This is a genomic window from Novosphingobium sp. FSW06-99 (genome assembly GCF_001519065.1).
Classification (GTDB): Bacteria; Pseudomonadota; Alphaproteobacteria; order Sphingomonadales; family Sphingomonadaceae; genus Novosphingobium.
This window is the reverse complement of record NZ_KQ954251.1, coordinates 345,484-396,305: the sequence shown is the minus strand read 5'-3', so window position 1 is coordinate 396,305 and position 50,822 is coordinate 345,484. Positions and strand designations below refer to the sequence as shown.

The following is a 50,822-nucleotide window of genomic DNA, read 5'->3' as shown; positions in this document are numbered from 1 at the left end:
GCCATTCCACCATTGCCGACATGGAAAAGGCGCTCGATCGTGCCGACGATGTCCTGCTTGAAGGGCGCGAACGGGTCCGCATGTTGCGACAAGAGAGCGGCCCGCTCGATCTGGTCGCGCATGTGTCCGATCTGACGCCGGTGATCCTGGGCGATGATCTGCCCTGGACCTTGACCGTGAAGGGCGTGCCCGCCCCGCTCTGGGCCGAAGCAGCGCATGAAATCGGGCGCATAGTGCGCGAGGCCCTGTGCAACATCGTGCGCCATGCGCGTGCCGGACACGTCGGCATCACCATCGACTTCACGCGCGATCCCATCCAGATCGACATCGCCGACGATGGAACGGGACTGCCGGATCCGGTGCGAAGGTCTGGCAGCGCCGAAGGCCACTATGGATTGATCGGCATGCGAGAGCGAGCAAAGGGCCTGGGTGGTAGCCTTGAGATCAGCAACGTCGCCCCCCATGGCACGCGCGTCAGGCTTTCGGTCCCCAGGCAGATCGTTCACCGCGCTTTGGACGACGGGTAACGCGTGACGGACGCCGCATCCAAGTCCTCTTAAATCAAAGTGCCTTGGCGGACAGGGTGGGATTCTGATTGCATTGGATTTGTCCCGTATTTGCGTCGATTTTTGGGATTTTGTTTCGGAAAGTGCCCCCTTGCGTGCCCCTTGATTAGGGGTGCGTCAGAGGTCTCGTTGCCTTCCAGGCGTCGATTTCGGCGGCGGGCCAGGCGACGGCGCGGCGACCGATTCGGCGTGGGCGCGGAAACACGCCTTCGTTCATCAGACGATAGATCGAGGCGCGGCTTAGGCCGGTTTCGCGCTCGACTTCGGGGCGGCGCAGCAGGGGGCTGATCGATGTCATGGCTGCGACGCCAGAATTCGGATGATTTCCCGAGCAGTCGCCCAGGCGGTCGCCGCATCCATCAAGACGCGCTCTTCTATCTCGTTCGCTTTCCGCTCGATGGTGCGGCAGTAGCGCACCAATTCCAGCAGCGCCCGCCCATTGAGTGAGGCGGACTTTGCAGTAGTTTCGGCGAGCAAGCGGTCAAAAATCGGCTTAACGTCCGCGTATTGCGGTTCTTCTAGTGAGGGGAGCGCCGGGGTATCATCCGAGGCATTTGGGCCTGCTTGGCCTAGAACTTCTCGATCTCGATCGGCCGGCTGGGCTGCGGAATTCCTGGACTGTTTTGGATTGAGTTCTTTGGCGAGAACGGGCGTATATCTGACATTTAGGTTCAGCCGATGCGCCGCTTCGGCCAACGCGCAATCTGCGTCGGGGCTGTCGCAGTCCAATACCATTGCCGCATAGGGCAGCAGGAACGCGATGAGTTTGTGGCAGTCCTCGAGCGCCTCGTGCGCGTCCCCCATATGATCGATGGTATCCATCGTGAAACTGCCGTCTTCGGCGACGATATGTGCGAAGCTGCCTGCCATCTCTGTTCCCAATCTTCGGATTACGCGCGGTCTATGCGGTTGCGGCGAACCTCAGCCTGGTTCGGGGGGGGGGGCGGTGAAGTCCGGTTTTGCTGCGGGCTGGGTGCCGACGAGATCGCGCTTGAATTCCTCAAGCGCGAAGCTGTGGTCGAGGGTGCGGTTTTCTTCGAAGAGGTCGTTCACGCTGCGCAGGACGTCGGCGACTGTGACACCGCGCGCGATGCCATCGGCCTTGTCGCGGGCGAACGCGTGGCGCTTGGCGCGCGCCGGGATCGAGGCGGCCATGGCGCCGCTGATGATGTGTTCGAGCAGAAAGTGCTTGTGGCCGACCTTCTGAATGTCGAGGCCGGCGTCGCTGAGATTGATGCCGATCGTCTGCAGGTCGGCGATGACCTTGAAGGGATCGAACAGCGCTTCGCAGGCGGCGACAACCAGATCATCGAGCGAATCGTCGGCACCCAGCAGAATGCCGCCGAAATTCTTGCGCAGGATCGCCTCGATCGCGTCGGCGCCGGGGCGTTTGACGGTGATCTTAAAATCGCAGCGGCCATCGCGCAGCACGGCCTGGTCAATGACTTCGGGCCGGTTGGTGGCGAGCAGGACGAAGGCGCCGCTTTCCTGCATGCCGTCCATTTCGGCGAGGAACGTCGCGACCTGCGATTCCTCCCAACTGGCGACGCGACGCACGCGGCCGGTGCGATCGGGCAGCAGCACGTCCGCCTCGTCCATGAACACCAGCAGCGGGTGGCCATGGTACGTCTGGTATTCGCGGGCGAACGTGAAGATCGCCTTGATGTAGCCTTCGGTGACGCCGACAAAGGGGCTTTGCAGTTCGCTTCCGGAAATCGAGATGAACTCGAATTCGCCATCGGCGGCGTAGAGCCGCTTCATTTCGCTGGCAGCGGCTCGGGCGAACATCGTTTTGCCGCAGCCAGGCGGTCCTGACAGCATCGCGCCCTTCGGCATCTTCATGCCATAGGCGGCATAAAGCTCCTTGTGCTTGACCGGCGCCTCGATCGCGTCGCGCAGGCCAGCGAGCGCCTCGGTATTGCCGACGATATCACCGAAGGCCTGCTGCGGGGCGGCGATCAGCCATTTTTCGACTTCTTCCCGCGCCTTCTTGTAGGATTCGGGCGGCGTGGCGGATTTGGTGGATGAGGTGCGTTTGGTCGACGATGTGGACGACCCGAACGGGCGGAAATCCGGACCGATTTCCATATCCATCCGCACAGTCGGCCATGGCGTAAAGCGTGATGACAAGAGATCCACCCTGTTCACCAAGACGTTCCGCTCGTTGAGAAGATCCGCGATCGCGCGAACAGCTTCCGAGGCATTGCCGCTGAAGGAACCGTCGGCGCGAACAGTGGTGGAGGCATTGCGCATCGGAGAATTTCCGGTCTGAGAGGATGAAGGGAACCCAAAGGAAGATGGCATCGGGCCGGGGCCGGGCCCGAGGCCGCGTCCCGCGGTATCCGGGTTGCACATCCAGCAATTGGGATCGCCGCAGCCGCGCAGTTGATGCGCCTCCTGGTCACGGCGATCCTGCTCGCGCCGGTCCTGCGGTCGGAGCATTTTGCCCCGGTAATTGGGGTCGTAGGGTGATCCGTATTTGTCCCAGCTCATGCAGCGGCCTTTGGTTGGTAGGGGATGGGTTGGAGATCGCGCGGGATGCGGTGTTTGCCGCGTGCAGCGGGGTGGATCGGGGCGCCGTGGGCGGTGTGGCCGAGGCAGATCAGCGGGATTTCGGGGCCCATGAATTCGTGGAAGCGCCGGGTATCGTGCAGGGATGCGTTGTTGCCCCAGGCCACGAGGATCGGCACTTTGTGCTCGAGCGCGTATTTGCGGGCGAGTTCCCAGAATTGAGGATTGAAGCCGCCGACGATGTCGACGCGGGCGCGCTGGGCGATCAGCAGATCGCGGGGCTTGCTGGCGCGCCAGGCGTTGAGGTTGATGACCTGCAGGCCGCCATAGCCCCACAACGTGGAGAACCATATCAGCGCCAGAATGGTCGGATCGTCGCGTTCCGCATCGGCAGTGCTGGGGTTGAGCATGCACACGACCAGGCGCGGCTTGGTGCTGTCCCATTCGCGGACCAGATCGTAGCGGTATTTTCCGCAGGCGCTGATTGCGGCGGTGCTGATCATGCCGCCGACCTCACAGCCAGAACATCGAGCAAAGATCCCCATTGGTCGACGATCGCCGTTGCCATGCCGGGATACGTCTCGCTGCGCGCGCGGGCGCGGTCTGCGCCATGGCTCCCCCATCCGCTATGCCGGTGAACCCGGCTCCAGCGCGCATGATCGGGTGTGCCTGGCTTTGGTGGGGTGAGGCGGTTGGTGGCAACCAGGCGCGGCAGGTTGATCAGCTCAAAGCCGGTGGCCTTGAAAAACGGATCGCCGAACCACCATGGCTGCACGAATTGGGTTACGCCCCGGCCCGTGGCAGCGATCGCGTGTTTGTGCATGACGGGGTTTTCCAGCGCACGCCGGGCGATGGCGCCGTTTTCGCGGCAGGCGCGATAGAACGCGGCGGCGCGGTCCAGATCGGCCCAGCGGCCTTCATCGCGGCCATTTGCCTTCTTGCCGCCAATGTAGAGCCAGCGGCCACCGCTGTTGCACAGGATCGTGCAGGGCGGGTGCATGACGCACAGCAGATCCCAGCCATCGTCCAGATGGTCGAGCAGGTTGCCGCGAATATGCCGGTTGCTGCCATCGTCGGCGGGTTCAAGATCGCATGACCATGCGTCGAACCCGCGATCGATGAAGGCGCGCCGCAGCACGCCGGATCGTTCGCAGCCGATCAGAACGCGCGCCGTCATGCCGCACCGCCTTTGGCGTCGAAAAAGCCGCAAGGGTCGTATGTGCGCTGGCCATCCTCTTCCATGCAGATATCGATATGAAGGGTGGCGATTTCGTGTGGGCTGTAGGCGCGGTCAAGCCACTGTTCAGCGGCCCATCGCGTTCCGAACTTGGCGACGTCGCATTCACCTTCGTATCCCGCGTTTTCGACCACAATGTATTTCACGCCAGTCACGCTGCTTGGCGCTACATCGCCTCGCATACCGTGTTGCGCCAGCTTCACAGCCGCGCCCCGCAGTGAGGGCAGCGGTCGTCATGATCGTCGTCGCCATCAAAGATATCGGCGGTGGAGCAGCTGCTGCATTCGCCGTTTTTCAGGGTGTGTGTCTCGTGGCAGGTGCTGCATGCGCCGAACGTCACATCATCGGCACCGCCGGCGAGGTAGAGAAAGGCGACGAGGTCTCGGCCGACCAGGGCATTGAGTTCGTAGCCGGCGACCGGGCCAAGCACTGCGCCATCCTCCAGGACGGCCATGAAATCGAACATGCGCGGGAATGTCGGCGCCGGATCAGGAAGGCGGGTGTAGCGATAGGCGTCGATGAAGGTTTCGAGTGACCAGTCGACGCCATCGGCGGCAACTTTGGTTTGGGCCAAGATCATGCGTGCACCTCACTGATCGGGTCGATCCAAGGCTCGTCAGGAATCGCCGAAGCCCCCGGCAGAGCGCGGTCGAGGGGGAATGAGCCGAGCTGGTTCAGGTAGCCGCGACAGAGGCGCAGCTTGCGGCGGATCGGGTTACCGCTGGCATCTTTGGGATAGCGAAAGCCGTCTTCGCTGGCGGGATCGACCGGGACGCCTTTGTGGCAATAGAAGCTGGCGCCGTGCCAGCCCAGTTGCGCGCGCAACTTGGCAAAGCTTTCCGGGTCGCATTGTTCGGGGCTGCCCTTGCGGAATGCGCAGTTGTTGCAGGGGTGCCGAAATGCGCCGAGCGGTTCGCGCGCCGGATCGAGCATCTCGGCCGGGTCGAACGGCTCCCAGATCGTCTGACAATTGACGCAGCAGCGCACATCGGCGCTGTAGAAATCATCGGGCGGCGTCAGGCCGTGCTCGGCCGGAGACAGCCATCTGCGCGAGCCGCATGACGGGCATTGATCGGCGCCCTTCATGCGAGACGCCGTGTGAAAATGTGCGACCAGTAATGGCCGTCGTCGTGCGGCGCGATCAGTCCACCGCCATCGGGATGCGGATCGAAAAGGCGCCCCTTGTAGATGACGCATTCGTGCAAAGTGCCGCGCGGTGAATATCCGGAGACAGTGACTGCACCTTCGCCGAATGACAGCCCGGACTGTGCGATCAGCACATCGAGATCTGGCCAGGGGATTTCGATAACGCACATGCCATGTGAAGCGAGCCATGCGTCGCGGCGGTTTGCCCATTCGCGATCGGGTGAATCGCGCTCTGGATCGCTGCAGAAATGCGGAACTTGGTCGCGTGGCACGCCGAGGCACATCGCGACGGCGGTGCGATAGCAATCGCCGTAGACGCCGCTTTCCGGATCGTGGCGGAAGCATTGGAGTTGCGGCTGAAACCTCATGCGGCCGCAACCCCATCTTCGGAGGCCGCCTCGAGATAGACCTCGATCAGCGCCTGCGCCGCCGCTGTCGGGCGGCCTATGCCCTTCTGCACGGCGGTTCGGTTGATTTCTTCGGCCCATTCGAGCTGGGTCAGGCCGCTGACCGTAACCTCCAGCAGATCGTCAGCGGCACGCGGCAGCTTAAGGTCGACGATTGTGGCGACGATCGCAGGGAAGATCGTGCCGGCAAAACGCAGCACTTCGCCACGATAGGCATTGGCCAGCACGGCCAGCGCGCGGGCGGTGATATCAGGCCCGGCCATCTTGTACGCCTTGCAAATGCCACCGATCGCCGCGATCTGCCCCGGCTTGAAGCACGCGTAATTGGTGTGGGGTGCAAGGGTCAGACCCGCGCCGGTAATCAGTGCAAGAATGTGATTGGCGGTGGTATCCCCCCCCCCGATGACTGCCCCCTTGAACAGATCGAGCCGGGTCAGCGGTTTGCGCTGCTGGTTGAGCGCAACAAAGGCATCCGCCTCATGCGAAACCAGGCGGAAATCATAGACGCTGCAGGGAAGGTCGCGGAGATCGCCACGCAGGCGCGCCGCCTCGAGCCGGTGCTGTCCGTCGACGACGTAGAGTTCGCCATCGGGCCGACGACTGACAACGAGCAACTGAAACAGCGACCAATCCCATTCTCGGGCGATTTTCTTGATCAGCGCGCGACTGGTCGGATTGTCGATCGAGCGCTGATAGCTGGGATCGACGCTGAGTTCGTCGACCGAGCAATTCATCGGCGCGGGTCGGCGCCCCCGGATCGGATTGAACTGGCCAGTGCGATTGGCTGGGGGAAGCGCACTCTTCATGCCACAGACCTTTCGACCTTTTGTGCCAGGGGCGCGGTGACGCAGCGGAAGGTGACGACCAGTGCGGCCGGGTTGTTGGCCCAGACGGGCGGGCGGATGGAGCGGACGGGGTCGACGAAGCCGCGCAGGGCGGTGTCCCAGGCGCGGGCGTATTGGTCGCGCGCGGTGAAGCCGGCGTTGGCGATTTCCTCGTCGGAGATTGTCTGCAGGGGCTCGGTGTGGACCGCGGTGACCACGAGGTGGGCGCGGTGCCAGGCCTTTGGCAGTTCGCGGGCGAAGCGGCGACGGCCGAGATCGGCAGTGGCATAGTCGGGCAGATCGGGGACGTCGACCGACCAGACCGGTACGGCGCCGCGATCGAGCGCCTGAAGCGGGCTGATGTGTTCGAACTGTTTGGCCAGGTGGAACTGTTCGCGGATCCACAGGCGATCGCCGGCGCTGCATTCGGCCAGCGCGCGGTTGGGGCGGCGCAAGCGGGTGCAGGTGCCGTCGATGACACGCTGGATCGTTGGGGCGATGATGGTGACGGGGCGATCGGTCATGCACTGGCTCCCAGTTGGGCCAAGAGATATGGCGGCGGTGGCGTTCCCCAACCCTGGGTCCGCATCTGTCGCTCAAACCGGAGCGGCCATGAGCGGTTGTGCTGAAGCCTGCGGCGAAGGCGGGAGAGTGCGGCGTCAAGTTCGTCGACGCGCTCAGCAATGCGAGGGTCGATCCAGTTGGCGCGGGCCCGTCGGAGCTGCTGGATTTCGGCAGCGCAGGCCGAGCGCTCCGCGTCGACCTGAGCGATCGACGCTTCAAGGAATCGGTCGTCCTTTTCGATCGGCGGATTCCCGGCGCCGGAGCAGGGCATTGCCCTGAAATAATGCGCGCGGATCAAGGCCATTACGGATAGGCCGAGCCTGCGGCCGCAAATCTGGCAACGGCCATGATGGGTCGCGTCAGCCATGGTCGCTCAGCTCCCTCAACGCCTCATCACGGGCCTGGTTGATTTCGGAGGCGGCGTGTTCGCTGCCGCCGGTGTCGGGGTGGTATTTGCGGATCAGTTCGCGGTGGGCGCGCAGGATTTCGCTGCGCGTCGCGCTCGGGTGCAGGACCAGCACTTGCCACCATGGGCGCAAAGCGGGCCGGGTGGCCTGCTGCGGGGGCAGGGCGACATAGCCGGTGAACGCCTGGTCGAGTGTGCCGACGCCCCAGCGCTCCATACCGCGCATCGCCTCGATATGTTTGGCGATCGCGGCGATGTTGTCGGCGGCGGACGTCCAGCGGTCGCAGGCGAGCACGATGTCCTGGCCGCGCAGGGTGAACCACAGCGCGGGGGGGGGGGGATCGACCGGATTGCCTTTGTCGCTGCGCGGACGTCCGTCGAGGCGCAGCTCGATGTTGGTCGACAGGACGGTGTTTTGCGCGCCGAGCGCATCGACCTCTTTCTGCAGGCGCTCGAACGCGGCGGCGACGCTCAGCGCGATTGTCTGGAGATACCGCCCGTTGTTTTTCTTCTGGTTGAAACTGGCGAATTTGCGTGCGCCGGGCGCGGTGCGCGGGCGACCTTCGGGCCAGTGGAGCGGATAGGCGGCAGTCATGGGCGCCTCGTGTGTTTGCAGCCGACGCCGGAGCGCACGCCGCACAGGCCGCAGGTGGTTTCGCCGGGCGCCGGCGGGGTGAAACCCGACGCCTGCGGCGACCGCGACAGGATGGTATTGCCGGTGGTCTTGCGCGCGGTGGCGAACCGCAGCGCGCGGTCGATCGCCTCGGCACGGGCGCTCTGGCGCAGTTGGTCGGCGCGGTCAGACATAGGCCATCGCCGGCATGCCGTTGTGTTCGACGCCGTCGAGAAAACGACCGGCTTCCCGCTTGCCAATCCGCACCGAGAAACCGCCACCGTTATCCCATTCGTGCCAAACCCCGGGCTTTTCGCCGCGTGAGCGGGTGTTCAAATCCCCGTCGGCATCCTTGGTGCCATACGGGAACCACTCGCCCCACTGCTTAAAGTGGAACGGCACCCCGGCGGCGGCGCACTGGTCGCGCAGCGTTCGAGCCCAATCGGGGTGCATCGGGCGGGCGCCGGGGCCGCTTTCGCCACCTGCAATTACCCAGTCGAGTCGAATGACTTCGCTGGTTATACTTGCCGGCATGCCGTCCTCATCGAATGGACCGTGCTCGGCGGTTGTCTGAACGGCCCGCTTCCAAGGGCATTGTTCGGCGCGAGGAATGCGATCGCTGGCGCAACGATTGCCGTACCCTTCACCATCATCACAGCCAACGCATGAATTTTCAGGATCCAGCCAAGATGTAAGATCAATGTCGCCCAACAGCGGCTCGCATGACAGGAACCGCACGGCTGCTGGCGTTTCCAGCAGGTCTGGGATGCGTTCGTCGGCGCGTGCCTGGTCCTCGACGCTGACGCCGAGCCAGACATTGGGCAGCGGCCAATTATCAAAAATTTGCTTGTCGGCAGCGCCGTATCGATCTGCGCTGCCAGACTTCAAAAAATGCTTCATGTCCGGGAAGCCACCGGACGTCTTCCGTCCGCCAAGCAGGCCGCCCAAACTGAGGTGGATGCAGGTCTGAACATCGTAGTCTTCTTCTGGCCAGCCTTGAGGATTACGATGCTTCTCAGTCATATATTTCCGCATCCGCGCCGATCGCTTGGTCAGGATCATGTGCGTGTGCTGCGGGGTCAGCGCGCAGACCGCGAAAACCCGGTCGATCCAGGCGTCGGGCACTGCCGGGTGGAACAGATCGCCATGTGCGTTCCAGAAGATCTGGCGGGAGCGTTTCCAGCGCAGGGGTTGCAGCAACGCGGCTTCGTGCAGGCGCACCTCGCCATTCCAGACCGGGCCGGCCTTTGTGTCGATCGTCAGACCTTCGCGTGTCGGGTGGTGCTTCATCCGCGTGCCGGCGAGGCGCATAGCGTAGCAATTGGTGCAGCCGGGCGAGACCACCGAGCAGCCGTTCACCGCGTTTACGGTGGCGTCGGCCCATTCGATCTTGGTGTTGTCAGCCATGGTCGGCATGCTCCGCCAGATGATCGGTGACGCGCTGTTGCCAGTGGTCGAAATCGGCGTCGTAGAGTTTCGCGGCCAAAGGCGTGGGCTCGACGCAGCCGATCAACGACAAGGCAGTTGAGCGTCTGCACTGTTCATCGATCGCCTGCGCGCGATGCGACAGCTCGATCGATTGTTCGAGCAGGGCGATGCAAGTGGGGCAGCGGTCAGCCACGGCAGGCCTCGATGGCAACGCGCTCGGCCGCGGCGAGCATCAGGGCGGCAGCGTGAATCAGGCGGCCGTGCTTGAAACTGGCACTTTCGGAGTTGCGGGCGTCAAACGCGCAGATGCGCGCCATCTCGATCAGGGTGTCGGTGTTGGTCTCGGCCCATATCCGCCCGCGCTGTTCGAGCAGATCGAGCGCGGCGTGTTGGGTGAAAGTGACGCCCTGGCGCAAGTCGTCGAGGCATTCGGGTTGGGCGGCGGCCATTGATCAGGCTCCTGCTTTGGCGATGGCTGAGGCAAGCAGCCAGGCGGCGAAAATGGCGCATTCGAACATCGCGCCGAACAGCAGCACTGCGAAAGCAGCGAGCAGCACCAGGGCGGCAAGCGCGTTGCAGGCGTGGGCGGCGGCCGGGCGCATCAGTGGCCGCACCAGCGCAGCAGGGCGCGGACCAGCACACCGATGATCGCGCCGGCGCCGAAAGGCAGCGCGACGCAGGCGATCACGAAATCGATGCGCGAGCGCGCGATCGTTTCGATCAGTTCGCGCTGGCGCGCCTCTTGCTCGCTGATGCGCTCGATCGGCAGGCGGTGGATGGTGGCGCCCCGATGCGCTTCGCCCGGATGGGGATGCGGCATCGGGGCGCTGTCCTGCCGTTGCGCCAGACCGGCAGGATCGCTGGGCGCGCGGTGCGACCCGATGGGCCCAGAACTGGTGGGGATCACGCGATCATCTCCTCGAGCATGCGGCCGCGACGCGGCAGGCGATAGCGTTGCTGTTCGACGGCAAGCCAGCGTGCGCGTTCTTCGACCATACGCGCCTGATCGGCCTCGATCCGCGCGGCGAGGTTTTCATCGCGCGACAGCGCGTCGCGCGCGGCGGTGTGTCGCGACACGCTGGCGGGTTTGCGCGCGTCGGCCGGGCGCTGGCGCCAGTGCGGTTCGGGAATGGGGCCGCCGGTTTCCTGGCCAGTGGCGAGGATCACCACCTTGCGCGTGCATTGGCCGCGATAGACGGCGATCAGGCCGTTGCGTTCGAGGCGCAGGATCACCTCGCTGACATGCGACGGCGAACGCATGCCGGCGCGATCGGCGATTTCCGGATTGGTCGGGCATTGTGCGCCGAGCGCGGCCGCGCGGACCAGTTCGGCCATGACGCGATCGTCAAAGATGGATGAGGCGGCCATGTCAGGCGTCCTCGCGCACGGGCTGACGGTTCAGCCAGGGGAGGAAATCAGCATCGGCGGCGCCGGTGCGGTCGGCCTGGGGAACGATCTTGCGGAAACACCGGGAGTCAAAACTGCCGGTATGGCTTTTCAGGCAGATCAAAATTATGCCGTCGACGCGTCGGCGATCTCCCATTCTGACAGCGGTGACAATGCGCCGTTCGCCATACTCAGGGCCGCTTTCCGGTTGTCCCGTTTCCGCGCAAATCCAATTCCCTGCGGCAACGCATTCGGCCAGATCGCCAGCGCGCCATGACTTATCCATGGCAATTGCGTCGGCCGGCGGCCGCCCGCGCAGGATGCGCGCAAAGAACGAGCGCGCGCCCATCAGGCCAACCCCAGCGCGTTTTTGTAGGTTTCGAGGATCGATTCCATCTCGCGCCGATCGTCGGGCTTCATCTTGCGCAGGCGGACGATCTGGCGGATGATTTTCGCGTCATAGCCGGTAGCCTTGGCCTCGGTGTAGACGTCGTTGATATCGTCGCTCAGACCCTTCCTTTCTTCCTCGAGGCGCTCGATGCGCTCGATCAGCAGGCGCAGGCGATCATCGGCAGAGTTGGACATCAGACTTGGCCTTTCGTGGCTGTGCAGCACGGGCGATCACGCCAGCGGATCCTTGTGGATGGGCGGCGGATTGTCGGACTGTTCGAAAAAGCGGCAGGCGGCGGCATCGTGCGGGATGCGCCGCGCGGACTTGTGCGAAATGCGATAGTGGCAGGGCGCGCGCTTAAGCTGGCCAGCGCGCTCCTTGTGCGATTTCGCATAGTGCGGGGGGGGGCAGGCACGCGATCGCCGTTGCGGTCGGTTTTGAACACGAACCACCACTTGCATTCGCGGCAGGTATTGGCCGCCGGGCCGGTGCCGGCAAGGTGCGCCTGGCCGATGAAGGTCTGGCGAAAGCGGGCGTCGAAATCGGCGCCGCACAAGTGCGCGCCGAACTGGACATGATCCGCGGCGCTCACAGCGCCACCTGCGCGCCCGGGCGGGCGATTGTGGCCACGCTGGCAAGCAGCGCGTCGAGCTGTTTGTTTTCACAGGCCGTGCACAGATCGGCCGTGTTGCACGACCAGGCGCAGGGGCCGTGGGCATCGAGGCAGGCCATCGTGTCGGTGCAGCCACATTCTGTGCAGATCCGGCGCGGCCAGCCAAAGCCCATGGCGCGCGCAGTGCACAGGCCGAAATAGACGACGGGCTGCAGCGGGATGACATTGGCCAGCAGGCCGATCTGGGGCTCGGTCAGCGGGGCGATATCGGCCTCGGCCGCGTGGAGGCGATCGGCCATGCGGTTGATTTCGCGGACCGAGGCCCGGCGCAGCGCCGAGGGCAGGCCGACAAGCGCCGATGCGGTGGCCAGCACGGACAGACCGGCGGCGCGGCGGCGCAATTGCAGATAGCGTCCTGGTCTGATCATGACAGTCATCCGGGCAGCAGAAAGCCGCGTCCGGAAGCGCGGTGCGCAACGCGGATGGCGGCAAGATGGTCGGAAAAGGTGGGGTGGAACGTGCCGGAATTTGGGCAACCGTTGTGACACGCGCGCCCCACCCCAAGGTGCCACCAGCGGCACCGGCAGGGTCAGTTGGGCGGCCCGGTCTGGTGGAGTGCGGTTTGCGGCGTCATGACGCGACCGCCTGTTCGGTCATGCTGCGCACCGGCAGAGCGCCCAGCATCAGGCGGGTGCGATTGAGCACCGCAATGGCTTCTTCGATTTCGCGCGTCGCCTCGGCGCGATCGCGCGCGGTGGCGCCGGGCTGGGCGGCCAGGACAACGGCGGCCTCTGCCTCGCTGCATTCCTTGATCAGCGTCACGGCATAGCGCGACAGCGCGATCTGGTCGGCGAAGAAATCGGTGCCGGCATGGTTCAGCTTTGCGGCATAGGCCTCAAAGATCGGCGCGCCATCGCCGCCGGCGGCGCGATAGGCTAGATCGAGCGCGATCGCATCCTCGATCGGCATGCGTTCGCGGCATTCGGGATCACCCCATTTGCGCACCAGGCGCTCATTGCGATCGACGATGCGCGCCATTTCGGCAAAGCCGCCGGGGATATGCCCGGCGATGCGCGCCAGCGCGGCGTCGACCGACAAGGGGGCGCGGCGCTTGGTCAAGGGCGACCTCCGCGCGTACCGGGCGCGGCGATAACGCATTCATTCCGGCGCATATTTTTGCGCGGCGCGCCAGTATCGCGCAGAGCCATGACGACGATCATGCGCGCAACCTTTCGGCAGGATCAGAGCCGGGCGTTTCGGGGGCATGGGAACCGCCCGGCTCTGCCGCCCCACCGTGGGGTTGGGACGAGGGGGGATTTTCGATGGGATAGATATCAGGGCGAAGGCGATGCCTGGAAACGCCGGTGTCCGCCTCAGTCGCAAGAACATGCTCGGCAGGGATGCGCTTCATTCGCTTGAGCCAATCATGGACCGTCGGCTGTGCGACGCCACGACGACGAGCAAACTCCGACTGCGTGCCGGTGATTTTGATCGCGTCTTCAAGCGCGATCCGCATGACATCAGAATCGTCCATGTGGGTTGGATATCAGAACATCTATGAGTCGCCAATAGAAAAACCTTGCAGGCGCAAAATAGGTAATTCTATATGCTGTCGCCGCACATGATAGGTGAGCGGATCAAAGCGCGCATGGCTGAACTGGGCATCAGCCAAGGCTACCTCGCGAGGGAGGTCGGCGTAAAGCAGCCGACCATAAGCGCGCTTATCAGTGGCAAATCGCGGTCATCGACCCATTTGCATCTGATCGCGAGGGCGCTGCAGACAACGCCTGCCTATTTGACGGGCGAAACTGATGATCCGTCAATCGGCGCCGCGGCGCTGGCTTATTCGCCGTCAGACATGGAATGGCTTGAAGTCCTCCATTCGCTGTCGCCGCGCGATCGCAACGCCGTGCATGTTTTGATGCTGACGCTTGCGGGCCGGCCCCTCGTTTTGACGATCGACGATGGCTCTACCCACGTTCCGATGCTCCAGTCCGACAGGCTGGAATTCAAGAGGGCGTGATGCGGGTCGTCGAGTTGAACATCGACCCCGACGCGGTTCGCGACGCCATTATCGTTTACAAGGATGCCGCGAACAAACAATCTGAGCGGCAAATTCGGCCGATGAGCGTGGCGGCGAACTTTTACCCGGAGACCGGATTTTTCGGCATTACGACGATCCATGCCTATTGCCGCGTGCGCAAGGGCATACGGTCGTTCCGGATCGATCGGATTGCGGAGGTTTATGACACGGATACCGGCGAGCAGGTGGCGCTGTTCGACTGGGTAAAGACGCTGCCGCTGCTGAATTTGCCGGAGCATGAGGCGGCGCCTGCGGCCGCAATGAATGCTGGTGAGGCCGCCAATTCGACGTGGCTGATGTGGAGTTTGACAGCCTTTGGCGTTGCGCTGTTTCTGGTGTTTTTGATTGGCAAGTGTTCGGCCGATCCTGGCACGACGGCAGCGGGCTCTGCGCCCGTCGCGGATGCGAGCGCAAATACCACCGGCGTCGTTCCGCCCAGGCCGCACCACCATCGCAAGCGCCGGAACGCGCAGAGCGAGGTTAAAGCCGTTGCCGCGCCGGACGAAGGCGGCGACATGGTGCCGGAGGCTGGTGCCAGCGGAGAACCATGATGCGCGAGGATTTGCGGGAGGGCGCGGATGCCGGCGCCGATCGGCGCCGGGCTTTGGGCGCGGTTGGTATCTTGGCCGCCGGCGCGCTGGTGATCGGCGCGGCTTGCTGGGCGAACCGGGACACTATGTGGCGCGGTGTGCTGGCGAAAACACTGTCACAGGCCGACCTGGCAGCCGGTGCCGGCTGCGCGCCGTTCATTGGCAACGATATCCCCGAACTTGTTTCGGCGGTCAGGCAGAATTTCGCCGATGCGGACAGTGTGCGGCCGACTGAAACGCTGATGTTCGACAGGAATTCTCAGGAGGCGCGGGTGCAGACGAGCGTTTTTGGGGCAGATCGAAGCGCGGTCGCGGTCGATATGAAGTTCGCGGCGCGCAACAAGAGCGGCGTGATGCAGTTCTTTACTGCGGGCGCGTCGCTTGATCCAAAGATCTGCGACGTCAAACTGCTCACAATTGTCGATGACGCCGGGAAAGTGGTCTTGATCAACCTGCCGACGCCGGCGCAAGAACCCTGACGAGCGCGCCGCTATCTTTTGAAACTATTTCCCGTTATGTTCCGTTCATGCCTGAGGCCCGCAGGATGAACGGCGATGCCCCTGCCGCTGCGTTGCGGCTGTCACCCGACATGGTGAGCCTGCGCCTGCAGGTGCTGAAGTTTGCCCGGGTTTATATCGGCATGTGGGGCGAGGGGCCCAGCTATGGCGAGATCGGGCAGGCCACGGGCGCAAGCCGGACGGCTGTGAAGAAGGCGGTGCGCAAGCTGGCCGAACAAGGGCTGTTGCTGCGCACGCCGGGCGCGCGCGGGCTTGTGCTGCCCGAAGCGCGCGATGATGCGCTGCGCGTGCTGCGCGATCTGGGGTGGACGGTCGATGCGGATCACGCGCGGATCGTGGCGCCCGCCGAGGGCGGGGTCACAAATCGGGCCCTGCAGGCCGTTGCCGTGCTCGACTACGACGGGCGCCGGCTGATGGTTGGCGGGATGCGTGGCGATGGCGAAGAAAAAGGCAAAGTCACTCCCAAAGGCTCGGGTCGAAACCGTGGCTGAAGCCCGGCGCCGCAAGATCCATTCAAAGTGGGCGGAGATGCATCCGGCTTTGGCGGCGAGTGAGCGTGCCGTGCGCCTGTCCTTGCGCGACCGCGAGGATCGCTTTGGGCACAAGATTGGCACGGCGGCGACGCATGCCGCCGCGCAGAAGCGGCGCGATGGCGCGCTGGCGCGGCTGTATCTTTCCGGCGCGATCGATCTTGCCGCGCTGGGCGCTGCGGAAGAGATTGCGGCGGCGGCCGAGCGGATCGGGCGATCGGTGGGTGTGCGCACGATGAGCATGGAGACGCGCGTCGATCACGGAGGATTTGGTGACGGGGCGTTCTGGGAAGGCCTGGGGCAAGTGCGGCGCGAGATCGCCTATCGCCGCTGGCGCACCGATCTGGGCGATACGCGTGGCGCGATCGAGGATCTGATCGTCGGCGATATCGGGCTCGTGGAAACGGCGGCCAGTCACCGGGTGAGTGTGCGGCGGTTGCGGCGGTTGCTGGTGGATGCACTGGAGGCGTGGCCGCGCCATTTGCGCTGGGCACGGGATTGGGTGCGCGAGGAAGATCTGACGCAGGCGCACGCGGGGCTGGCCTGAGATTTTTCGGGGGGTCACAAATCGGGCCCTCCCAAAACGACCACCGAACTGGCAAATCGACCCCACCACAATTGCATCCATCGCCCGCAGGCCACGCGCCGAGCGGGTTTTTTTGTGCCGGAGGCTGCCGTGCCTGCATCAGCCCGCCGGGCAATTGCGCCAGCAGCGCCGACAAGCGTGGAGACCGTGCTTGACCACGCTGTTGCCGATCTGGACGAGCTGGTCGGCGAAGTTCGACTTGGTATGCGCGATCAGCGTCATTTTGCTGCTTTGGAAGCACGGGCGCAGATGATTGCAGGATCGATCCGATCAGCATTTCGGGGCGCGCGATGAGCGAGCGCGTTCGGCGGAGCATCCTGGCATCGGCCGGGCCGCATGCGACGCTGATCTCGCACGACGAGCGGCCGTGGATGACGGCTACGCTTTCGGGGGCGCGGCACGATTTCCAGATCCAGTGGGAGCGGTCAAACGATCCTGCTGTGACCGAAAGCATATTGCCATTCTGGCCTCCCGCGGATTTCGAGATTCCAGGCATGCTCATCGCGGATATCGAGGTTTGTGGCACGGTTGTGGACTTCGTTCCGCGCCTGCAACTGACCGCCGAGTTCAGTATGCTCACGGTCGATCTGGCATGACGATCGACGTCACAGAGCTGCGCCAATGGGCGGACGGCTCCGACCAAGACGTGGTACCGCTGACAAAGCGGGCGGTGCGCGCGATCGCCGACGAGATCGAGCGGCTGCGCAAGATTGAATCGCATGTGACTTGGCGCGGCCGGGTCGACCAGGTGTTGCGCGAAATGCACGAGGCGAGATCGCAATGACGCAACCCCAACATCCCGGCGCGGTGGTCATCAGCGGATCGACCTATCTGCGCAATGCGCGTGGCGATCTGGTGCCGATAGCCAACATCAAGGCATCCGACCTGTTGCAGGACGAGTTTGTGCGCAAGATGTGCGCCTATGCCGAGGACCTGTCTGCCGAGCTAGGTCGGTTCCAGTCGCATTGTTATGCCGATATCGCCGACTTCGACGCGTTGCTCGATCAGGAATATGGCGTGCGCAATGAGCGGTCGACCAAGGGCAATCGCAGTTTTTCGACGATTGATGGCTCGCTGCAGGTCAAGGTTTGCGTTGCCGACCAGATCGCCTTTGGGCCGGAGCTGCAGTCGGCCAAGAAGCTGCTCGACGAGTTGATCCTTGAGCGGGCCGAGGGTGCCGATACGCTGCTGGTCGCGCTGGTGACACAGGCGTTCAAGACCGACAAGGAAGGCAAGGTCGACACCGGCTCGATCCTGGCGCTGCGTCGGCTCGAGGTTGATGATCCGCGCTGGGCCGATATCGTGCGCGCGATCGACGACAGCGTGAAGGTGTTTGGGTCGAAGTCGTACCTTCGGTTCTATCGCCGCGGTGGCGATGGGCGCATGACGATGATCCCGCTCGACATGGCGAGCGTTTCGCCCAGCCCGACAGCGTTTGCGCGGCAAAGCCTGCGTCGGCGCGTTGATGAGCTTGAAGCGGCATTGGCAGATGCGCGGCGGATGATCGATATTCTGAACCAAGGCGTGTCGGCCGAGCTGTTTGAGCTCGACAAGGTGTGCTGAATATCGGGATCAACTTCGATCTCAAGCCGCTGCATCGCGCGCTGCTCGATTTCGGCAACAAGCAGGTCAAGTTCGCTGCCGCCGATGCGCTGACCAAGTTGGCCAAGGGCGTCAGCGAACTGGAAACCACGACAGTTTCCGACACGTTCGACAGTCCGACGCCGTTCACACAAAAGGGTTTCCGGATTGTTCCGGCAACGAAGGATGCGCTGGCCTCGTTTGTCATGGCCAAGGATATCCAGGCCCAATATCTGGCGCCGTACATTTTCGGCGGACCGCGATTTATCGGCAACAAGCGCGCAATGCTTGTGCCAAAGCAGGTCGGGGTCAACCAGTACGGCAACCTCCCGAGGAACAAGCTCGCGTCACTCAAAGGTCGGAAGGACATTTTTGTTGGGGTTGTGAAGCTCCGGACCGGCGAGACAATCAATGGCGTTTGGCAGAGACCGAGCGCTGGGGTGCGCAGAGATGGCGCGCGCGGGACGAAGGGTGCGCTTGGGAAGATCGGTAATGTTCGGACCGGTCTGAAGCTTTTGATCCGGTTCGAGGATACGACCGAGACAAGCAAGCGCTTCCCATTTTTTGAGCGTGCCGAGGATTATGTTCGCCGCCACGCACGCGCCGAGTTCGAGGCCGCATTGACCAGGGCATTGGCGTCAGCGCGATGAGATGGTCACGGGAGACGGCAGCCCTCCGGCCGCACAGATTTTTGTGGGTCCTTCCAGCACCCTCCGACGAAGCGGGTAATTGCGCGCCCCTTTTTCAGGCCAGCTACGACCCCCAAAACCTGGTTGACGGTTGACGGTTGACCCCATGGCAACCTGTTCGATCGCCGCGTATGCCAAGCGCCATGGTGTGTCGAAACAGGCAGCGGGCAAATGGAAAACCCGCGGAGTTCTGGCCTTTTCCGGCGACATGGTCGACGTGGAAGCGTCCGATCGGCGGATGCGCGATGCAGGGTTAGGGCTGTTCAAAGCGGGTCAACCGGTTGACGGTGCGAGTGAGCCGGTTGACGATCAGGCCATTCCGGTTGACGCCTTCGATGAGACCGCCGTCGACACGGCCAACCTGGGCGGTATCGACGAGTTTCTCGCCGGACTGAACGCGGGGCATTATCGCAGCCAGGTCGACGCACAGCGCATCAAGGAAAACGTCCTCGCGGCACGTCACCTGATGAACCTGCGCAAAGAGGCGGGCGAGCTGATCGAGGTCGATCGCGCCGCTGCCCAGTTTTTCAAGCTGGCCCGCGAGGCGCGTGACGCCTGGATGACCTGGCCGGCACGCGTTGGACCACTGCTGGCCGCGGACCTCGGCGCCGACACCGCCGCCGTAGTCGAGGCCCTCAACCGCTATGTCCAGGAGCAGCTCGAAAGGATTGGCGAAAAAGAGCCCGACTTCGACGAGGAATAGGGCCACACCACCTGACCCAGCCACCCAGCTTGCGCGATCGTTTTCGCGCGGTTGGCGGCCGCCGCCACGCATCAGCGTGCCGGAATGGGCCGACCGCAACAGGGTCAAGCCGCGCGGGTCGGGCAGCACGTCGGGCAGATGGCGCACGTCAGACGTCGAGATCGCGCGCGGCCCCATGCTGGCGGCGACAGAACCGGGCGTCGGCACGATCACCGCAATGGTCGCGACACAGCTGCTCAAGACGTCGCTGATCGAAAACGTGTTCGGCTTCCACGCCGATCTCGACCCGTGCCCCATGATGATCGTCCAGCCCAAGGACGACGCCGCCGAGCAGTTCAGCAAAGAGCGGGTTGCACCGTTCATTGCCGCAACCCCGGTCCTGCGACGCATCGTCGGCTCCGCCAAAACGCGCAGCGGCGACGACACGATTTTCTACAAGGCCTTCCCCGGCGGGTTTCTCGCACTCACCGGGGCAGGCAGCCCCGACAACCTCGCGCGGCGACCGCTGCGCATCATCCTCTACGACGAAATCGACAAATACGTCGTCACGCGCGAGGGCCTGGCGACCGATATCGGCGACGAACGCCTGGCCTCGTTTTCGGGCAACGCTCTTTCGATCCGCTGCTGCTCGCCAACCGTCAAAGGCGAGAGCGCGATCGAGGCGAGCTGGCTGGAATCAGATCAGCGGCGCGCCAGCGTCGAATGTCCACACTGCGCGCACCGGCTGTTTCTCGATTTCAGGCACGTCCGCTGGGATCGCGCTGAGGATGGAAAGACGCACCGGCCGGAAACCGCGCACATCCTGTGCGAGGCATGCGGTTGCCCGTGGACCGAGGCCGACCGCCTGCGCAGCCTGGTCACGATCCGCTGGCACCAGACCAGGCGGTTCGAATGCTGCGGCGAATGGCAGGCGCCGCTCGATCACTACGAATCTGCCTGGCGCGCGTATGACGGTGATCCGGTCGGCCGGATCTGGGACTGGTGGAGCGCCGATCGCTGGGCGGTCTATCGCGCGAAATGCCAGCATTGCGGCAAATGGGCGGTGCCGAACGATCATGCGGGCTTCAACGCCAGCAAGCTGTTTTCGCCCTGGGAGCGAGACCGCCCTGTCGCGATCGCGCGCAAGTGGCTGGCCGCACAGGGCTTCGAAGACCGGTTGCAGCCCTGGTGGAACACCCAGATGGCGCTGCCCTACCGGCGCAACACGGGCAAGGAGGTGTCGGTCGATGCGCTGACCGCGCGGTGCGAGATCTGGGAAGCGCAAGTGCCTGACGGCGTCGCGCTGATCACGATCGGCATCGACGTCCAGGATTACCGCATTGAAATGGAGGTGGTGGGCTGGGGCCGCAACGAGGAAAGCTGGTCGATCGATTACGAAGTGATCGACGGAGAATTCTCGCATCCAGGCACGCAGGCGGCACTCGACGAATACCTGCAGAGGATTTGGCTACGCGCCGATGGTCGACCGTTCGCGATGCGCGCGGCCTGCATCGACACCGGCGGCCACCATACCGACGCCGTCTACGAATTTGCCAAACAGCGCCTTGGCCGAAAGGTCTGGGGCATCAAGGGTGAAAGCGCGCGGACCGGTTTCACCAACCCGGTCTGGCCGATCAAACGGCCCAGCTCGCGCACCAAGAAGACCTATCGCCCGGTGGTGATCGGGGTCAACGCCGCCAAGGATTTCATCCGGTTTTCGCTCGCCAAGAGCGAACCGGGGCCCGGCTATATGCACTTTTCTACCGCGACCGATCGGGTGCGGTTCGATCAGTTGCTGGCCGAAGACATGATTTACGAGGGCCATGGCAGCCAGCGCCGGCGCAAGTGGGTCGCCAAGGCGGGCCGCGCGAATGAAGCGCTCGACTGCCGGGTCTATGCCTATGCCGCACTTCACGGGTTAATGCACATGGGCTTGAAACTGAACAAACTCGCCGACGACGTCTGCGGGGCATACCTCGGGCAGGCTGCGCCGGCGGTCACGCAGGCAACAGCGCCGGCGGCGGCGCCTGCACCCACCACCGCGGCGAAGGCCGATACCAAGCGGCGCCCGGGCTTCACCCGCCGGCTTGCCCGATAGCACTGGATCACCATGTCGCTTGATCACCCCTCGGTGTTCACCGGGGTTGCACAGTCGACACTGCAGCAATGGCTGTCGGTCGCGCAGACCGCGCTGTTTCAACTGCAGTCCGGCGCCCAGATCGCCAACGCCAGCTATACGCAGGGTGATGGTGCCAAATCGGTAACCTATCGCGCGCCCGACATGGGTGCGCTCAATGTTCTGATCCGCCAGCTCCAGCAGGAACTGGGCATCGTCCGCCGCGCGCGTCGCCCGTTGAGGCCCTATTTTCGATGAGCGCACCCGCCATCTTCGGCCCCAATGGCCAGGTCATTCCGCCGGGCACGATCCAGCGCATCCGCGAACGCGCGCGCGCGCCTCGCGGCGGTATGCGCGCGCTCAATGGGCAGCAGCCGCAGTGGTTTCCCTACGACGCGCAGGACTGGACGTCGCCCGACACCGGCGACTGGCTGCCGCTGGTCAATTCGCCCGACCGCGAAATCAACCTTTACCGTGATCGGGTCACTGCCCGGGCGCGGGATCTCTATCGCAACGATGGTTGGGCAAAGGGCGCGGTCGGGCGTCTGCTCGATTCCACGATCGGTGGTCACCTGCACCTGGTGGCCAAGCCGGATTACCGCGCGCTCGGCTTCGACATGGTCTGGGCCGAAGAATACCGGGCGGCCGTCGAGGGCTATTGGCGCACCTGGTCGGCCGATATCCGCCGGTACAACGATGTGTCGCGCCGCCACACGATGACGCAGATGTTCCGCATCGCGCTGGCACACAAACTGGTCGACGGGGAATCGCTGATCCTGTCGCACTGGCGCCAGGATCGCGTGCTGGCAGAGGGCGCAGCGTTTGCGACCTGCTTTCAGGGCGTCGACCCCGATCGCCTGTCCAACCCGTACCAGGCGCCAGACACCAAATACTTGCGCGGCGGGGTCGAAATCGACGACGATGACGTCGCCTGCGCCTATCACATTCGCAAGGCGCACCAGAACGACTGGTACGACGCCGCCGAGAGCATGCAGTGGGAACGGGTCGCGCGCGAAGACCCCGATGGCTGGCAGCGCGTGTTCCACGATTACGACCCCGACCGGTTTCAGCAGCATCGCGGGATCTCGATCTTCGCCCCGGTTCTCAGCCGCATGAAGATGCTGGCGAAGTATTATCAGGTCGAGTTGCAGGCTGCGACGGTGGCCAGCGCGTTCGGCCTCTATGTCACCAGCCCATTCGACCAGGACATGGTGCGCGAGGCGCTCGATGATCCCGAGAAAGAAGACGAGGCCTGGGGCTGGTACCAGGACATGCGCAGCGATTTCCACCGCGACAGCGATCTGGCGTTGACCGGCGCGAAGGTCGCCACGCTGGCGCCGGGCGAAAAGATCGAGACAGTTGCCTCGGAACGTCCGAGCAGCGGATTTTCGCCGTTCACGCACGAAATGCTCCGCTCGATGGGACAGGTCATGGGCCTGTCGGCCGAGCAGGCGCACAACGATTATTCGGAATCGAGCTGGTCGAGCGCGCGCGCCGGCATCGTCGAGGCCGAAAAGATGTTCAAGCGGCGCACCGCCGACTTCTACGCCAACACTGCAACCCCGGTCTATGCGACTTGGCTGGAAGAGCTGCACGATCGCAAGCTGGTCCCGCTGCCCCGCAATGCGCCGCCGTTCCGCGAAATGCGCACGGCCTATGCACGGTGCCGGTGGCTGGGCGCGCCGCGTGGCTGGGTCGACCCGGTCGCGGAGCGCCAGGGCGCAGTGCTGGGCCTCGATGCCGGGTTCTCGACGCTGGAGCAAGTCTGCGCCGAACAGGGATCGGACTGGGAGGAAAACCTCGATCAGCGCGCCCGCGAATATCAGCGGATGAAAGACTTGGGCCTGCCGCGCCCCGAATGGATCGGCGCCGAGGCGAGCGCCAGCCAGGTCGACAAAAAGCCGGAGGCGCAATGATCCCGCAGTTCTTCACCGTCACGCTGTGGGGCGGCCGAGCCACGACCCGCCTCAACGCGCACGCGATCACGCGCCTCAATCCCGCGCAGGACAGTTGCATCGTCTACCTGGCTGGTGGCGATCCGGTTCGGGTGAATCATTCGACCGACGAAATCGAGGCGCTGATCGCCGCGATCGGCCAACCGGCCGAAATCAAGCATGCGACGGAGGTCGATATCCAGACGCCGTCCCGCCGCAGGAAAGCCGCCTGATGCACCATTTCGCCCAGCTTTCGCAGCGCCTGTTCAACACGCCGCTGATGATCCTGCCCAGCAAGGCAGAGGTCATCATGGCCAGTCTGTCCGAACGGCTTGGCATCACCGCGATCACCCGTGCGGGCGGCAGCGATTTCGTCTGGATGGACGATGAAGGTGCCGTATCGAACGGTCGCAGCGATCGCGGTTTCGACACTGTCGAGAACGTTGCTGTGATCGAGGTGCGCGGCACGCTTGTGCAGCGCACCGGCACCCTGCGGCCCTATTCCGGCATGACCGGCTACGACGGTATCCGGCAAAACCTGCTTGAGGCCCTGGCCGATCCCAAAATCGACGCCATCGTGCTCGATGTCGACAGCCCCGGCGGCGAAGTGGCCGGGTGTTTCGATCTGGCCGACACGATCTACCGCGCCCGCGCGATCAAGCCGATCTGGTCGATCCTGGGCGAAAACGCCTTTTCGGCGGCCTACGCCCTGGCCAGCGCGGCCGAATTCATCACCGTGCCACGCACCGGCGGTACCGGCTCGATCGGCGTGATCGTCATGCATGTCAGCCTGCAGGAAGCACTCAAACAGCAGGGCATCGAGGTGACGCTGATCACCAAGGGCGCGCTGAAAGGCGAGGGCTCCGAAGTGCTCAATCTGTCGGAGGATGCCTATGCGCGCATCAAGGCTGATGTCGACGAAGTGGGCGACCTGTTCGACCGCACGGTCGCGCGTAACCGCGGGCTGACCCGCAAAAAGGTCTACGACACCGAAGCCGGCACTTATCTGGGCGCCGCCGGCGTCGATTACGGCCTGGCCGATGCGGTCATGGCGCCCGATGAGGCGTTTCGCGCGCTGCTCGACTACCTCGATCAATAACGCGGGTCACGCCCGCACAATCCGGCGCGCAGCTCGCGCCCCATCAAGGAAGACCCGATGACCAAACCTGCTTTGATGGCGGGATCGTCCCGCTTTGCCCACCTTTTGGGTGGCCGCCGCCGTCGCGCCGCTGACGGCAACGACGAAGGCGAGGATTACGGCAACCGCAAGGACGGCCGCAAAGCCGAGGAAGACGACGAGGGTGATGACGAGGACCAAGGCGCCCGCAAGGGTCGCAAGGCCAAGCGCGCCGAAGACGACAATCGCGACGACGACGATCACCAGGACAATGCCCGCAAATCGAAGCGCGCCGACGACGATGGGGACGACGATGGTGACATGCGCAAGGGCCGCAAGGCCAAGCGCGCCGACGACGATGACGGCTATGACGAAGCTGACGACGGCGACGACGAGGATGCGCGCAAGGGCCGAAAGGCCAAGCGCGCCCGCGCCGAAGACGATGACGACGATGGTGACGACGAGGACGAGCGCGAAATGAACGGCCACTCCGCTGCCGCCGCCGCGCGCCGCCGCGAACGCGCCCGCTGCTGCGCCATTCTCGAAGCCGCTGCCGATACCATGGGCAACCCCGCCGTTCTGGAAACCGCGCTCACCCAGATGGAAGGCACGCGCGGCGCCGGTCACGCGGTCAGCCGGGTCAAGCGCGCGGCGCGCATGTCGCGCGACCAGGACCGCTCCGACGCGCGCAGCAGCCTCAACCCGCGTGTCGCCATCACTGCACCGTCCGGCCCCAGCGACAGCGCCGCTGCCGCCAAGGGCTGGGGTGATGCCATCGCCAAAGTGGTCGGCCCCGACAAGCGCTGATCCGCACCCTCGTCAACCCTTCCAGGCCACCCGCTGCGGTGGCCTTTTTTGTGAAAGACCACCGCTATGACCGGTCCTACCGTCACTCCGTTCACCGAAACCTGGCATGCCTGGGGCTTTGTCATCTGGGAACCCTCGGATGGCATGGTTACCCGCTCACAGATCACTCTGGCTGCAGGCTACGGCACCATCACCGCCGGTACCGTGCTGGGCGCGCTGCTGACCGGCACAGGCAGCGTCGTCGCACTGGGCACCAACACCGGCAACGGCACGTTCGGCGCCATCACCGTCGGCAGCCAGGCTGCGCTCGGCAACTATTCGGTCATCTTCGAGGCACCGACCGAATATGTCGTGCTGGGGCCCAATGGCCAGGAAGTCGGCCATGGCGTAACCGGCGCGGCCTTCAACGCCGGCGGCCTCGGTTTTACCATCACGGCAGGCGGCACGGCCTTTGTCGCCGGTGACAGCTTCGCACTGACGGTGGTCGGCACCGAACAGTACGCGCCTTACGACCCCACCCAGAACAACGGCCTGCAGAACGCCTGCGCGATCCTGGGCAGCGGCTACAAGAACACCGCCAGTGCCGCGCAGTTGGCTGCGGCCATCGTGCGCGGCCCCTGCCGCGTCAATGTCGGCGAGCTGGTCTGGGGCGCCAATGTCACCACCACGCCCCAGCAGAATGCGGCGATCGCCGCGCTTTCCGCGCTGGGCATCCAGGCCAGCTAACCACTCGCATTCCGCCCTTCCTCCGGTCCTTGGGCAAGACCGTTGGCCCCCGCTGCGAAGCGGTGCCCCTCCCTTAGATGGAGCCCCACATGGTTTCCCTGAATATCTTCCAGTCGGACCCGTTTTCGACGTTTCAGTTGACTGCCGCCGTCGAACGGATTCCACACAATCCGCAGATCCTGGGCGACATGAATCTGTTCGAGCCGTTCCCGATCCGCACCACCGCGCTCGGCATCGAAGAGCGCACCGGCGTGCTCAACCTGATCAAAACTTCGCAGCGTGGCGCGCCGCCGTCCACCGACCGCGTGACGGAACAGCGCAAGATGCGCTATTTCGAGACCGTGCGGCTCAGCCACGATGACACGATCACCGCCGCCGAGCTGCAGGGCATTCGCGCGTTCGGCACCGAAACCGAACTGATGCAGGTCCAGGCCGAAGTTGCGCGCCGCCTGGCCGGGCCGACCGGCCTTATCCCGCGCATCCAGTACACCTGGGAAAACATGCGCCTCGGTGCCATCCAGGGCCTGCTCACCGATGCGGACGGCAGTCTGCTGTACAACTGGTTCAACGAATTCCAGATCGCGCAGCCCGCCGAAGTGGTGTTCGACCTGGCCGCACAGGCGGTCGGCACGATCCGCCCGCTGATCAACCAGATCGTGCGCGGCATGCGCCGCGCCGCCAAGGGCGCGTTCCTGCCCTCGACGCAGGTCATCGCATTGGCGGGCGACGAGTTCTGGGACGCGTTCATCACGCACCCAGATGTCGTCGATACCTACAAGAACTGGCAGGAGGCCGCCGAACTGCGCGGCGACTGGGCGTTCGGCACGTTCTATTTCGGCGGGATCACCTGGATCAACTATCGTGGGTCGGACGATGCGACCACGATCGCGATTCCCAGCAACAAGGTGAAGTTCTTCCCCAAGGACGCCCCCGGCATCTTCCGCCATGTGATGGCCCCGGGCGAAGCCTTCCAGTGGGTCAACACCCCCGGCAAGGAATACTACGTGATCCCGATCCTCGACTGGGAACGCAACATGTGGTGGCGGATGGAAGCCTACAGCTACCCGCTGTTCATCTGCACCCGCCCCGAGGTGCTGTGGTCCGGTACCGCCGACAGCACGGCGGACTGATCGACCCGGCCGATCCCCGGGGCGTTTCCCCCTGGCGCCCCGGGGATCATCTTCCTGATATTTCCCAAAGGCGCACGCGATGGCGATCGACTGGGACAGCCTGCTGCTCGGGCCGGTGATGGGTGTGTTTGGCGAAGCGATCAGCTATGTCCCGCGCGGGGGCGCACCGATCGCGATCGCCGATGCTGTGTTTGACGAAGAAAGCGCGGATATCGCCATCGGCGAAGACGCGCAGATGTCCACCCAGCGCAAGCCGATCTGCGGCATCCGTATCGGCGCCCTCGGCCAGGCGGCATCGCAGGGTGATACCATCCTGCGCCTCGGGACCGGCGTGGCCTATATCGTCAAGGACGTGATCCCCGATGGCCACGGGCATGCAAAGCTCGTGCTGATGAGCAAGAGCGGGTCGTGACGTTCCTCCGGCGCCAGGAAGAGTGCGCGATCGATCCATTCACGTCGGATACGGTGTTGCGCCGCTGTGAAACGGCGCTGCGCGTCGACGGCGCCACCGATGCTGGCACCCGCGTCTATTCGCCGGGCGATTGGCCTTCGCAACAGGCCACGCTGCCGCAGATCAAGCTGCGCATCGCGCGCGAAAGCCGCGTTTCGCTCGGCCGCTCCGGCGCACCGCAATTCACGACGACGGCCACCATTCGCATCCTGGTCGAGGCGCAGGCCTTTGCCGAGGCGGATGATGCCGGCGCCGCCAAGGCGCAGGATTACGCCTGGCGCATGAAGCGCCAGGTCGAGGTCGCGATCATCAATTCGTACCCGCTGTTCCGCGAAATCCAGCAGCTCGCCTCGATGCGATCGGATCTGGCCTATAACGCGGACGGCGCGACCCACATCGCCGGGATCCAGATGGATCTCGATTTCGAGTTCTACGAAGGGCCTGAAAGCTTCGCACCGATCGCGGCGAGCACGATCAGCGACGTGCTGATCAGCCCCACCAATTACGCACCCGCGTCGGTCGACGTGGTGATGCGCGAACCTCCCTGCAGTTAGGAGACCACCATGCGTGTTGTCAGTGTCCCGGGGCGCACCGTGCGCCACTGGGGGACCAAGCGCGTCATCGACGAACGCGGCATCCTCTATGATCCGCTGTGCGTGACCACCGCGTTTTACCTCGGCTGCGGCGATCTCGCGTTGGCCGAGGACGAACCCGAACCCGCGCCGGAGCCCGCACCCACCACCGGCAAGGCGGCGCCTGCTGCCCAAAGCGCAGCGGAGTAACCGGCAATGACCGTTCCCTTCAACACGACCCCGTCGAACCTGCGCGTCCCGCTGTTCTATGCCGAACTCGATCCCAGCCATGCCAACACCGAACCCCAGGCGCAAAACACGCTGCTGATCGGCCAGATGCTGGGTGGGGGCACTTGGACGCCCAATTTGCCCGTGCGCGTGCCGTCGCCGGGCGCTGCGATCACCGGCGCAGGCTTCGGCTCGATCCTCGCCGCCATGGCCGCGATGTATATGCTCAACGATCCGTCAGCGGCGGTCTATGCCCTGCCGGTCTCGGACGCGGGCGGCGCGACGGCGGCAACCGACACCATCACGATCACCGGCCCCGCCACCCAGTCGGGCACGCTGGCGCTCTATGTCGCGGGCGTATCGATCCCCGTCGCGGTGACTTATGGTGACACGGCAACCACGATCGCCACGAACATCGCTGCCGCGATCAACGCCTCGACCGGGCAGGCTGTGTCGACGATGGCCAATTGCGGCCTGCCGTGTACGGCCACCTCGGCGGCGGGCGTGGTCACGCTCACCGCGCGCAACGCCGGGCTGTGCGGCAACGATATCGACGTGCGCCTCAACTATCGTGGGAGCGCGGCGGGCGAAGCAACCCCGGCGGGCGTAACCGCGACGATCGCCACGCCGCAATTCACCGGCGGCGCGACCAATCCCACGATCACCACCGCGCTCGCTGCGCTGGCCGACCATTCCTACGACTTCATCGTCCTGGCCGCGAACGACAGCGCGACGCTGAATGCGGTGCAGGCGTTCCTGTCGGATCTGGCGGGCCGCTGGTCACCGCTGATGCAGATCTATGGCGGCGCCTGGTGCGCGGTGCGCAACACGGCGGGCGCACTGGCCACGGCGGGCGCTGCGCGCAACGACCAGCATCTGGAAATGGTCGGGTTCTATGATTCGCCCAGCCCGATCTGGTGGTGGGCCAGCTATTTCGCCGCGATCGAGGCAGCGAGCCTGCGCAACGATCCGGCGCAGCCGGTGCAATTCCTGCAAGGGCAGGGGCTGCTGGCGCCCCCATTGCAGTCGCGATTTCCGCTGACGGTGCGCAACACCACGCTGCTCTATGCGGGCATCACCACCTGGACTGTCAGCACCAGCGGCGTGGTCACGATCGAAAACGCGATCACGACCTATGTGACCAACGCGCAAGGGTCGCCCGACAACAGCTATCTCGAGATCGAGACGCTCTACACGCTGATGTACGTCATCCGCGCGCTGAAATCGGTGGTCACCACCAAATACGCGCGGGTGAAACTGGCGGCCGACGGCACGCGCCTGGCGCCCAACAGCAACGTCGTCACCCCCAGCACGATCAAGGCCGATATCATCGCCGCCTATATCGCGCTGGAAACGGCGGGCTTCGTCCAGGAATCGGACGTCTTTTCGGCGAACCTGATCGTCGAAAAGGACGCGACCAACCCCAACCGCGTCAACGTGCTGTGGCCCGGCATCCTCATCGATCAGCTGCGCGTGTTCGCCACGCTGATCCAGTTCCGCCTCCAGTAAGGATCACCCGCCATGTCCGCACTTGCCGGCGCACTCAGCCTGACCGTCGACGGCGTTCCCGTCGCGGTCGCAGGCCAGTGCGAATATCTCGTCAACTCGTCCGACCGCGAAACCCTCAAGGGGCAGGACGGTGTCCACGGCTACAAGGAAATGCCGAAGGAAGGCTGGATCAAATACAACGGCCGCGACAGCGGTGCGGTATCGATGGCTGCCCTGAACGCCACCAGCAACGCGACGGTCGTTGCGACGCTCGCCAATGGCAAAGTGATCATCGCGACCGGCGCCTGGCGCGATGGTGATCCTGCTGAAGTGAATACCGAGGACGGCACATTCTCGATCAAGTTCGCCTCGGGCAGCGTGACGGAGAACTGAGGTGCTGACCATTTCCGATGGGCCTGCCGAAGCGCCCACAGAAACCGCTGCCGCGCCGGCGCCCGGCACGCTGACCATCACGCTGAAACAGCCGGTCGAGCTTGGCCCGCTGGTATTCACCGAACTGAAGCTGCGCGAGCCGACCGGCGCCGAAATGATCGCCGTCGACAGCAAGCGCGGTTGGGCGATGGATATCGCCCTGATCGCGCTGGTCTCGGGCGTGCCCGAACCGGCGGTGGCGCGGATCGGCGGCGGCGACCTGATGAAAGCGCGGAAGTTCCTCGACCATTTTTTCGAATAAGGCCGACCGACTGGCGGCAGCGTCTGGTCGCGCTCGGCCGCATGTTCGGCAAATTTCCGGACGAAGTCGCCTTGCGGCCATGGTCGACCCTGAACGCCTGGTGGGATGCCGCGCATGAGCGATGAAATCGCAAAACTCGGCGTCGCCATCGTTGCCGACGATCAGACCAAGAGCGGTGTCAAGGCTGCTGAAAGCCGCCTTGAACAGATGGCCAAGCGCTCGAAGGGCGCGTTCGAAAAGTCCAGCGCGGCGCGCGATGCGTCGCTGCGGCGCAGCTCGTCGCGCATCATCGGCAGCTTTTCGCGCATCGAGCAGGCCTCTGCCCGGGTGTTCGGCGGGTCATCACTGACCGCAGGGATCGCCGGCCGGATGGAAGGCGTCGGCCGGGCTGCGGCGGTGATGGGCGATGCCATGGGCAGCGCAGCCAGCGAGGGCGGCGGCCTTGCGCGCGCGATGGGCGTGATCGGGGTGGCCGCAGCCGGGACGATCGCGGTTGCAGCGGCGGCAGGCTATGCCGCGTTCAGCCTGGCGAGCGACTGGGCCAAGAGCGCGTCGGCGATTGGCCGCACCGCCGACACGATCGGCGTCTCGACCAAGACGCTGCAGAATTTCACCAACGCGGCGGCACGCATGGATATCGATCCGGGCGCCGCAGCGGGCGGCCTGGGCGGACTGTCACAGACACTGAACGATGCGCGCTATGGCGCCAATCCCGGCGCGATGGCAGTGCTGTCGCGCCTGGGGATCAAGCTCAACCTCAACAAGGATGGCACCGTCAACACCGATGCCATGCTGCCGGTGATCGCCGACAAGTTCGCCAAGCAGACCAGTGCGGGCAAGCGGCTGATGGCGCAGCAGCTCGGAATCTCGCCCGCGCTGATCCCGCTGCTGTCGATCGGTGGTAAGGCGCTGTCAGCCGAGATGGCCGACGCGCAGAAGAGCGCGCCGTTCGAAAGCCGCAATACCATCAAGTCCGCGCAGCATATCCGCCGCGACATCGTGAAAGCCGGACAGGAGGCCGACCGGGGCAAGGCATGGGTCGCGCGCAATTCGGCAATAGCCGGCGACAAAGCGGCCCATACCGTTGTCGACGCGGTCGACCGCGCCGCCAAGACGATCAAGGATGCCGGCGAGGGCATGCAGAAAGGATCGAGCGACTTCGACAAGGCCGTGCGCCAGTTCGGCGCCGTGATGTCCTATCTCGGTGGCGGCCGCTATTACGGCACACCAGGCGCGGGCGACACCAGCCTCTATGCACGCATCGAACATGCCGAGGGATCGCGCCAGGACCAGGTGAGCCCCAAGGGCGCGATCGGCGTGATGCAATTGATGCCGGATACCGCTCGGCGCGTGGCAGCCGGCATGGGAATGCCGTTCGATGAAGGCCGGTTCCGCAACGATGAGACTTATAACCGGCTGATCGGGGACGCCTATCTCGACCAGTTGACCAAGAAATATGGCGGCGATGAAACGCTTGCCGCCGCCGCGTACAACGCGGGCGAGGGCAATGTCGACAAGTGGGTTAAACGCTTTGGTGATCCGCGCAGCGGCAGGATCAGCGACGCCGATTTCGCCGCGCATATCCCGTACAAGGAAACGCGCGATTACGTTCACAAAGTCGTCGTCGAATTCAAGAACGCGCCGCACGGCACCACGGCAACCACGCACGGCCCCAACGGCGCCATCAGCTATGGGCTGCCGGCATATGCCATAACGCACTGATCGGGATTGCCATGACCGCAATTTCCAGCCTCGCCACCGTGGCGCAGGGCGCGATCGCGCGCGCGTCGGCGCCAAAGCCGACCAGCGCGGTGCAGCCCGCGTCGTGGCGGGGCGTCAAGTTCGCCGTGCTGTCCAGTTCGGGCGGCGGGTCGCAGCGCCTGGCGATCCACCGCTATCCGGGCAAGGATGGTGGCTGGCCGGAACCGATGGGCCAGGACCTGGGCACGTATCGCCTGCGCGGCTTCGTCCTCGATGGCGATGTGAAACTGGGCGGGGCGACGATCGCGATGCAGCGGTCGAACCTGATCAAGGCCTGCCAGCAAAAGGGCCCGGGCACGCTGGTCCATCCGACGCTGGGCAACCTCAACGTCGTTTTGCCGCGCTGGCAGATCGGCGAGGCGCTCGACGCGTCGCGCTATTCGGAGATTGAGTTCGAATTCATCGACGCCGGCGCGCAGACATTCCCGACGGTTGCCGCCAGCAATTCCGGATCGCTCGGCGCCGCATCGAAGCTACAAACCGCCCTGCTTAGCGATGCGGTGAACGTGCTGGGCAAGCTGGCCTCAGGGCAGTCGATATCGGCGCTCAGCGCGCTGGGAATGGGCGTCGGCATCCTTGGGCTTGCTGGTGTTCGTGCCGATCTGGTCGCCACCATCGCAGGCTGGTCGGCCAAGGCGATTGCGCTGGCGCAGGATGCCACGTCGCTCGTGCGGCTCACGGCGGTGCTGCCGGGCAATTTCGGGCGTTTTTCGGCGGGCGGCAACAGCGGCCTGACCGGCAGCAACGCCTCGGCCTATTCGACCAGCACGACCGTCTCCGACCTGATCTCGGCGGCCAGCACCCAGCGCGTCGCCGTGGCCAGCGCCGCCAGCGCCTTTGAGGCAGCGGCGGCCGATGCCGATCTGACCAATGCCGCCACGTTGCAGCCTGCCGCCAGCGCGCTGATGTCGGCGCTGGTCGCCTGTTGCGCCGATCCGGCCGATGCCATCCGGCTGCTGCTGCAACTGATCGCTGCGACCGTCGCGGGCCTGCCGACCCAGACCATCTATGTGACCACGCAGCTTGTGCTGCGCGCCGCAGCTGCCGCGCTGTGCCAGGCAGCGGCCAGTTACCAACCCGCCAGCGCCACCGATGCGGCAACCCGCATCGAACAGATCTGCCCTGTGCTCGATGCGCTGGCGGTGGCGGCGTCAGCGATGGGCGATGATGACAGCTATGCCACGCTGTCGGATTGCCGGGGTGCGGTCGCGGCCGATCTGCGCGCGCGAGGCGCCACACTGGCGCAAGTGACGACATTCGACACGCCGGCGCCGATGCCGGCGCTGGCGCTGGCGCAATCGCTCTATGGCGATGCGACGCGCGCCGATCAGTTGGTGGCGCAGGCCGACCCAGCGCACCCGCTGTTCTTTCCAACATCATTCCAGGCGCTCGCATCGTGACCACGGTATCGAGCGCCAGCAGCGAGATCGTTGTCAGCGGCACAAGCCAGCCCGCCGATCAGTTGACCCTGCTGGTCAACGGCCAGGTGATCTCCGGGTGGGAAGACGTCGCGGTCACGCTGCGGCTAGAGGGGTTTCCCAACAGCTTTGACGTGCGCGCATCGATCGGCCCGGCCGGGCAGGCGCCCATCGCCGCCGGCGATGATTGCGTGGTAAAGCTGGGCAACGATACCGTGATCACCGGCTGGGTCGATCGCGTGGCTGAAACCGGCACGGCGGAAAGCCACCAGATCGCAATATCGGGGCGCGGCCTGACCGAAGATCTGGTCGACTGCGCCGCCGAATGGCCATCGGCGCAGCTCGTCGGCGGCAATGCGCTGACGATCGCGCAACGCCTGGCAGACGCCTATGGTATTGACGTGATCATGGCCGATGGCGCCGACCCGGGTCCGACCGTGGTATCCTGGGCGCTGAACTATGGGGAAACCGGCGCGGACATCATCCAGCGCGTTGCGCGCAACGCCGGGCTGCTGGCCTTCGAAAACGCGCAAGGCCAGCTCGTGCTGGGCATCGTCGGCAGCACGACCGCAGCCAGCGGCATTGTCTATGGCCAGAACGTCGAGGTCTGGTCGGTCGAACAATCGATGGACCAGCGCTTTTCGGACTACATCGGTTGTTTTCAGTCGCTCGACACGTTCGGCGCACTGGGTGGCAGCGATTTCTTCGCCGGGGCGAGCGACCCGAACGTGCCGCGCCATCGCGTCACGCACCTGATCATGGAGGTAGTGGCCGCCGATCCGCAGGATTTCACCCAGCAACGCGCCCAGTGGGAGGCGGCGCGGCGGGCAGGGCGGTCGTTCGTGGTCAAAGTCACCGTCGACAGTTGGCGCGACAGCGCCGGCAATCTTTGGATGCCCAACACGCTCGTCTCGATCGACGTCCCTGGCGCCGCCAGCGCGCAGACCGGGGCGCTCGTCATTGCCGAAGTCACATTCCGCCGCAACGAGGATCGCGGCACCGTGGCAGAGATCCTGGCCATGACGCCCGCGGCGTTCTTGCCCGAACCGATCGTGCTGCAGCCGGTCAACACGGCGGCGCTGACCGGATGAGACAGTTTCTTGCCAATCTGGTCGGCGCTGGCAACGTGACCACCGTCGACGATACCGGACCCGTGCAGCAGATGCAGGTGACCGAACCGGCGGCGGGATCGGGCTTTGGCAGCCGCGTGCTCGACAAAGTGCTGCGGATCTTCCAGTTCGGTTTCACCAGCGTGCCGCCGCTCGGATCGCAAGTGGTCACCCTGCGGCGCGGCGGCGACCGCTCGATCACGATCGTGATCGGCACCAACCATCAGGCCTCGCGCCCCACCGGCCTGCAGCCGGGCGACAGCGCGATGTACGATGTGCGCGGCGTGATCATCAAATTCACCGCAGCAGGCCCGCTGATTGACTGTGGTGGCCTGCCGTTCGTGGTGCAGAACACCACGGGCATGCACGTCAAGGGCGCACTGACCGTCGACGACGATGTGACCGCACTGGCGGCGTCCGATCCGCTGGCGATCAGCACCGTGCGCAGCACGTTCAACGCGCACGACCACAGCGGTGTCACGGCGGGCACCGGCACCTCCAGCACGCCAACGGCCGAGCTATGACCGATATCCAGACCGGGTGGAACCGCACGACGCGTGCGGCAGACTGGGTATTCCTGCCGGGCAATGACGCAACCGACCCGACCAATTCGCTCACCTATGGCAACGACCTCGCCACCGCCGCGCTGATCAGCCTGTTCACCGATGCGCAGGCCGATCCCGACGATGTGATTCCCGACGGCACGACCGACCGGCGCGGATGGTGGGGCGGGGCGATAGGGTCGAAGATCTGGCTCTATGTCACGCGCGGCAAGGCGACGCCCGAACTGCCCAGCCAGGTGCAGCAGGCGGCATCCGATGCGCTGCAATGGTTCATCGATGACGGCGTGGCGACGTCGATCGACGTCGCTGCGTTCTATGCCGCCGCCGGCAAGCTGGTTCTGACCGTCAAGATCCATCGCGGCAACGGATCGTCGCTCGCGCTTCAGTTCGCCGATTTGTGGGATAGCCTCTGATGCCGTTTCCCCGCCCGACGATCGCCGCGCTGCGCAGCTCGGCCTCGCAGGCGATCGCCGCCGGACTGCCCGGTGTCGATACGCTGGTGCGCTATTCCAATCTGGGGATTCTCGGCGACGTTCAGTCAGGCCTCGCGGACGGCTGCTATGGCTATCTCGACTGGATCGCGCAGCAGTCTGTGCCGTTCACCGCGACCGACGAGTTCCTGGCCGCCTGGGCGGCACTGCGCAGGGTCTATATCAAAGACGCCGCCGCAGCCTCGGGCACCGCGTCGTTCCCCTGGACCGCAGGCACGATCGGCCTCGGCACCCAGATCACGCGCGGCGATGGCGCCGCGTTTGTCACCACCGGGGCGGCGACGGTTGCCGGCGGGACGATCACCGTACCGGTCAGTGCGGTAACTCCGGGCGCGGCAGGCAATACCCCTGTCGGCACAATGATGTTCCTGTCGACCGGGATTACCGGAATCACGCCGCAAGGCGTGGTGGCCGCCGCGATCGCGGGCGGTGCCGATATCGAAACGCAGGACGATTTTCGCAGCCGCATGCTGCAGGCCTATCAGGCGCAGCTGCAGGGCGGCGCGGCGGCCGACTATATCCAGTGGGCATTGTCTGTGCCCGGCGTCACCCGCGCCTGGTGCATCCCGCGCGGTTACGGCCCCGGCACCGTCCAGGTCTATTTCATGATGGACGTGGTCGAGGCCGCCTATGGCGGCTTTCCGCAAGGGTCGAACGGCTTGGCCGCGGGCGACACGCGCGACGTTGCCGCGACCGGCGATCAGCTTGTCGTGGCGAACTATCTGGCGACGGTGCAACCGGTCTGCCCGCGGGTCTATGCCCTGGCACCCACTGCCAACACGATCGCGATGACAATTTCGGGCCTGGCCGGCGCCGGGGCAACGGTCCAGGCCAATGTCGCTGCCGCATTCGCCGCCGCATTGCAGGTCAACGCCTCGCCGGGCGGCACGCCGAATGGCGGGGTCACTGATATCAGCGCGATCGAATCCGCGATCAGCGCCGTCGCGGGCACCAGCGGCTTCGTCATCACCAATATCACCGCCAGCGCCGGCAGCGTATCGCCCGGCAGCGCGGGCAATATCACGTCGAATAAAGGCGCGCTGGCAGTGCCCGGCGCGATCACCTACACCTGATGGCCTCGCCTTACTACACTCTGAACGCGCACACTGCTGCGGACTATGCGGCCGCGGCCGTTGCGCTGATGCCTCGCGGCCGCGCTTGGGTTGCGGGCGATGCTGCCTCCAACCAGGCAGCCGTCAACGGCGCACTGGCGCAAATATGGGCCGAATTCGACGCCGCCGCGACCCACGTGCTTAGCCTTTCATCCCCCGGCGCAAATCCCGATCTCCTGGTCGAATGGGAGGAAACGCTCGGGCTGTCGACATCAACGGATGGACTGAACAACGAACAACGCGGCGCGCAGGTCTTGTCGCGCTTCGTTGGCGGCGGCGGTCAGAGCGAGGCCTATTTCATCGCCTTTGCCTCTGCACTCGGCTTCACGATCGAGATCACGGTCTATGCGCCATTTCGCGCGGGCGTCGCGACGGCGGTCGGCGCGGTCTACGATGACGACTGGTGTTATTCCTGGGGTGTGACCGTGGTGGCAAACACCAGCGGTTTTGATCCCTCGGTTTTGATTGGCCTGCTGCAGCCGATGGCCCCGGCCGAAACCGCCGTCTTCCTTCTGTAGGATCACCCCATGTTCAATATCGACACAGCATCGGCGGCCGCCGAACTGCCAGCGCCGGGCGCTGCCGGCACGCCGGGTTATTTCACCAATGGCGATCCCACCGCTGGCACGCCGCCGACCACGATCAGCGCCGACTGGCTGAACGGCATCCAGGCCGAGTTGCTGTCGATCTTGTCGGCAGCCAGCATCGAGCCGAACAAGACCGAATTCAATCAGGTGCTGACCGCGCTGCGCGATATCTTCATGCCGATCAACGGCGGCTTTGGCGTCGGTTACGCCTGGTTCAATGAAACCGGATCGCGCGTGTCCGGAACGACCTATACCAATACTGAAGCGGGCCCGATCGCGGTCCTGGTGGCATTTCCCGACACCAGCGGATCGTCGCCCGAGATCAGCGTCACGGTCGGCGGGACGACGATCATCAACGCATTTCTCTATGACACCAGCACCAGCGCAGCATCGGCGATTGCGTCGTTTCTGGTGCCGCCAGGCGCAACGTATTCGGTCTATTGGCCCACGGGCGAAAGCTACAGCAGCCCCGGCGCGGTCCAGTGGAGCGAAATGCGCCTGAACGCGACAGGCTGACGGGGGTGGTTATGCGCTATTTCAAAGACCCGGCGGGCGATGTTTTCGGCTATGACGAAGCTCGGCCATCCCAAGCCGCGCTGATGACAAAACAGGCCGTCGACGAAGGCTGGCAAGAGGTCACGGCATCGTGGCCGCCGCCGCCGACACTCGGGCAAGCGCAAGCGCGCGCAATCCGCCTGCTGGCGCGCGCGCACGCCGCCAGTCGATCCGCACCGGTGTGCTACACAACCGCGGCAGGCGTCGATGCGGCATTCGCGCGGGATCAGGCGGCGCGTGACAATCTGGCCGAAACGATCGCGGCCGGGGCCGCAAAATGGACTGCCAATCTGTGGCTCGACGCCGATGGCAACGTGGTTTCGCCCTTCAGCTTCGCCGATCTGGAAGGGCTGAGCGCCGCGATCGCGGCATTCCGGCCACCAGCCCATGCCGAATTTCTGGTCAAAGTCGCAGCCGTTCACGCCGCGACGACGGCCGACGCGGTCGCGAAAGTTACGCCCTGATGGCGACGTGCACATTCAACGTGGGGGCAACGATCCTGATCGGCATCGAATGCTTTGGCGCGATCAACGATGATTTGATCGGCGCGACATGCGTGGCGACGCTGAAGGCGGCGGTTGAGACTGTCGATGGCTGGGCTGTACCGCCTGCAGCGAACGCCGCCGTTGCAACCTTCACACCCGTCGCCCGCGCCGCATCGGCCGAGGTCGGGCCGGGATGGAATCTGTCGATCGACAGCGAAACCTCAGCCGCCTTGCCGCTCGGCACTTATGTCACCAACGCGGTGATCACGCTCGCCAATGGGCTGGTCGTGAAAACCGCTGCCTTGTTCATCACGCTGACGCAGGCGACCGCATGACCGATATCAACGTGCGCTGGCTGGTGCCGGCAGGACCCGCACCCGCCGCGACGATTGGCACGCCGGGTGCGACCTGGCCGCAGCAGCTCTATGCCGCCGGGCTGATCAGCGCGCCGACAGTCGATGCCGCCGCAGCCTATATGGTCGCGGGCTGGCAGGTCGTGACCGAAAGTATGACGGCGGTTTCGGGCCAGTTGCTGTCGGTCGATACGACCGCCGGGCCCGTCACCATCACACTGCCTGCCGGCGGCGGGATTGTCTCGCTGCGCGACAACGCGGGCACGTGGGTCACCAACCATGTCACGGTGGAGGGCAATGGCCCGCTGATTGTGGGGTCTGCGGCGTTTACGCTCGATATCACCGGATATCGATTTGATTTCAACGAAGTTGGGGGCGTCTGGCGGTGGCAGATGACCTTTCTGTACGGGAGCGTATCATGACAGTTCCATCTGCCAGCCAGTATACGCCGGCGACGCTCGCGCTGCAGCAGACGCCTTACGTGGCCGCGACGTCGTCGCCGCTGATCGCAACATGCGTCGCCGGTACCGGCGTCACGATCACCAGTCCCGCAGGGCAGGAAGCGACCGGCGCGGGCACGAGTGAAACGCCCTGGATTCTCGGGCCATTCGAGCCGCAGCTTTCGCGGCCGATCCACCTGGTGCTGAATGCGATTGGCGCCAGCGGCACCGCGCAAGTCCTGCGATCAACCGATGGCGGCACAACCATGCTGCCGATCACCAGCGGCGGCGCGATCGCGGGCGACTATGCCTTTGGCCTCGGCGCTCCCCAGACCGGTATCGTGGTCAACGAACCGATCCGCACCGAAACCGATGCAGCCGCAACCTTTTACCTGGCCGTGACGCTGACCGCCGGCACACTCACCGTTCGCAAGGCGCAGTGACATGCCTGATCCCGCAGAACACGGCGCGATGATCGCCACCGCGCTTGAGCGTCTGGCTGCACAACAGCGCGACATCGAACGGGTCGATGATGATGTCGACGAGGTGGACCGGACTTTGAGCGCTGAGATCAAGGATCTGCGCAAGAGCATCGAAACGCTCGTCAGCGAAATTTCCTTGATGCGCGCAGAGGCGGCGTTGCGCGATGGCGAAGTGCGCATGCTCAAGCGCGTGATGACAGCGCTTGTCGCCATCGGTGGCCTCTTTGCCACGCTGTTCAGCGGGCTGCTGACGCCACCCCACCACTGAAAGGCCGGCACGATGAGACTGACACCCCGCGTCGTGGCCTACACGTCGCACGAGGAGGGTATTGCGCGCGAGGCCTATCTGGACAGCGCGCAGCCGCCGGTGTGGACCTGGTCGATGGGCCTGACGGCCGCCGCGGGCATCAACGTTCTGCAATACCGCAATCGGCCGGCGCCGATCGAGGTATGTCTCAACGCTGCGATCGAACGCCTGAACGCGGCCTATCTGCCCAATGTAAATCGGGCTTTTGCGGGCCATGCGCTGAATGACGCCCAACTGGCTGCCGCAGTCAGCTTCGAATGGAACACCGACGCGATCGGCCGGGCCGACTGGGTGCATCACTGGATCGCCGGCAACATGGCAGCCGCGCGCCGAGATCTGACCTTCAACTATCTGGGCGGCGGCCAGCTCGCCGATCGGCGCAAGCGCGAGGCGGCGCTGTTTTTCGACAACACTTGGCCCGCCGATATGCATTGCCCGGTCTGGCAGGTCAGCCACCCCGGATACCGCCCGTACAAGCCGGTGGCGACTGATGTGATGCCGATCCTGCAATCGATCATGGGGGGTGCGTGATGGGCTGGCTCAAACAGGCGCTGACCGGCGCCGACAACCAGACGATCGCGATCGGACGGCTGATCGGCTTTTCAATCGCTCTTGTCCTGCTGATCGGTTTGCCGGTCACGGCTGCCGCCACGATCATCGCGGGGATCGTGGAAGTCGAAACCTGGGCAACGTTCATGACTGCCCTGCAGGTTTATGTCCCGCTGGTGGTCGCCGCGATCGGCGGCCTGGTCTGGGGCACAAATAGCACCGAGCCGCGGCCGCGCGATGATCGAGACGGCGACCCTTCGCACCCCTGACCCGCTGGCGCTCAATTTCAGCGCCTGAAACGGAGACACTTCCCATGAAACTGATCCGCTGCCTGGCGGCGCTGCTGGCGCTTGTCTGCTGGACGCCCCTGCTCGCCCAGACCGCCCAGGCGCCGACCTATCAAAAGGGCAACCAGGTCACGACGGCGGACGGCATCTTCGTCGTCGACAAGAACGGCAATCCGTTCGGCACGTCGAGCAATCCACTCAATGTGACCGGCACAAACGTCGTTACATCACTTCCGACGCTGCCCGCCGGGTCGAACGTGATCGGTGGTGTGACGATCAGCGGCACGCCCTCGGTCGCGCAGTCGGGCACGTGGAGCACAGGCCGCACGTGGTCCTTGTCCAGCAGCACCGATACGGTGACCGCATCCATTTCCGGCACCCCGAGTGTGGCGCAATCAGGCACGTGGAATTTCAACTGCACGTCGGGCTGCAGCGGCGGAGGCGGTGGTACCGCAGTGCAGGGCTCCGGATCATCGTCAAACCCGTGGTACTGGTTGCCTGCCAGCGGCGCAAACACGGCGCTGGAAAGCGGCGGCAACCTGGCCGCAGCCGTATCGCAACTGACGTCTGCCAACAGCGCGCTGACCTCAGCCAATGCCACGCTCAGTTCACAACTGGCCGCCGTACAAACCGTTGCGGGATCTGTCACTGCGCCGATCAATGCCCAGACCACGCACCAGGTGCTCATCGGCGCAGTCGAGGGCGCCACGGCGGCAGGCACTGCCAGCCCCTATCCTCTGACCATTCAGGGTAGCGCCAGCGGTGTTGCCGTCCCGATCGGCCCGACCACCGTCGCCGCCAACACCAGCGGCTCGGTCAATATCGTGCAGGGTTCGGCAAGCGTGGCGATCAGTGCCACGACCAGCGGCACCGTGCAGCTCGTGGCGCTGGCATCAGGCAAATCGATCTATGTCACCCACATCCATGTGATCGCCGGGTCCTCGGCCGGGTTCGCGCTGATCTATGGCACCGGCACCAATTGCGGAACCGGCACGGCCTATCTCGACGGCGCCAGCGGCAACACCATGGCCTTTACCGCCAACAGCGGGTATTCGGCCGGCGTCGGGCTTGGGCCGGTCTATGTCGTGCCGTCCGGCAATGCGCTGTGCGCGGTATTCTCCACTGCCGCGAACTATGCCGGTTCGCTCACCTATTCGCAGTTCTGACGATGCGGCGCCTCGTCACCCTGCTGGCCCTCGCGCTGGCGTGGATCACCTCGCCTGGCGCGCTGGCGCAGTCAGTCACCAAAGTGGCCGATACCGCGTGCTCCACATCGACCACGACATGCACCGCATCGATCACCGCATCAGTGCCGGCCGGGTCGTTTCTCATCGTCGTGATATCCACCCAAACGAACCCATCGTCAAAGCCAGTGTTGGCTGACAATGCCACCACCACAAATTGCAGCGGCGCCTATCCGACAAACGCCTTTCCATATGTCTATGCCTATACCGCAGTTGCGGTGTGCGCCTCGACGTCGGGCGCGATGACCAGCGGCACAACCTGCGGCAGCGGTGGCACCACGCAATGCGCGATCACTCTCACGGACACCGGCAGTTATTACTGGACCATGCAGGCGTATGTGGTCTCTGGGGTGACCGGTTATGACAAAGCCGGGGTGCAGGTCACTGGCACGACATTCACGAATGGCTCGCCGACCTCTTTCGCAACATCACCGACCCTTGGTTACACATCGGAGTGGGCGCTTGGCATCATCGCCCTGGGCACCGGCGCCACCAGCGACAGCATGGCCAGTTACACCGGCGGTTACGCCTCGATCGGCAGCCGCGTCGGCGCCACCAACCGGCCAGAGTTCTTTTTGGCCGCGCAGACACTGACGAGCGGTACGGCCACGCTCGGCGCCACGCCCACCATAACCACCAAAAACTTCAACTCTGTCGTACTGCTGTTTCCCACCACCGGCGCCAGTCGCCTCGGGTGTGTCGGGCTGTTGCTGGGGGCTGGTTGCTGATGCGCCTGATAATTGCCTTTCTGGCCGCGCTGTTGATCGCATCGCCTGCGCATGCGCGCCCGATCGTGTGGGGTGGCACGCCCTGCACGAACGCCGCCACGGACAATGATGGCTGCTATAATGGCGGCGCAGTCCAGGTACCGACGTTCTTTCGCGGCTATGCCACGCAAGGATCGGCGGGCGTCAGCTACCCTTCGTCGACCAGCACCAACCCATGGTATTCTGCGATCAACCCGACCACCAGCGTGCAGCCGGTGATCTATCCGACGCGGCCTTCATGGAATGTGGCCGGGGTCGACTATGCGGTCGGCATGCCGCGCTGGCAAATGCCTACGCTTGGCAATCTGCACCCCTCGTATCTCAAAGACCCGGCGCAAATCGCGACAGACCCGCTGATCAACCCAAAGCAGCAGGGCGAAAACTGCCAGTTCTATGCCTCGAACACAGCCGTGTCGGGCGGCGTGACAGCGGGCACCACGGCCACGCCGTTCCCGTTCCCTCTGGGCGGGGCGGGCATTTATTGCAGCAACAGCACCGGATCGACGAACCAGCTCATCTTTGACGGGTACAATTTCGCGTGGAACAGCAGCACCGGTTGGGGCTGCCTGCCGATCTATTTCGCGAACAAAGGCTGGGGCACCAGCGCGGCGAACACCAGCCCGAACACCGCCAATGTCATCATGCGCAATTCGCTGTTTGTCGAAGGGCCCAACTGCAACATCTGGGGTGGCATCAACCAGGGATCTGGCACGGCCCAGGCAGGCCCGGAAAATGCCGGAGCGGTCTATGCGGTGGCGTTCGCGAATGGCTCGACCACGCTCAACAGCCTCGCATTCATGAACAACACCATCTATGGCTGCGGCGGCGATGCACTGGCGACGGCACTGGAAACTGCGCTGTGCAGCGCCAGCTTCAATTCCACCACTTATGCAGCGGGGTCCATAACCGGATGGGTGACCGGCGCCACGGTCGGGGTCGCGCCGTTCAATGGGCATTTGCTCGGCATTTCTGGTGGTACGGCATGGATCGAATTCAACGCCTTCATGCACCTGCCCGGCCGCATGTTCGATATGGGCAACGTCAATATCGGCAACCACACGATCGTCGTCGCCAACAACTATATCGAGGGCATGCTCTACAAACAGGAGCCCGGCGTCCTGTTCAGCAGCATCGTTTGTTCGGCCAATTGCTCCACCGCTTCGCCATCCACCCCCGCGCAAGAAGTCGTCACGACCGTTGCGCCTCATGGCATCCCGGTGGGCAGCTATTACAGCCTGGTGCTGTCCGGCAACGGCGCAGCGGGTGATTATTGGGGTGGCACGTTCACCTTTCAGGCCACCGACGCCACGCACCTGACGTTTCAGAGCGTCGCCAATGCGGCCGACTGGACCTATAGTGGATCGGGCAACTATGGCTGGGTCTACAGCAATTTCGGCCATGGCGAACTCTGGAACACCGCAGCCACGACCAATGGCGCCACGTTCACCGGCACGATCAGCGGCAACACGCTCACCGTGTCGGGCCTGTCGGGCACACTGACGGCCGGGCAATATGTCACCGCCAACGGCGCCGCAGATGGCGTGATCAACGGCACGATCAGCGGCACCACACTCACCGTCAACAGCGTCACGTCGGGCACCCTCGCAGCGGGTCAGATCATCGCTGCAGCGTCAGGTTCAGGCCTCAGCATTCCGGCCGCTGTGACCATCGTGTCGGGCAGCGGATCGACCTGGACGCTCAGCCAGGCGCTCGGCACCATCGGGCCCGGCACGATCAACACCTATGACGCGATTCCCGCGCCAACTTATATCACGGGCGGGTCGGGCAGCACGTGGACGCTCAACCAATCGCTGGGAAATATCGGCCCCACGCCGATGACGGCGCCCTATTACACCCCCGGCATTGCGGGCGGCACCACGACTTATGTGGTCAGCTACAACACCTATCTCCAAACCCCTTCGGCCTGGGGCTATGGCGGCACGGCGATCCTGTGGCCGCAGACCAACAGCAATCTGATGGGCGTGCCGCTCGCAACACTCACCGGGTCGATCGATCACAATGTGCTGATATCCGATCTGCAGAACAACGCGCGCCATTTGCAGAATTCCTATGGCGTGTCGTTTCAGGCGACAAAGCTGGCCGGCTTCACGCTGAACAACAACTATTTCGATCCGACCGGGCAATACTATTGCTGGATCGGCTACACGCTCGATTCCGGCAGCGGGCCGACGCTCAGCGGCAACGTCAACCTGCTGAACCCGTCCGACCCTTATGCCAACACGATGGATAGCTATGCCATCATCCCCTACGTTTCGGGTGCGGGCACCAACACCCAGGGCGAAAACGGGCTGGTCTATAACCCTGCCAACGGCGTGCTGACCATCACGCTCGCCTCGAACGCCACGTTCTCCGCCGGGCAGCAATTTTTCATCCGCAACGGCACCGTGAATACCGGCACCAACTATCTGGCTGGTACGCTCACCGCCGCCAGCGTGTCGGGCGCAACGGTCACAGTGAACCTGGCGCCAGGATATACCGGTGTGCCGACCAGCTTCACCGGCGACATCACACTGATCAATAGCAGCGGCCAGGCTCAGGCCTGCTACGGGCATAATTGAGGCACATTTCCATGGCTGACACCCCGCACACGCCGGCGCACGAGGAACTCGAATCCCTGCGCGTCGATGTCGAATATCCCGAGCACCTGGCGCGCGCCACGGCGAGCACCGCGGAATTCGACCACAACAAGTCCTTGCTGGTCAAAAAGCGCAAGACGCCATGCTTCAAGTGCGGCGGCAAAGAGCACCTCGAGGTGCACCATTTCATCATCGAATGGAGCGAGTGGAACAACGCCGATCCGGCCAAAGTGCTCGGCCTAATGCACCATTTCGACATCTATGGTGACGCCGCACTGCTGGGTGAGAAGCCCGTCGCCACCCCCGACGACCTGCGCAACCTGATGGTGTTGTGCGTCGCCTGCCATCGCGGCGCCGGCCTGGGCATCCACCAGGTGCCCGTGCCTTTCTGGTTCGCCGACCTCGTCAAGCGTGATGGCGCGATCGTGCTGAAACCCGCTCACGCAAAGGAATCCTGACCATGACTATCGAAACCCTCGAAACCGCCGCCAAGGCTGATCTCGCTTATGGCGTCGGCGAACTGAAATTGGCCACCACCGACATCAAGGCCCTCGTCGCCAACCGCGTCGGCGATGTCGTGATCGCGCTGATCGTGCTCGGCTCGATCGTGCTCGGCCACGCGCTGTAACACCCTGCGCGCGCTGGCCTCGCTGGCGCGCGCCATCCACAGGAGGTGACGATGCTCACCGCGATCCTCAGCCTGTTCAAAGGCTGGTCTATCCTGTCCTCGATCGGCGCCTGGTTCACCGATGCATGGGCATGGGCCGCCAAGAACCCGCTGGCCGCCGCCGTCGCCGCGCTGGTGCTGATCTGCGCTGTGCTGGGCTGGTATGCTCACCACGAGGCTGCAACGGCCACCAAGGCCCGCGCCGACGAGGCGCAGGCCGAAAAGGCGCTGACGGTCGAACAGGCCAGCAATGCGCGCCTGCAAGCGGCTCTGGACGCGCAGAACGCCGCCGTGGCGCAACTGGGCAAAGACAGCACCACAGACGTGACACAGGGCAACCAGGCCGATGCCGCCGCCCTGGCGCGATCGGCCCAGCGCGCGGCCGAAGCACAGGCGATCGTCATTCCGCCGGCGGCCAACGGCAAACCCGGCTGCCCGACGCCTGCTGATGTCATCGCCGCGAAAAAGGATCTGTGATGCGAACCTGTGCAAAAATGGCAATAGTTGTCGCCTGCCTCGCCCTGGCTGCCTGCGCCAGCGCGCCGCCGCCCGCAATCGATGACAAAGTGGTAACGGTGCAAGTCCCCGTCGCCACCCGCTGCGTCGATCCGGCCAAAGTGCCCGCCGCCGTGCCGCCGGCGCAAGTCAACGGCGATGCCGAGCACGATGTCAGTGTGCTGGCGCAGGCCGACCTGGCGCTACGATCTGCGGTCGACCAGCTCATGGCATTGATCAGCCCATGCACGGTAACGCCGGCTCAGCCTGCAGCTCAGACAAATTGATAAAGTTGGAAGGGGTCAGCCCAGCGGCCATCCCCTTTTTGCGTTCTGGGCCAGCGCGGGCAACAACTCGTTCTCGGTCAGCTTGCGCAGTTCCAGGAACGCCACATAGGCGTCGGGCTTCAGGTGCACCCCATGCTCGCACCGCGCGCCCTCGGGGAAGTCGCGCAGACGGTGATACAGCGCATCGAGGCGCTCGTGCAGTTCAGAGGAGTCCATCATTGCGCGTCTGCCGGAACGGGCAACCGCGCAATCTGCGTTTTCAACTCTTCGCGGCGCGCGGCCTCTTGCTGTTTGTCCCACTCTACCTGGTATGAAATCAGAAAGTCGGCCACATGGTCGTTCATCAGTGCGCCCAGGCGATAAGCCAGCTCGCGGCTGACATCGCGCTCGCCCTGCAGCACGTGATGCAGATTGGGACGAGCCACGCCGATCAGGCGCGCAAGCGGGGCGATCTTGAGCCCATATTGCGGTAGCAGCGTATCGCGGATGAACACGCCGGGATGGATGTGGAGCGGAGGCAGCGGCCCCACCTTCATTTCCTGCGGGTCGGTGATCTTGAAATTTTCCGTTTCGCGCTGAGACATCATGTCACTCCTTCACCCTGCCATATGTATCATCACAGGATACATGCGCAAGGATTTTGTTTCGCGCTGGGATACATTTTACACAGAGCGGGAGCGGTGGGCGGGGAATTCCCCGCCCGGCTCGATTAGTGGTAATCCTCATAATCAAGGACCGTGACTTCCTGCCTCGCGATATCAACGCGGAAGGTCAGCCGATAATTGCCGGTGACAGTCAGGGCCCATTTGCCGGGCTGGCCGGGCTTCAATTCGTGGGCCTTCCATTTCGGAAAGGCGAGCAGGTCAAGCGGATGATTCATGACCCGGATAGCCGCCAGCATTTCGATAATGCGGCGCGTCTCAAACGGATCGAGACCCTTCACGGCGGTCAGGCCCGGATTTTCAACCAAGGCCTTCAACCGCTTGTCCCGGATCGTAATGATTTTCATAAACTGCCTCCTTCGCTGTGTACCCTGTTGGGATACACATTTCAGGCGAGGGGGTCAAGATAAATGTATCCCATCAGGATACTTTTTGCGATTGGCCAGCGGACCGGACGACGCAACACCATAGTGCGCACAGACCGTCTCATGGCTCAAAAGCAGTGGTGATGGCGCGAAAAGGGCCGCTCAAATTGGGGGTATCGATGGGGGTATCGTTCGCGCGGCCGCGCGCGATTTTTCGCTGAATTCTGCGATTTCGACCGCATCGCGCGGCGGAGGGATTATCCGCCGCGCAATTGACCGACGAACCGGGTCCATGTCCGTTGAAAGGCGCGTTTTGCCGCCGCTTTGCTGCTCACGATTCCGCGCCGTTTTGTTCCGTATCCAAGGTCTATGCGGTCGATTGAATAGAGCCACTTTCCAGAGCGGCCTGAGATCGGCGTAATCAACCCCACCAGAAATTCGCCGTGCGTGACGATATAGCCATCGCCGCTCACTGTCAGCCGCAGCGGCTGAATTTCTATCGCCTCGGGCTCTTTCATTGGATCCACTATATGCTGACAATCGGCGCGGTGAAAGCCGCGACGCCGCAGGCGCGCGCGTACAAACTGTTCGACGCCGGCGGCCTGCATCTGCATGTCGCACCGACCGGGTGCAGATCGTGGCGGCTGAAATATCGCCATGGTGGCCGGGAAAAGCTGCTGACGTTTGGCCGGTTTCCGGAAATCTCGCTGCCCGAGGCGCGCGCCATGCGCGAGACGGCAAAGGCCGCGCTACGCGAGGGCAGGGATCCTGCCGCGCCCGTTTATGCAACAGACCGCACGTTTTATGCAACGGCATGCGCCTGGCATGCGCTGCGCGCGCCCGGTTGGTCGACCACGCACGCGGCCGACGTACTGGCCAGCCTGGCGCGCGATGTCTTTCCCGCGATCGGCGCCATGCCGATCGCGGCGATCACGCCGCCCGATGTGCTGTCGGCCGTGCGCGCGGTTGAGGCGCGCGGGCAGTGCGAAACCGCGCGGCGCATCCGCCAGCGGATCGGCGCGATTTTCGGCTATGCGATGTCCGAAGGCTGGTGCACCACGAACCCGGCCGCTACCACCGCACGGGCCATGCTCCCCCCAAAACTCACGCAGCCGCACCCGGCGCTGACTGAGATTGAGTCATGCCGCGATCTGCTGACCGCGTGCGATCATATCGCCGGGCCCAACAATATGGTGGCGCTAGCATCCCGGTTCCTCGCGCTGACGGCCGTGCGCCTCGATGCCGTGCGCGGCATGCGCTGGGAGGAAATCGAGCTGATCGACAGCCGCCCGGTCTGGCGTGTGCCGCCCGATCGCATGAAGCTCGCCCGGTCCAAGAAGCAGGACGCGCGCTTTGCGCACCTGGTGCCGCTGTCGGCCGCGGCGATCGCGGTGCTTGACCGGGTCGAAGCGCTCGAGCGCGGCGCGCGGTGCGCCCTGGTCTTTCCCGGCGCGGGCGGTTCCGGCCCGATGGGCGAACGCGCGATCGGCAATCTCTATCTCCGCGCAGGCTTCGCCGGCCGCCATGTGCCGCATGGCTGGCGCGCCTCGTTCAGCACAATCATGAACGAGTTGATGCCCGAACACCGCGACGCGATCGACCTGGCGCTGGCACATGCGGGGAAGGGCAAAGTCGAAGGCGCCTATAACCGTGCGCAGCTGCTCGGCCAGCGTCGCGCGCTGTTCGACCGGTGGGGCGAATTGCTCACCGGGGAATATTCCAAGGAATAATTTTCCCCAATTTCCCCGCCGCGAGGCGGGGGTGCCCGGGCGGCAACCCGGAAAGCCGACGAGGGCATACCTCGCCACGACCAGCAGGCCAAACTGGCCGCCCCGCACCCATGCAATGGGCCGGGGTTTTCGTGGACGACAAACCCTGATGGAACCGCAAACCCTATCCTTCGTAAAACCCGTCAATCCCGCCGCCGGATATCAGGGCGGAAAGCGCAATCTGGCGCGCCGCATCTGCGCGCTGATCGATGGCACGCCGCACGATGGCTGTGCCGAGCCGTTCGTCGGCATGGGCGGCATCTTCCTGCGCCGGTCGACCAGGCCGCGCACCGAGGTGATCAATGACATTTCGGGCGATGTGGCGACGTTTTTTCGCGTGCCGCAGGAGCATTACCCCTATTTTATCGACATGCTGCGGTTTCGCGTGGCGAGCCGGGCGGAATTCGACCGGCTCAATGCACTGCCACCCGATCGGCTGACAGACCTGCAGCGTGCAGCGCGCTTTGTGTATCTCCAGCGCCTGGCATTCGGCGGAAAGGTGCAGGGCCGCACATTCGGGGTCAACTCGAACGCCGGAGCGCGGTTCAATATCTCAAAGCTGGAACCGATGCTCGCCGATATTCACGACCGGCTATCCGGCGTGACGATCGAGCAGCTTCCGTTCGACGCTTTTATGGCGCGTTATGATCGGCCGGGGATGCTGGTCTATCTCGACCCGCCCTATTTCGGCTGCGAAACCGATTATGGGCTCGGTGTTTTTGCGCGCGCCGATTTCGAACGCCTGGCCGACCAGCTCGCCGGCGGCCGGGCCAAATTCATTCTCTCGATCAATGACCACCCGTCGATCCGCGCCATTTTCGCCGCCTTCGAAGTGCGCGCGGTCGAAACGACTTGG

The 50,822-nt window shown here is 64.4% G+C and carries 79 protein-coding genes (2 of these 79 only partly in view); 49 read left to right on the top strand and 30 right to left on the bottom strand.

The features are described from left to right. Positions 1 to 527 carry the 3' end of a sensor histidine kinase gene (locus AQZ49_RS01890; RefSeq protein WP_156428079.1) on the top strand. Its footprint begins 2,368 nt before the window's first position, so the window shows 527 of its 2,895 coding nt (coding positions 2,369-2,895); its start codon lies off the left edge, out of view; it ends in the stop codon at positions 525 to 527. Positions 528 to 672: 145 nt separating this feature from the next. Here the strand turns inward: AQZ49_RS01890 and AQZ49_RS01885 are convergent, their stop codons facing one another. From AQZ49_RS01885 to AQZ49_RS21670, 25 genes are all read right to left on the bottom strand, one after another. Next, positions 673 to 864: a helix-turn-helix transcriptional regulator gene (locus AQZ49_RS01885; protein ID WP_067611984.1), complete on the bottom strand. Its 192-nt coding sequence runs from the start codon at positions 862 to 864 to the stop codon at positions 673 to 675. Then, positions 861 to 1,436, bottom strand: coding sequence for a hypothetical protein (locus AQZ49_RS01880; protein WP_067611981.1), 576 nt, complete (start codon positions 1,434 to 1,436; stop codon positions 861 to 863). Before AQZ49_RS01880 ends, AQZ49_RS01885 begins: the two co-directional genes overlap by 4 nt. 51 nt (positions 1,437 to 1,487) lie before the next feature. After that, a complete protein-coding gene (locus tag AQZ49_RS01875; RefSeq protein WP_082701255.1) occupies positions 1,488 to 3,059 on the bottom strand; it encodes an AAA family ATPase in 1,572 nt (523 codons plus the stop codon). After that, positions 3,056 to 3,580, bottom strand: a complete 525-nt coding sequence (locus tag AQZ49_RS01870; RefSeq protein WP_067611975.1) for a DUF1643 domain-containing protein — start codon at positions 3,578 to 3,580, stop codon at positions 3,056 to 3,058. The genes AQZ49_RS01875 and AQZ49_RS01870 overlap by 4 nt, the downstream gene beginning before the upstream one ends. Continuing rightward, positions 3,577 to 4,254 (bottom strand): hypothetical protein, encoded by a 678-nt coding sequence (locus AQZ49_RS01865; protein ID WP_067611972.1) that lies wholly within the window; start codon positions 4,252 to 4,254, stop codon positions 3,577 to 3,579. The genes AQZ49_RS01870 and AQZ49_RS01865 overlap by 4 nt, the downstream gene beginning before the upstream one ends. Then, positions 4,251 to 4,517: a hypothetical protein gene (locus tag AQZ49_RS01860; RefSeq protein ID WP_156428078.1), complete on the bottom strand. Its 267-nt coding sequence runs from the start codon at positions 4,515 to 4,517 to the stop codon at positions 4,251 to 4,253. Before AQZ49_RS01860 ends, AQZ49_RS01865 begins: the two co-directional genes overlap by 4 nt. Beyond that, positions 4,514 to 4,894 (bottom strand): hypothetical protein, encoded by a 381-nt coding sequence (locus tag AQZ49_RS01855; RefSeq protein WP_067611966.1) that lies wholly within the window; start codon positions 4,892 to 4,894, stop codon positions 4,514 to 4,516. The genes AQZ49_RS01860 and AQZ49_RS01855 overlap by 4 nt, the downstream gene beginning before the upstream one ends. Beyond that, complete coding sequence (locus tag AQZ49_RS01850) at positions 4,891 to 5,400, bottom strand: hypothetical protein (protein ID WP_067611962.1); 510 nt, start codon at positions 5,398 to 5,400, stop codon at positions 4,891 to 4,893. Before AQZ49_RS01850 ends, AQZ49_RS01855 begins: the two co-directional genes overlap by 4 nt. After that, a complete protein-coding gene (locus AQZ49_RS01845) occupies positions 5,397 to 5,828 on the bottom strand; it encodes a hypothetical protein (protein WP_067611960.1) in 432 nt (143 codons plus the stop codon). Before AQZ49_RS01845 ends, AQZ49_RS01850 begins: the two co-directional genes overlap by 4 nt. Further along, entirely contained in the window at positions 5,825 to 6,673 is an 849-nt protein-coding gene (locus AQZ49_RS01840) for a DUF6551 family protein (protein ID WP_156428077.1), read from the bottom strand. Before AQZ49_RS01840 ends, AQZ49_RS01845 begins: the two co-directional genes overlap by 4 nt. After that, a complete protein-coding gene (locus AQZ49_RS01835) occupies positions 6,670 to 7,215 on the bottom strand; it encodes a hypothetical protein (protein ID WP_067611954.1) in 546 nt (181 codons plus the stop codon). Before AQZ49_RS01835 ends, AQZ49_RS01840 begins: the two co-directional genes overlap by 4 nt. Beyond that, positions 7,212 to 7,622, bottom strand: coding sequence for a hypothetical protein (locus AQZ49_RS01830; protein WP_156428076.1), 411 nt, complete (start codon positions 7,620 to 7,622; stop codon positions 7,212 to 7,214). The genes AQZ49_RS01835 and AQZ49_RS01830 overlap by 4 nt, the downstream gene beginning before the upstream one ends. Next, on the bottom strand, positions 7,615 to 8,256 hold the full coding sequence (locus tag AQZ49_RS22690) for a J domain-containing protein (protein WP_067611948.1): 642 nt from the start codon (positions 8,254 to 8,256) through the stop codon (positions 7,615 to 7,617). Before AQZ49_RS22690 ends, AQZ49_RS01830 begins: the two co-directional genes overlap by 8 nt. Then, positions 8,253 to 8,468 (bottom strand): hypothetical protein, encoded by a 216-nt coding sequence (locus AQZ49_RS01820; protein WP_067611945.1) that lies wholly within the window; start codon positions 8,466 to 8,468, stop codon positions 8,253 to 8,255. Before AQZ49_RS01820 ends, AQZ49_RS22690 begins: the two co-directional genes overlap by 4 nt. Then, positions 8,461 to 9,681, bottom strand: coding sequence for a phage Gp37/Gp68 family protein (locus AQZ49_RS01815; RefSeq protein ID WP_067611942.1), 1,221 nt, complete (start codon positions 9,679 to 9,681; stop codon positions 8,461 to 8,463). Before AQZ49_RS01815 ends, AQZ49_RS01820 begins: the two co-directional genes overlap by 8 nt. Beyond that, positions 9,674 to 9,895, bottom strand: a complete 222-nt coding sequence (locus AQZ49_RS01810; RefSeq protein ID WP_067611939.1) for a hypothetical protein — start codon at positions 9,893 to 9,895, stop codon at positions 9,674 to 9,676. Before AQZ49_RS01810 ends, AQZ49_RS01815 begins: the two co-directional genes overlap by 8 nt. Further along, on the bottom strand, positions 9,888 to 10,151 hold the full coding sequence (locus tag AQZ49_RS01805; RefSeq protein WP_067611936.1) for a hypothetical protein: 264 nt from the start codon (positions 10,149 to 10,151) through the stop codon (positions 9,888 to 9,890). Before AQZ49_RS01805 ends, AQZ49_RS01810 begins: the two co-directional genes overlap by 8 nt. Before the next feature lie 3 nt (positions 10,152 to 10,154). After that, positions 10,155 to 10,304 (bottom strand): hypothetical protein, encoded by a 150-nt coding sequence (locus AQZ49_RS22055; protein WP_156428075.1) that lies wholly within the window; start codon positions 10,302 to 10,304, stop codon positions 10,155 to 10,157. Next, a complete protein-coding gene (locus tag AQZ49_RS01800; protein WP_067611933.1) occupies positions 10,304 to 10,609 on the bottom strand; it encodes a hypothetical protein in 306 nt (101 codons plus the stop codon). Before AQZ49_RS01800 ends, AQZ49_RS22055 begins: the two co-directional genes overlap by 1 nt. Continuing rightward, positions 10,606 to 11,070, bottom strand: coding sequence for a hypothetical protein (locus AQZ49_RS01795; protein ID WP_067611930.1), 465 nt, complete (start codon positions 11,068 to 11,070; stop codon positions 10,606 to 10,608). Before AQZ49_RS01795 ends, AQZ49_RS01800 begins: the two co-directional genes overlap by 4 nt. A 1-nt stretch (position 11,071) precedes the next feature. After that, on the bottom strand, positions 11,072 to 11,437 hold the full coding sequence (locus tag AQZ49_RS01790) for a hypothetical protein (protein ID WP_067611927.1): 366 nt from the start codon (positions 11,435 to 11,437) through the stop codon (positions 11,072 to 11,074). Beyond that, entirely contained in the window at positions 11,437 to 11,673 is a 237-nt protein-coding gene (locus tag AQZ49_RS01785; protein ID WP_067611924.1) for a DUF2312 domain-containing protein, read from the bottom strand. The genes AQZ49_RS01790 and AQZ49_RS01785 overlap by 1 nt, the downstream gene beginning before the upstream one ends. A gap of 394 nt (positions 11,674 to 12,067) precedes the next feature. After that, entirely contained in the window at positions 12,068 to 12,520 is a 453-nt protein-coding gene (locus tag AQZ49_RS01775; RefSeq protein WP_067611918.1) for a hypothetical protein, read from the bottom strand. A 202-nt stretch (positions 12,521 to 12,722) separates the two neighbouring features. Further along, positions 12,723 to 13,211 (bottom strand): hypothetical protein, encoded by a 489-nt coding sequence (locus AQZ49_RS01770; RefSeq protein WP_156428074.1) that lies wholly within the window; start codon positions 13,209 to 13,211, stop codon positions 12,723 to 12,725. Positions 13,212 to 13,308: 97 nt separating this feature from the next. Next, on the bottom strand, positions 13,309 to 13,626 hold the full coding sequence (locus AQZ49_RS21670; RefSeq protein WP_082701254.1) for a transcriptional regulator: 318 nt from the start codon (positions 13,624 to 13,626) through the stop codon (positions 13,309 to 13,311). Positions 13,627 to 13,698: 72 nt separating this feature from the next. Here AQZ49_RS21670 and AQZ49_RS01760 point away from each other — a divergent pair, with 72 nt between their 5' ends. The 5 genes from AQZ49_RS01760 to AQZ49_RS01740 all read left to right on the top strand — a co-directional run bounded on the left by AQZ49_RS01760 (position 13,699) and on the right by AQZ49_RS01740 (position 16,360). Beyond that, the gene (locus AQZ49_RS01760; RefSeq protein WP_067611908.1) at positions 13,699 to 14,115 is read left to right on the top strand and encodes a helix-turn-helix domain-containing protein; all 417 of its coding nucleotides are present in this window, start codon (positions 13,699 to 13,701) and stop codon (positions 14,113 to 14,115) included. Continuing rightward, on the top strand, positions 14,115 to 14,726 hold the full coding sequence (locus AQZ49_RS01755) for a WYL domain-containing protein (RefSeq protein ID WP_067611906.1): 612 nt from the start codon (positions 14,115 to 14,117) through the stop codon (positions 14,724 to 14,726). Before AQZ49_RS01760 ends, AQZ49_RS01755 begins: the two co-directional genes overlap by 1 nt. Then, positions 14,723 to 15,244, top strand: a complete 522-nt coding sequence (locus AQZ49_RS01750) for a hypothetical protein (RefSeq protein WP_156428073.1) — start codon at positions 14,723 to 14,725, stop codon at positions 15,242 to 15,244. Before AQZ49_RS01755 ends, AQZ49_RS01750 begins: the two co-directional genes overlap by 4 nt. Before the next feature lie 65 nt (positions 15,245 to 15,309). Continuing rightward, positions 15,310 to 15,774 carry a LexA family protein gene (locus AQZ49_RS01745; protein ID WP_067611900.1) on the top strand — a complete coding sequence of 155 codons (465 nt, stop codon included), beginning with the start codon at positions 15,310 to 15,312 and terminating at the stop codon, positions 15,772 to 15,774. Continuing rightward, the gene (locus tag AQZ49_RS01740) at positions 15,767 to 16,360 is read left to right on the top strand and encodes a hypothetical protein (protein ID WP_156428071.1); all 594 of its coding nucleotides are present in this window, start codon (positions 15,767 to 15,769) and stop codon (positions 16,358 to 16,360) included. The genes AQZ49_RS01745 and AQZ49_RS01740 overlap by 8 nt, the downstream gene beginning before the upstream one ends. Positions 16,361 to 16,498: 138 nt before the next feature. On the opposite strand, the gene AQZ49_RS22910 is transcribed toward AQZ49_RS01740, so the two are convergent. Beyond that, a complete protein-coding gene (locus tag AQZ49_RS22910; protein WP_255355391.1) occupies positions 16,499 to 16,621 on the bottom strand; it encodes a hypothetical protein in 123 nt (40 codons plus the stop codon). Positions 16,622 to 16,689: 68 nt separating this feature from the next. Between AQZ49_RS22910 and AQZ49_RS01735 the strand changes: the two genes are divergently transcribed. From AQZ49_RS01735 to AQZ49_RS01540, 41 genes are all read left to right on the top strand, one after another. Continuing rightward, positions 16,690 to 16,995, top strand: coding sequence for a hypothetical protein (locus AQZ49_RS01735; RefSeq protein WP_067611894.1), 306 nt, complete (start codon positions 16,690 to 16,692; stop codon positions 16,993 to 16,995). After that, a complete protein-coding gene (locus tag AQZ49_RS01730) occupies positions 16,992 to 17,183 on the top strand; it encodes a hypothetical protein (protein WP_067611891.1) in 192 nt (63 codons plus the stop codon). Before AQZ49_RS01735 ends, AQZ49_RS01730 begins: the two co-directional genes overlap by 4 nt. Further along, entirely contained in the window at positions 17,180 to 17,962 is a 783-nt protein-coding gene (locus AQZ49_RS01725) for a DUF3164 family protein (protein ID WP_067611888.1), read from the top strand. The genes AQZ49_RS01730 and AQZ49_RS01725 overlap by 4 nt, the downstream gene beginning before the upstream one ends. After that, positions 17,956 to 18,630 (top strand): hypothetical protein, encoded by a 675-nt coding sequence (locus tag AQZ49_RS01720; protein ID WP_067611885.1) that lies wholly within the window; start codon positions 17,956 to 17,958, stop codon positions 18,628 to 18,630. The genes AQZ49_RS01725 and AQZ49_RS01720 overlap by 7 nt, the downstream gene beginning before the upstream one ends. 145 nt (positions 18,631 to 18,775) lie before the next feature. After that, entirely contained in the window at positions 18,776 to 19,372 is a 597-nt protein-coding gene (locus AQZ49_RS01715; protein ID WP_067611884.1) for a hypothetical protein, read from the top strand. Positions 19,373 to 19,448: 76 nt separating this feature from the next. Further along, positions 19,449 to 21,449: a phage terminase large subunit family protein gene (locus AQZ49_RS01710; RefSeq protein WP_067611881.1), complete on the top strand. Its 2,001-nt coding sequence runs from the start codon at positions 19,449 to 19,451 to the stop codon at positions 21,447 to 21,449. Positions 21,450 to 21,461: 12 nt separating this feature from the next. Next, a complete protein-coding gene (gpW, locus tag AQZ49_RS01705) occupies positions 21,462 to 21,725 on the top strand; it encodes a gpW family head-tail joining protein (RefSeq protein ID WP_067611878.1) in 264 nt (87 codons plus the stop codon). Further along, positions 21,722 to 23,383 (top strand): phage portal protein, encoded by a 1,662-nt coding sequence (locus tag AQZ49_RS01700; protein ID WP_082701252.1) that lies wholly within the window; start codon positions 21,722 to 21,724, stop codon positions 23,381 to 23,383. The genes gpW and AQZ49_RS01700 overlap by 4 nt, the downstream gene beginning before the upstream one ends. Then, complete coding sequence (locus tag AQZ49_RS01695; protein ID WP_067611876.1) at positions 23,380 to 23,634, top strand: hypothetical protein; 255 nt, start codon at positions 23,380 to 23,382, stop codon at positions 23,632 to 23,634. The genes AQZ49_RS01700 and AQZ49_RS01695 overlap by 4 nt, the downstream gene beginning before the upstream one ends. Beyond that, on the top strand, positions 23,634 to 24,500 hold the full coding sequence (locus AQZ49_RS01690) for a S49 family peptidase (RefSeq protein WP_067611873.1): 867 nt from the start codon (positions 23,634 to 23,636) through the stop codon (positions 24,498 to 24,500). Before AQZ49_RS01695 ends, AQZ49_RS01690 begins: the two co-directional genes overlap by 1 nt. A 57-nt stretch (positions 24,501 to 24,557) precedes the next feature. Next, positions 24,558 to 25,325 carry a hypothetical protein gene (locus tag AQZ49_RS01685; RefSeq protein ID WP_067611870.1) on the top strand — a complete coding sequence of 256 codons (768 nt, stop codon included), beginning with the start codon at positions 24,558 to 24,560 and terminating at the stop codon, positions 25,323 to 25,325. Positions 25,326 to 25,391: 66 nt separating this feature from the next. Next, positions 25,392 to 26,051: a head decoration protein gene (locus tag AQZ49_RS01680; RefSeq protein WP_067611866.1), complete on the top strand. Its 660-nt coding sequence runs from the start codon at positions 25,392 to 25,394 to the stop codon at positions 26,049 to 26,051. A gap of 89 nt (positions 26,052 to 26,140) precedes the next feature. Continuing rightward, positions 26,141 to 27,181 carry a major capsid protein gene (locus AQZ49_RS01675; RefSeq protein ID WP_067612572.1) on the top strand — a complete coding sequence of 347 codons (1,041 nt, stop codon included), beginning with the start codon at positions 26,141 to 26,143 and terminating at the stop codon, positions 27,179 to 27,181. A gap of 79 nt (positions 27,182 to 27,260) precedes the next feature. After that, a complete protein-coding gene (locus AQZ49_RS01670) occupies positions 27,261 to 27,593 on the top strand; it encodes a head-tail joining protein (protein WP_067611862.1) in 333 nt (110 codons plus the stop codon). Further along, on the top strand, positions 27,590 to 28,186 hold the full coding sequence (locus tag AQZ49_RS01665; RefSeq protein WP_067611859.1) for a hypothetical protein: 597 nt from the start codon (positions 27,590 to 27,592) through the stop codon (positions 28,184 to 28,186). The genes AQZ49_RS01670 and AQZ49_RS01665 overlap by 4 nt, the downstream gene beginning before the upstream one ends. A gap of 9 nt (positions 28,187 to 28,195) precedes the next feature. Next, complete coding sequence (locus tag AQZ49_RS01660) at positions 28,196 to 28,414, top strand: hypothetical protein (RefSeq protein ID WP_067611856.1); 219 nt, start codon at positions 28,196 to 28,198, stop codon at positions 28,412 to 28,414. 6 nt (positions 28,415 to 28,420) lie between these two features. Further along, positions 28,421 to 29,941, top strand: a complete 1,521-nt coding sequence (locus AQZ49_RS01655) for a phage tail sheath subtilisin-like domain-containing protein (protein WP_067611853.1) — start codon at positions 28,421 to 28,423, stop codon at positions 29,939 to 29,941. A gap of 12 nt (positions 29,942 to 29,953) precedes the next feature. Further along, the gene (locus AQZ49_RS01650) at positions 29,954 to 30,313 is read left to right on the top strand and encodes a phage tail tube protein (RefSeq protein WP_067611851.1); all 360 of its coding nucleotides are present in this window, start codon (positions 29,954 to 29,956) and stop codon (positions 30,311 to 30,313) included. Between the two features lies 1 nt (position 30,314). After that, positions 30,315 to 30,614: a phage tail assembly protein gene (locus AQZ49_RS01645; RefSeq protein WP_067611848.1), complete on the top strand. Its 300-nt coding sequence runs from the start codon at positions 30,315 to 30,317 to the stop codon at positions 30,612 to 30,614. A gap of 114 nt (positions 30,615 to 30,728) precedes the next feature. Next, positions 30,729 to 32,336 carry a transglycosylase SLT domain-containing protein gene (locus AQZ49_RS01640; protein WP_197410876.1) on the top strand — a complete coding sequence of 536 codons (1,608 nt, stop codon included), beginning with the start codon at positions 30,729 to 30,731 and terminating at the stop codon, positions 32,334 to 32,336. A gap of 11 nt (positions 32,337 to 32,347) precedes the next feature. After that, on the top strand, positions 32,348 to 33,775 hold the full coding sequence (locus AQZ49_RS01635; RefSeq protein WP_067611842.1) for a DNA circularization protein: 1,428 nt from the start codon (positions 32,348 to 32,350) through the stop codon (positions 33,773 to 33,775). Beyond that, complete coding sequence (locus tag AQZ49_RS01630) at positions 33,772 to 34,884, top strand: phage baseplate assembly protein (RefSeq protein ID WP_067611839.1); 1,113 nt, start codon at positions 33,772 to 33,774, stop codon at positions 34,882 to 34,884. Before AQZ49_RS01635 ends, AQZ49_RS01630 begins: the two co-directional genes overlap by 4 nt. Next, positions 34,881 to 35,426 (top strand): phage baseplate assembly protein domain-containing protein, encoded by a 546-nt coding sequence (locus AQZ49_RS01625; protein ID WP_067611836.1) that lies wholly within the window; start codon positions 34,881 to 34,883, stop codon positions 35,424 to 35,426. Before AQZ49_RS01630 ends, AQZ49_RS01625 begins: the two co-directional genes overlap by 4 nt. Next, positions 35,423 to 35,878, top strand: a complete 456-nt coding sequence (locus AQZ49_RS01620; RefSeq protein WP_067611833.1) for a phage GP46 family protein — start codon at positions 35,423 to 35,425, stop codon at positions 35,876 to 35,878. Before AQZ49_RS01625 ends, AQZ49_RS01620 begins: the two co-directional genes overlap by 4 nt. Beyond that, positions 35,878 to 37,029 (top strand): baseplate J/gp47 family protein, encoded by a 1,152-nt coding sequence (locus AQZ49_RS01615; RefSeq protein ID WP_067611830.1) that lies wholly within the window; start codon positions 35,878 to 35,880, stop codon positions 37,027 to 37,029. The genes AQZ49_RS01620 and AQZ49_RS01615 overlap by 1 nt, the downstream gene beginning before the upstream one ends. Then, a complete protein-coding gene (locus tag AQZ49_RS01610; protein WP_067611827.1) occupies positions 37,029 to 37,586 on the top strand; it encodes a putative phage tail protein in 558 nt (185 codons plus the stop codon). Before AQZ49_RS01615 ends, AQZ49_RS01610 begins: the two co-directional genes overlap by 1 nt. 9 nt (positions 37,587 to 37,595) lie before the next feature. Further along, positions 37,596 to 38,171, top strand: coding sequence for a hypothetical protein (locus AQZ49_RS01605; protein WP_067611824.1), 576 nt, complete (start codon positions 37,596 to 37,598; stop codon positions 38,169 to 38,171). Positions 38,172 to 38,182: 11 nt separating this feature from the next. Then, positions 38,183 to 38,674, top strand: coding sequence for a hypothetical protein (locus AQZ49_RS01600; protein ID WP_067611821.1), 492 nt, complete (start codon positions 38,183 to 38,185; stop codon positions 38,672 to 38,674). Then, positions 38,674 to 39,030: a hypothetical protein gene (locus tag AQZ49_RS01595; RefSeq protein WP_067611818.1), complete on the top strand. Its 357-nt coding sequence runs from the start codon at positions 38,674 to 38,676 to the stop codon at positions 39,028 to 39,030. Before AQZ49_RS01600 ends, AQZ49_RS01595 begins: the two co-directional genes overlap by 1 nt. Continuing rightward, positions 39,027 to 39,470 (top strand): hypothetical protein, encoded by a 444-nt coding sequence (locus AQZ49_RS01590; RefSeq protein ID WP_156428069.1) that lies wholly within the window; start codon positions 39,027 to 39,029, stop codon positions 39,468 to 39,470. The genes AQZ49_RS01595 and AQZ49_RS01590 overlap by 4 nt, the downstream gene beginning before the upstream one ends. Beyond that, positions 39,467 to 39,931 (top strand): hypothetical protein, encoded by a 465-nt coding sequence (locus AQZ49_RS01585; RefSeq protein WP_067611815.1) that lies wholly within the window; start codon positions 39,467 to 39,469, stop codon positions 39,929 to 39,931. The genes AQZ49_RS01590 and AQZ49_RS01585 overlap by 4 nt, the downstream gene beginning before the upstream one ends. A 1-nt stretch (position 39,932) precedes the next feature. Next, entirely contained in the window at positions 39,933 to 40,238 is a 306-nt protein-coding gene (locus tag AQZ49_RS01580; RefSeq protein WP_067611812.1) for a hypothetical protein, read from the top strand. A 12-nt stretch (positions 40,239 to 40,250) separates the two neighbouring features. Beyond that, positions 40,251 to 40,808, top strand: a complete 558-nt coding sequence (locus AQZ49_RS01575) for a glycoside hydrolase family protein (RefSeq protein ID WP_156428068.1) — start codon at positions 40,251 to 40,253, stop codon at positions 40,806 to 40,808. Next, a complete protein-coding gene (locus AQZ49_RS01570) occupies positions 40,808 to 41,095 on the top strand; it encodes a hypothetical protein (RefSeq protein ID WP_067611805.1) in 288 nt (95 codons plus the stop codon). The genes AQZ49_RS01575 and AQZ49_RS01570 overlap by 1 nt, the downstream gene beginning before the upstream one ends. A 44-nt stretch (positions 41,096 to 41,139) precedes the next feature. Then, on the top strand, positions 41,140 to 42,279 hold the full coding sequence (locus AQZ49_RS01565; RefSeq protein ID WP_067611802.1) for a hypothetical protein: 1,140 nt from the start codon (positions 41,140 to 41,142) through the stop codon (positions 42,277 to 42,279). Between the two features lie 2 nt (positions 42,280 to 42,281). Further along, positions 42,282 to 43,085 (top strand): hypothetical protein, encoded by an 804-nt coding sequence (locus AQZ49_RS01560; RefSeq protein WP_067611799.1) that lies wholly within the window; start codon positions 42,282 to 42,284, stop codon positions 43,083 to 43,085. After that, entirely contained in the window at positions 43,085 to 45,703 is a 2,619-nt protein-coding gene (locus AQZ49_RS01555; protein WP_067611795.1) for a hypothetical protein, read from the top strand. The genes AQZ49_RS01560 and AQZ49_RS01555 overlap by 1 nt, the downstream gene beginning before the upstream one ends. Before the next feature lie 11 nt (positions 45,704 to 45,714). Then, positions 45,715 to 46,179: a hypothetical protein gene (locus tag AQZ49_RS01550; RefSeq protein ID WP_067611792.1), complete on the top strand. Its 465-nt coding sequence runs from the start codon at positions 45,715 to 45,717 to the stop codon at positions 46,177 to 46,179. 2 nt (positions 46,180 to 46,181) lie between these two features. After that, positions 46,182 to 46,349, top strand: coding sequence for a hypothetical protein (locus AQZ49_RS22050; RefSeq protein WP_156428067.1), 168 nt, complete (start codon positions 46,182 to 46,184; stop codon positions 46,347 to 46,349). Positions 46,350 to 46,400: 51 nt separating this feature from the next. Continuing rightward, a complete protein-coding gene (locus AQZ49_RS01545; RefSeq protein ID WP_067611789.1) occupies positions 46,401 to 46,865 on the top strand; it encodes a hypothetical protein in 465 nt (154 codons plus the stop codon). A gap of 17 nt (positions 46,866 to 46,882) precedes the next feature. Beyond that, positions 46,883 to 47,170, top strand: a complete 288-nt coding sequence (locus AQZ49_RS01540; RefSeq protein ID WP_067611786.1) for a hypothetical protein — start codon at positions 46,883 to 46,885, stop codon at positions 47,168 to 47,170. A 15-nt stretch (positions 47,171 to 47,185) separates the two neighbouring features. On the opposite strand, the gene AQZ49_RS01535 is transcribed toward AQZ49_RS01540, so the two are convergent. The 4 genes from AQZ49_RS01535 to AQZ49_RS01520 all read right to left on the bottom strand — a co-directional run bounded on the left by AQZ49_RS01535 (position 47,186) and on the right by AQZ49_RS01520 (position 48,715). Then, complete coding sequence (locus AQZ49_RS01535; RefSeq protein ID WP_156428066.1) at positions 47,186 to 47,389, bottom strand: hypothetical protein; 204 nt, start codon at positions 47,387 to 47,389, stop codon at positions 47,186 to 47,188. Further along, complete coding sequence (locus AQZ49_RS01530; protein ID WP_156428065.1) at positions 47,386 to 47,754, bottom strand: helix-turn-helix transcriptional regulator; 369 nt, start codon at positions 47,752 to 47,754, stop codon at positions 47,386 to 47,388. Before AQZ49_RS01530 ends, AQZ49_RS01535 begins: the two co-directional genes overlap by 4 nt. Positions 47,755 to 47,879: 125 nt before the next feature. Next, on the bottom strand, positions 47,880 to 48,179 hold the full coding sequence (locus AQZ49_RS01525; RefSeq protein ID WP_067611777.1) for a type II toxin-antitoxin system RelE/ParE family toxin: 300 nt from the start codon (positions 48,177 to 48,179) through the stop codon (positions 47,880 to 47,882). Positions 48,180 to 48,454: 275 nt separating this feature from the next. Continuing rightward, the gene (locus tag AQZ49_RS01520) at positions 48,455 to 48,715 is read right to left on the bottom strand and encodes a hypothetical protein (RefSeq protein ID WP_067611774.1); all 261 of its coding nucleotides are present in this window, start codon (positions 48,713 to 48,715) and stop codon (positions 48,455 to 48,457) included. A 12-nt stretch (positions 48,716 to 48,727) separates the two neighbouring features. On the opposite strand from AQZ49_RS01520, the gene AQZ49_RS01515 reads away from it, so the two are divergent. Beyond that, positions 48,728 to 49,927: a tyrosine-type recombinase/integrase gene (locus tag AQZ49_RS01515; RefSeq protein WP_067611772.1), complete on the top strand. Its 1,200-nt coding sequence runs from the start codon at positions 48,728 to 48,730 to the stop codon at positions 49,925 to 49,927. Between the two features lie 148 nt (positions 49,928 to 50,075). Then, positions 50,076 to 50,822, top strand: the 5' portion of a protein-coding gene (locus tag AQZ49_RS01510) for a DNA adenine methylase (RefSeq protein WP_067611768.1). The gene runs 84 nt beyond the window's last position; only the first 747 of its 831 coding nucleotides appear in the window; the start codon lies at positions 50,076 to 50,078; the stop codon falls past the right edge of the window.

Coding starts and splice junctions, on each gene's coding strand:
- AQZ49_RS01885 (WP_067611984.1), bottom strand. CDS start 864: ATGACATCGATCAGCCCCCTGCTGCGCCGCCCCGAAGTCGAGCGCGAA.
- AQZ49_RS01880 (WP_067611981.1), bottom strand. CDS start 1,436: ATGGCAGGCAGCTTCGCACATATCGTCGCCGAAGACGGCAGTTTCACG.
- AQZ49_RS01875 (WP_082701255.1), bottom strand. CDS start 3,059: ATGAGCTGGGACAAATACGGATCACCCTACGACCCCAATTACCGGGGC.
- AQZ49_RS01870 (WP_067611975.1), bottom strand. CDS start 3,580: ATGATCAGCACCGCCGCAATCAGCGCCTGCGGAAAATACCGCTACGAT.
- AQZ49_RS01865 (WP_067611972.1), bottom strand. CDS start 4,254: ATGACGGCGCGCGTTCTGATCGGCTGCGAACGATCCGGCGTGCTGCGG.
- AQZ49_RS01855 (WP_067611966.1), bottom strand. CDS start 4,894: ATGATCTTGGCCCAAACCAAAGTTGCCGCCGATGGCGTCGACTGGTCA.
- AQZ49_RS01850 (WP_067611962.1), bottom strand. CDS start 5,400: ATGAAGGGCGCCGATCAATGCCCGTCATGCGGCTCGCGCAGATGGCTG.
- AQZ49_RS01845 (WP_067611960.1), bottom strand. CDS start 5,828: ATGAGGTTTCAGCCGCAACTCCAATGCTTCCGCCACGATCCGGAAAGC.
- AQZ49_RS01840 (WP_156428077.1), bottom strand. CDS start 6,673: ATGAAGAGTGCGCTTCCCCCAGCCAATCGCACTGGCCAGTTCAATCCG.
- AQZ49_RS01835 (WP_067611954.1), bottom strand. CDS start 7,215: ATGACCGATCGCCCCGTCACCATCATCGCCCCAACGATCCAGCGTGTC.
- AQZ49_RS01830 (WP_156428076.1), bottom strand. CDS start 7,622: ATGGCTGACGCGACCCATCATGGCCGTTGCCAGATTTGCGGCCGCAGG.
- AQZ49_RS22690 (WP_067611948.1), bottom strand. CDS start 8,256: ATGACTGCCGCCTATCCGCTCCACTGGCCCGAAGGTCGCCCGCGCACC.
- AQZ49_RS01820 (WP_067611945.1), bottom strand. CDS start 8,468: ATGTCTGACCGCGCCGACCAACTGCGCCAGAGCGCCCGTGCCGAGGCG.
- AQZ49_RS01815 (WP_067611942.1), bottom strand. CDS start 9,681: ATGGCTGACAACACCAAGATCGAATGGGCCGACGCCACCGTAAACGCG.
- AQZ49_RS01805 (WP_067611936.1), bottom strand. CDS start 10,151: ATGGCCGCCGCCCAACCCGAATGCCTCGACGACTTGCGCCAGGGCGTC.
- AQZ49_RS22055 (WP_156428075.1), bottom strand. CDS start 10,304: ATGCGCCCGGCCGCCGCCCACGCCTGCAACGCGCTTGCCGCCCTGGTG.
- AQZ49_RS01795 (WP_067611930.1), bottom strand. CDS start 11,070: ATGGCCGCCTCATCCATCTTTGACGATCGCGTCATGGCCGAACTGGTC.
- AQZ49_RS01790 (WP_067611927.1), bottom strand. CDS start 11,437: ATGGGCGCGCGCTCGTTCTTTGCGCGCATCCTGCGCGGGCGGCCGCCG.
- AQZ49_RS01785 (WP_067611924.1), bottom strand. CDS start 11,673: ATGTCCAACTCTGCCGATGATCGCCTGCGCCTGCTGATCGAGCGCATC.
- AQZ49_RS01775 (WP_067611918.1), bottom strand. CDS start 12,520: ATGATCAGACCAGGACGCTATCTGCAATTGCGCCGCCGCGCCGCCGGT.
- AQZ49_RS21670 (WP_082701254.1), bottom strand. CDS start 13,626: ATGGACGATTCTGATGTCATGCGGATCGCGCTTGAAGACGCGATCAAA.
- AQZ49_RS01760 (WP_067611908.1), top strand. CDS start 13,699: ATGCTGTCGCCGCACATGATAGGTGAGCGGATCAAAGCGCGCATGGCT.
- AQZ49_RS01755 (WP_067611906.1), top strand. CDS start 14,115: ATGCGGGTCGTCGAGTTGAACATCGACCCCGACGCGGTTCGCGACGCC.
- AQZ49_RS01750 (WP_156428073.1), top strand. CDS start 14,723: ATGATGCGCGAGGATTTGCGGGAGGGCGCGGATGCCGGCGCCGATCGG.
- AQZ49_RS01745 (WP_067611900.1), top strand. CDS start 15,310: ATGAACGGCGATGCCCCTGCCGCTGCGTTGCGGCTGTCACCCGACATG.
- AQZ49_RS22910 (WP_255355391.1), bottom strand. CDS start 16,621: ATGACGCTGATCGCGCATACCAAGTCGAACTTCGCCGACCAGCTCGTC.
- AQZ49_RS01735 (WP_067611894.1), top strand. CDS start 16,690: ATGAGCGAGCGCGTTCGGCGGAGCATCCTGGCATCGGCCGGGCCGCAT.
- AQZ49_RS01730 (WP_067611891.1), top strand. CDS start 16,992: ATGACGATCGACGTCACAGAGCTGCGCCAATGGGCGGACGGCTCCGAC.
- AQZ49_RS01725 (WP_067611888.1), top strand. CDS start 17,180: ATGACGCAACCCCAACATCCCGGCGCGGTGGTCATCAGCGGATCGACC.
- AQZ49_RS01715 (WP_067611884.1), top strand. CDS start 18,776: ATGGCAACCTGTTCGATCGCCGCGTATGCCAAGCGCCATGGTGTGTCG.
- gpW (WP_067611878.1), top strand. CDS start 21,462: ATGTCGCTTGATCACCCCTCGGTGTTCACCGGGGTTGCACAGTCGACA.
- AQZ49_RS01700 (WP_082701252.1), top strand. CDS start 21,722: ATGAGCGCACCCGCCATCTTCGGCCCCAATGGCCAGGTCATTCCGCCG.
- AQZ49_RS01695 (WP_067611876.1), top strand. CDS start 23,380: ATGATCCCGCAGTTCTTCACCGTCACGCTGTGGGGCGGCCGAGCCACG.
- AQZ49_RS01690 (WP_067611873.1), top strand. CDS start 23,634: ATGCACCATTTCGCCCAGCTTTCGCAGCGCCTGTTCAACACGCCGCTG.
- AQZ49_RS01685 (WP_067611870.1), top strand. CDS start 24,558: ATGACCAAACCTGCTTTGATGGCGGGATCGTCCCGCTTTGCCCACCTT.
- AQZ49_RS01680 (WP_067611866.1), top strand. CDS start 25,392: ATGACCGGTCCTACCGTCACTCCGTTCACCGAAACCTGGCATGCCTGG.
- AQZ49_RS01675 (WP_067612572.1), top strand. CDS start 26,141: ATGGTTTCCCTGAATATCTTCCAGTCGGACCCGTTTTCGACGTTTCAG.
- AQZ49_RS01670 (WP_067611862.1), top strand. CDS start 27,261: ATGGCGATCGACTGGGACAGCCTGCTGCTCGGGCCGGTGATGGGTGTG.
- AQZ49_RS01660 (WP_067611856.1), top strand. CDS start 28,196: ATGCGTGTTGTCAGTGTCCCGGGGCGCACCGTGCGCCACTGGGGGACC.
- AQZ49_RS01655 (WP_067611853.1), top strand. CDS start 28,421: ATGACCGTTCCCTTCAACACGACCCCGTCGAACCTGCGCGTCCCGCTG.
- AQZ49_RS01650 (WP_067611851.1), top strand. CDS start 29,954: ATGTCCGCACTTGCCGGCGCACTCAGCCTGACCGTCGACGGCGTTCCC.
- AQZ49_RS01640 (WP_197410876.1), top strand. CDS start 30,729: ATGAGCGATGAAATCGCAAAACTCGGCGTCGCCATCGTTGCCGACGAT.
- AQZ49_RS01635 (WP_067611842.1), top strand. CDS start 32,348: ATGACCGCAATTTCCAGCCTCGCCACCGTGGCGCAGGGCGCGATCGCG.
- AQZ49_RS01625 (WP_067611836.1), top strand. CDS start 34,881: ATGAGACAGTTTCTTGCCAATCTGGTCGGCGCTGGCAACGTGACCACC.
- AQZ49_RS01620 (WP_067611833.1), top strand. CDS start 35,423: ATGACCGATATCCAGACCGGGTGGAACCGCACGACGCGTGCGGCAGAC.
- AQZ49_RS01615 (WP_067611830.1), top strand. CDS start 35,878: ATGCCGTTTCCCCGCCCGACGATCGCCGCGCTGCGCAGCTCGGCCTCG.
- AQZ49_RS01610 (WP_067611827.1), top strand. CDS start 37,029: ATGGCCTCGCCTTACTACACTCTGAACGCGCACACTGCTGCGGACTAT.
- AQZ49_RS01605 (WP_067611824.1), top strand. CDS start 37,596: ATGTTCAATATCGACACAGCATCGGCGGCCGCCGAACTGCCAGCGCCG.
- AQZ49_RS01600 (WP_067611821.1), top strand. CDS start 38,183: ATGCGCTATTTCAAAGACCCGGCGGGCGATGTTTTCGGCTATGACGAA.
- AQZ49_RS01595 (WP_067611818.1), top strand. CDS start 38,674: ATGGCGACGTGCACATTCAACGTGGGGGCAACGATCCTGATCGGCATC.
- AQZ49_RS01590 (WP_156428069.1), top strand. CDS start 39,027: ATGACCGATATCAACGTGCGCTGGCTGGTGCCGGCAGGACCCGCACCC.
- AQZ49_RS01585 (WP_067611815.1), top strand. CDS start 39,467: ATGACAGTTCCATCTGCCAGCCAGTATACGCCGGCGACGCTCGCGCTG.
- AQZ49_RS01580 (WP_067611812.1), top strand. CDS start 39,933: ATGCCTGATCCCGCAGAACACGGCGCGATGATCGCCACCGCGCTTGAG.
- AQZ49_RS01575 (WP_156428068.1), top strand. CDS start 40,251: ATGAGACTGACACCCCGCGTCGTGGCCTACACGTCGCACGAGGAGGGT.
- AQZ49_RS01570 (WP_067611805.1), top strand. CDS start 40,808: ATGGGCTGGCTCAAACAGGCGCTGACCGGCGCCGACAACCAGACGATC.
- AQZ49_RS01565 (WP_067611802.1), top strand. CDS start 41,140: ATGAAACTGATCCGCTGCCTGGCGGCGCTGCTGGCGCTTGTCTGCTGG.
- AQZ49_RS01560 (WP_067611799.1), top strand. CDS start 42,282: ATGCGGCGCCTCGTCACCCTGCTGGCCCTCGCGCTGGCGTGGATCACC.
- AQZ49_RS01555 (WP_067611795.1), top strand. CDS start 43,085: ATGCGCCTGATAATTGCCTTTCTGGCCGCGCTGTTGATCGCATCGCCT.
- AQZ49_RS01550 (WP_067611792.1), top strand. CDS start 45,715: ATGGCTGACACCCCGCACACGCCGGCGCACGAGGAACTCGAATCCCTG.
- AQZ49_RS22050 (WP_156428067.1), top strand. CDS start 46,182: ATGACTATCGAAACCCTCGAAACCGCCGCCAAGGCTGATCTCGCTTAT.
- AQZ49_RS01545 (WP_067611789.1), top strand. CDS start 46,401: ATGCTCACCGCGATCCTCAGCCTGTTCAAAGGCTGGTCTATCCTGTCC.
- AQZ49_RS01540 (WP_067611786.1), top strand. CDS start 46,883: ATGGCAATAGTTGTCGCCTGCCTCGCCCTGGCTGCCTGCGCCAGCGCG.
- AQZ49_RS01535 (WP_156428066.1), bottom strand. CDS start 47,389: ATGATGGACTCCTCTGAACTGCACGAGCGCCTCGATGCGCTGTATCAC.
- AQZ49_RS01530 (WP_156428065.1), bottom strand. CDS start 47,754: ATGTCTCAGCGCGAAACGGAAAATTTCAAGATCACCGACCCGCAGGAA.
- AQZ49_RS01525 (WP_067611777.1), bottom strand. CDS start 48,179: ATGAAAATCATTACGATCCGGGACAAGCGGTTGAAGGCCTTGGTTGAA.
- AQZ49_RS01520 (WP_067611774.1), bottom strand. CDS start 48,715: ATGAAAGAGCCCGAGGCGATAGAAATTCAGCCGCTGCGGCTGACAGTG.
- AQZ49_RS01515 (WP_067611772.1), top strand. CDS start 48,728: ATGCTGACAATCGGCGCGGTGAAAGCCGCGACGCCGCAGGCGCGCGCG.